Source organism: Parafilimonas sp. (assembly GCF_047606085.1).
In the GTDB taxonomy this organism is placed as follows: Bacteria; Bacteroidota; Bacteroidia; order Chitinophagales; family Chitinophagaceae; genus Parafilimonas.
In genome coordinates this window covers 1-56996 of sequence record NZ_JASGEX010000165.1, presented here as the reverse complement: position 1 = coordinate 56996, position 56996 = coordinate 1, and the positions used below count along the sequence as shown (strand labels likewise).

Annotated in this window: 60 protein-coding genes and 1 pseudogene; 46 read left to right on the top strand and 15 right to left on the bottom strand. The window is 42.3% G+C overall.

Annotated features, from left to right (window positions below; all coding sequences use genetic code 11):
* Nucleotides 1-308: 308 nt before the first annotated feature.
* Both QM629_RS14335 and queG read right to left on the bottom strand, forming a co-directional pair.
* Nucleotides 309-920 carry a hypothetical protein gene (locus QM629_RS14335; protein ID WP_415160571.1) on the bottom strand — a complete coding sequence of 204 codons (612 nt, stop codon included), beginning with the start codon at nt 918-920 and terminating at the stop codon, nt 309-311.
* Nucleotides 921-1112: 192 nt separating this feature from the next.
* Nucleotides 1113-2066 carry a tRNA epoxyqueuosine(34) reductase QueG gene (gene queG, locus QM629_RS14330; protein ID WP_415160570.1) on the bottom strand — a complete coding sequence of 318 codons (954 nt, stop codon included), beginning with the start codon at nt 2064-2066 and terminating at the stop codon, nt 1113-1115.
* A gap of 141 nt (nt 2067-2207) precedes the next feature.
* Here queG and QM629_RS14325 point away from each other — a divergent pair, with 141 nt between their 5' ends.
* On the top strand, nt 2208-4220 hold the full coding sequence (locus QM629_RS14325; protein ID WP_415160569.1) for a transglutaminase domain-containing protein: 2013 nt from the start codon (nt 2208-2210) through the stop codon (nt 4218-4220).
* A gap of 5 nt (nt 4221-4225) precedes the next feature.
* Nucleotides 4226-6136, top strand: coding sequence for a DUF3857 domain-containing protein (locus QM629_RS14320; RefSeq protein ID WP_415160568.1), 1911 nt, complete (start codon nt 4226-4228; stop codon nt 6134-6136).
* A 99-nt stretch (nt 6137-6235) separates the two neighbouring features.
* On the opposite strand, the gene QM629_RS14315 is transcribed toward QM629_RS14320, so the two are convergent.
* Nucleotides 6236-7042 carry a hypothetical protein gene (locus QM629_RS14315; RefSeq protein WP_415160567.1) on the bottom strand — a complete coding sequence of 269 codons (807 nt, stop codon included), beginning with the start codon at nt 7040-7042 and terminating at the stop codon, nt 6236-6238.
* Between the two features lie 201 nt (nt 7043-7243).
* On the opposite strand from QM629_RS14315, the gene clpB reads away from it, so the two are divergent.
* The 3 genes from clpB (at nt 7244) to QM629_RS14300 (ending at nt 12137) form a co-directional block, all read left to right on the top strand.
* Complete coding sequence (clpB, locus tag QM629_RS14310) at nt 7244-9862, top strand: ATP-dependent chaperone ClpB (protein ID WP_415160566.1); 2619 nt, start codon at nt 7244-7246, stop codon at nt 9860-9862.
* Between the two features lie 91 nt (nt 9863-9953).
* Nucleotides 9954-10697 carry a PAS domain-containing protein gene (locus QM629_RS14305; protein WP_415160565.1) on the top strand — a complete coding sequence of 248 codons (744 nt, stop codon included), beginning with the start codon at nt 9954-9956 and terminating at the stop codon, nt 10695-10697.
* A 225-nt stretch (nt 10698-10922) separates the two neighbouring features.
* Nucleotides 10923-12137 (top strand): formylglycine-generating enzyme family protein, encoded by a 1215-nt coding sequence (locus tag QM629_RS14300; RefSeq protein WP_415160564.1) that lies wholly within the window; start codon nt 10923-10925, stop codon nt 12135-12137.
* A gap of 110 nt (nt 12138-12247) precedes the next feature.
* Here QM629_RS14300 and QM629_RS14295 read toward each other — a convergent pair whose 3' ends face one another.
* Complete coding sequence (locus QM629_RS14295) at nt 12248-12472, bottom strand: hypothetical protein (protein WP_415160563.1); 225 nt, start codon at nt 12470-12472, stop codon at nt 12248-12250.
* A 229-nt stretch (nt 12473-12701) separates the two neighbouring features.
* Nucleotides 12702-13574 (bottom strand): TonB family protein, encoded by an 873-nt coding sequence (locus QM629_RS14290; protein WP_415160562.1) that lies wholly within the window; start codon nt 13572-13574, stop codon nt 12702-12704.
* A gap of 103 nt (nt 13575-13677) precedes the next feature.
* Here QM629_RS14290 and QM629_RS14285 point away from each other — a divergent pair, with 103 nt between their 5' ends.
* Together QM629_RS14285 and QM629_RS14280 are read left to right on the top strand one after the other, a co-directional pair.
* Nucleotides 13678-14784: an ABC transporter permease gene (locus QM629_RS14285; protein ID WP_415160561.1), complete on the top strand. Its 1107-nt coding sequence runs from the start codon at nt 13678-13680 to the stop codon at nt 14782-14784.
* A gap of 101 nt (nt 14785-14885) precedes the next feature.
* Nucleotides 14886-15332, top strand: a complete 447-nt coding sequence (locus QM629_RS14280) for a hypothetical protein (protein ID WP_415160560.1) — start codon at nt 14886-14888, stop codon at nt 15330-15332.
* Between the two features lie 21 nt (nt 15333-15353).
* Here QM629_RS14280 and yihA read toward each other — a convergent pair whose 3' ends face one another.
* The 4 genes from yihA to QM629_RS14260 form a co-directional block, all read right to left on the bottom strand.
* Nucleotides 15354-15995 carry a ribosome biogenesis GTP-binding protein YihA/YsxC gene (gene yihA, locus QM629_RS14275; RefSeq protein ID WP_415160559.1) on the bottom strand — a complete coding sequence of 214 codons (642 nt, stop codon included), beginning with the start codon at nt 15993-15995 and terminating at the stop codon, nt 15354-15356.
* A 324-nt stretch (nt 15996-16319) separates the two neighbouring features.
* Complete coding sequence (locus tag QM629_RS14270; RefSeq protein WP_415160558.1) at nt 16320-19277, bottom strand: 4-alpha-glucanotransferase; 2958 nt, start codon at nt 19275-19277, stop codon at nt 16320-16322.
* Between the two features lie 117 nt (nt 19278-19394).
* A complete protein-coding gene (gene ispE, locus QM629_RS14265; protein ID WP_415160557.1) occupies nt 19395-20219 on the bottom strand; it encodes a 4-(cytidine 5'-diphospho)-2-C-methyl-D-erythritol kinase in 825 nt (274 codons plus the stop codon).
* A gap of 16 nt (nt 20220-20235) precedes the next feature.
* Nucleotides 20236-20820, bottom strand: a complete 585-nt coding sequence (locus QM629_RS14260; protein ID WP_415160556.1) for a bifunctional nuclease family protein — start codon at nt 20818-20820, stop codon at nt 20236-20238.
* 194 nt (nt 20821-21014) lie between these two features.
* Between QM629_RS14260 and QM629_RS14255 the strand changes: the two genes are divergently transcribed.
* Together QM629_RS14255 and QM629_RS14250 are read left to right on the top strand one after the other, a co-directional pair.
* Nucleotides 21015-22004 carry an SDR family oxidoreductase gene (locus tag QM629_RS14255; RefSeq protein WP_415160555.1) on the top strand — a complete coding sequence of 330 codons (990 nt, stop codon included), beginning with the start codon at nt 21015-21017 and terminating at the stop codon, nt 22002-22004.
* A 71-nt stretch (nt 22005-22075) separates the two neighbouring features.
* Nucleotides 22076-22870, top strand: coding sequence for an SDR family NAD(P)-dependent oxidoreductase (locus tag QM629_RS14250; RefSeq protein ID WP_415160554.1), 795 nt, complete (start codon nt 22076-22078; stop codon nt 22868-22870).
* A gap of 54 nt (nt 22871-22924) precedes the next feature.
* Here QM629_RS14250 and QM629_RS14245 read toward each other — a convergent pair whose 3' ends face one another.
* Both QM629_RS14245 and QM629_RS14240 read right to left on the bottom strand, forming a co-directional pair.
* Nucleotides 22925-24016, bottom strand: a complete 1092-nt coding sequence (locus QM629_RS14245; protein ID WP_415160553.1) for a phenylalanine--tRNA ligase subunit alpha — start codon at nt 24014-24016, stop codon at nt 22925-22927.
* Between the two features lie 16 nt (nt 24017-24032).
* On the bottom strand, nt 24033-25439 hold the full coding sequence (locus QM629_RS14240; protein WP_415160552.1) for a sulfatase-like hydrolase/transferase: 1407 nt from the start codon (nt 25437-25439) through the stop codon (nt 24033-24035).
* A gap of 123 nt (nt 25440-25562) precedes the next feature.
* On the opposite strand from QM629_RS14240, the gene QM629_RS14235 reads away from it, so the two are divergent.
* The 3 genes and pseudogenes from QM629_RS14235 (at nt 25563) to QM629_RS14225 (ending at nt 26316) form a co-directional block, all read left to right on the top strand.
* Nucleotides 25563-25742, top strand: coding sequence for a hypothetical protein (locus tag QM629_RS14235; RefSeq protein WP_415160551.1), 180 nt, complete (start codon nt 25563-25565; stop codon nt 25740-25742).
* Nucleotides 25736-25861, top strand: a pseudogene (locus QM629_RS14230) (GNAT family N-acetyltransferase); the annotation flags it as partial. The gene QM629_RS14235 and the pseudogene QM629_RS14230, both read left to right, overlap by 7 nt.
* A 155-nt stretch (nt 25862-26016) precedes the next feature.
* On the top strand, nt 26017-26316 hold the full coding sequence (locus tag QM629_RS14225) for a hypothetical protein (RefSeq protein WP_415160550.1): 300 nt from the start codon (nt 26017-26019) through the stop codon (nt 26314-26316).
* 143 nt (nt 26317-26459) lie between these two features.
* Here the strand turns inward: QM629_RS14225 and QM629_RS14220 are convergent, their stop codons facing one another.
* Nucleotides 26460-29885 carry a polysaccharide deacetylase family protein gene (locus QM629_RS14220; protein WP_415160549.1) on the bottom strand — a complete coding sequence of 1142 codons (3426 nt, stop codon included), beginning with the start codon at nt 29883-29885 and terminating at the stop codon, nt 26460-26462.
* Nucleotides 29886-30080: 195 nt separating this feature from the next.
* On the opposite strand from QM629_RS14220, the gene QM629_RS14215 reads away from it, so the two are divergent.
* The 31 genes from QM629_RS14215 to QM629_RS14065 all read left to right on the top strand — a co-directional run bounded on the left by QM629_RS14215 (nt 30081) and on the right by QM629_RS14065 (nt 51420).
* Nucleotides 30081-30983: a sugar phosphate isomerase/epimerase family protein gene (locus QM629_RS14215; protein ID WP_415160548.1), complete on the top strand. Its 903-nt coding sequence runs from the start codon at nt 30081-30083 to the stop codon at nt 30981-30983.
* Nucleotides 30984-31074: 91 nt separating this feature from the next.
* Complete coding sequence (locus QM629_RS14210) at nt 31075-31353, top strand: hypothetical protein (RefSeq protein WP_415160547.1); 279 nt, start codon at nt 31075-31077, stop codon at nt 31351-31353.
* Nucleotides 31354-31493: 140 nt separating this feature from the next.
* Nucleotides 31494-31895 carry an NADH-quinone oxidoreductase subunit A gene (locus tag QM629_RS14205; protein WP_415160546.1) on the top strand — a complete coding sequence of 134 codons (402 nt, stop codon included), beginning with the start codon at nt 31494-31496 and terminating at the stop codon, nt 31893-31895.
* A gap of 87 nt (nt 31896-31982) precedes the next feature.
* Nucleotides 31983-32573 (top strand): NADH-quinone oxidoreductase subunit B, encoded by a 591-nt coding sequence (locus QM629_RS14200; RefSeq protein WP_415160545.1) that lies wholly within the window; start codon nt 31983-31985, stop codon nt 32571-32573.
* Between the two features lie 47 nt (nt 32574-32620).
* The gene (locus QM629_RS14195) at nt 32621-33283 is read left to right on the top strand and encodes an NADH-quinone oxidoreductase subunit C (RefSeq protein ID WP_415160544.1); all 663 of its coding nucleotides are present in this window, start codon (nt 32621-32623) and stop codon (nt 33281-33283) included.
* A gap of 215 nt (nt 33284-33498) precedes the next feature.
* A complete protein-coding gene (locus tag QM629_RS14190; RefSeq protein WP_415160543.1) occupies nt 33499-34740 on the top strand; it encodes an NADH-quinone oxidoreductase subunit D in 1242 nt (413 codons plus the stop codon).
* Nucleotides 34740-34955, top strand: a complete 216-nt coding sequence (locus QM629_RS14185) for a hypothetical protein (RefSeq protein ID WP_415160542.1) — start codon at nt 34740-34742, stop codon at nt 34953-34955. The genes QM629_RS14190 and QM629_RS14185 overlap by 1 nt, the downstream gene beginning before the upstream one ends.
* Nucleotides 34939-35412, top strand: a complete 474-nt coding sequence (locus QM629_RS14180) for a nucleotidyltransferase (RefSeq protein ID WP_415160541.1) — start codon at nt 34939-34941, stop codon at nt 35410-35412. The genes QM629_RS14185 and QM629_RS14180 overlap by 17 nt, the downstream gene beginning before the upstream one ends.
* A complete protein-coding gene (gene nuoE, locus QM629_RS14175) occupies nt 35409-35909 on the top strand; it encodes an NADH-quinone oxidoreductase subunit NuoE (RefSeq protein WP_415160540.1) in 501 nt (166 codons plus the stop codon). Before QM629_RS14180 ends, nuoE begins: the two co-directional genes overlap by 4 nt.
* On the top strand, nt 35909-36340 hold the full coding sequence (locus QM629_RS14170; RefSeq protein ID WP_415160539.1) for a copper resistance protein NlpE: 432 nt from the start codon (nt 35909-35911) through the stop codon (nt 36338-36340). The genes nuoE and QM629_RS14170 overlap by 1 nt, the downstream gene beginning before the upstream one ends.
* A gap of 3 nt (nt 36341-36343) precedes the next feature.
* Complete coding sequence (locus QM629_RS14165) at nt 36344-36721, top strand: hypothetical protein (protein ID WP_415160538.1); 378 nt, start codon at nt 36344-36346, stop codon at nt 36719-36721.
* Between the two features lie 25 nt (nt 36722-36746).
* On the top strand, nt 36747-37043 hold the full coding sequence (locus QM629_RS14160; protein WP_415160537.1) for a DUF2442 domain-containing protein: 297 nt from the start codon (nt 36747-36749) through the stop codon (nt 37041-37043).
* Complete coding sequence (locus QM629_RS14155) at nt 37006-37116, top strand: DUF4160 domain-containing protein (RefSeq protein WP_415160536.1); 111 nt, start codon at nt 37006-37008, stop codon at nt 37114-37116. The genes QM629_RS14160 and QM629_RS14155 overlap by 38 nt, the downstream gene beginning before the upstream one ends.
* Nucleotides 37107-37271 (top strand): DUF4160 domain-containing protein, encoded by a 165-nt coding sequence (locus QM629_RS14150; protein ID WP_415160573.1) that lies wholly within the window; start codon nt 37107-37109, stop codon nt 37269-37271. The genes QM629_RS14155 and QM629_RS14150 overlap by 10 nt, the downstream gene beginning before the upstream one ends.
* Nucleotides 37272-37278: 7 nt before the next feature.
* Entirely contained in the window at nt 37279-38625 is a 1347-nt protein-coding gene (nuoF, locus tag QM629_RS14145; RefSeq protein WP_415160535.1) for an NADH-quinone oxidoreductase subunit NuoF, read from the top strand.
* A gap of 112 nt (nt 38626-38737) precedes the next feature.
* Complete coding sequence (locus QM629_RS14140; protein ID WP_415160534.1) at nt 38738-39121, top strand: GxxExxY protein; 384 nt, start codon at nt 38738-38740, stop codon at nt 39119-39121.
* A 49-nt stretch (nt 39122-39170) separates the two neighbouring features.
* Nucleotides 39171-40319 (top strand): 2Fe-2S iron-sulfur cluster-binding protein, encoded by a 1149-nt coding sequence (locus QM629_RS14135; RefSeq protein WP_415160533.1) that lies wholly within the window; start codon nt 39171-39173, stop codon nt 40317-40319.
* Nucleotides 40319-40615 (top strand): nucleotidyltransferase family protein, encoded by a 297-nt coding sequence (locus QM629_RS14130; RefSeq protein ID WP_415160532.1) that lies wholly within the window; start codon nt 40319-40321, stop codon nt 40613-40615. The genes QM629_RS14135 and QM629_RS14130 overlap by 1 nt, the downstream gene beginning before the upstream one ends.
* A complete protein-coding gene (locus tag QM629_RS14125; protein ID WP_415160531.1) occupies nt 40605-40952 on the top strand; it encodes a DUF86 domain-containing protein in 348 nt (115 codons plus the stop codon). Before QM629_RS14130 ends, QM629_RS14125 begins: the two co-directional genes overlap by 11 nt.
* A complete protein-coding gene (nuoH, locus tag QM629_RS14120; RefSeq protein WP_415160572.1) occupies nt 40952-42001 on the top strand; it encodes an NADH-quinone oxidoreductase subunit NuoH in 1050 nt (349 codons plus the stop codon). The genes QM629_RS14125 and nuoH overlap by 1 nt, the downstream gene beginning before the upstream one ends.
* Complete coding sequence (locus tag QM629_RS14115) at nt 41986-42243, top strand: hypothetical protein (protein WP_415160530.1); 258 nt, start codon at nt 41986-41988, stop codon at nt 42241-42243. Before nuoH ends, QM629_RS14115 begins: the two co-directional genes overlap by 16 nt.
* A 150-nt stretch (nt 42244-42393) precedes the next feature.
* Nucleotides 42394-42948 carry an NADH-quinone oxidoreductase subunit NuoI gene (nuoI, locus tag QM629_RS14110; protein ID WP_415160529.1) on the top strand — a complete coding sequence of 185 codons (555 nt, stop codon included), beginning with the start codon at nt 42394-42396 and terminating at the stop codon, nt 42946-42948.
* A gap of 4 nt (nt 42949-42952) precedes the next feature.
* A complete protein-coding gene (locus tag QM629_RS14105) occupies nt 42953-43456 on the top strand; it encodes an NADH-quinone oxidoreductase subunit J (protein WP_415160528.1) in 504 nt (167 codons plus the stop codon).
* Between the two features lie 70 nt (nt 43457-43526).
* Nucleotides 43527-43880, top strand: a complete 354-nt coding sequence (nuoK, locus tag QM629_RS14100; protein WP_415160527.1) for an NADH-quinone oxidoreductase subunit NuoK — start codon at nt 43527-43529, stop codon at nt 43878-43880.
* A 105-nt stretch (nt 43881-43985) separates the two neighbouring features.
* Nucleotides 43986-45884 (top strand): NADH-quinone oxidoreductase subunit L, encoded by a 1899-nt coding sequence (nuoL, locus tag QM629_RS14095; RefSeq protein ID WP_415160526.1) that lies wholly within the window; start codon nt 43986-43988, stop codon nt 45882-45884.
* A 6-nt stretch (nt 45885-45890) separates the two neighbouring features.
* Nucleotides 45891-47318 carry a complex I subunit 4 family protein gene (locus QM629_RS14090; RefSeq protein ID WP_415160525.1) on the top strand — a complete coding sequence of 476 codons (1428 nt, stop codon included), beginning with the start codon at nt 45891-45893 and terminating at the stop codon, nt 47316-47318.
* A gap of 38 nt (nt 47319-47356) precedes the next feature.
* A complete protein-coding gene (locus QM629_RS14085; RefSeq protein WP_415160524.1) occupies nt 47357-48751 on the top strand; it encodes an NADH-quinone oxidoreductase subunit N in 1395 nt (464 codons plus the stop codon).
* Between the two features lie 335 nt (nt 48752-49086).
* Nucleotides 49087-49500 (top strand): response regulator, encoded by a 414-nt coding sequence (locus QM629_RS14080; RefSeq protein WP_415160523.1) that lies wholly within the window; start codon nt 49087-49089, stop codon nt 49498-49500.
* Nucleotides 49501-49682: 182 nt separating this feature from the next.
* Nucleotides 49683-49925 carry a thiamine pyrophosphate-binding protein gene (locus QM629_RS14075; RefSeq protein ID WP_415160522.1) on the top strand — a complete coding sequence of 81 codons (243 nt, stop codon included), beginning with the start codon at nt 49683-49685 and terminating at the stop codon, nt 49923-49925.
* Complete coding sequence (locus QM629_RS14070; RefSeq protein ID WP_415160521.1) at nt 49886-50707, top strand: hypothetical protein; 822 nt, start codon at nt 49886-49888, stop codon at nt 50705-50707. The genes QM629_RS14075 and QM629_RS14070 overlap by 40 nt, the downstream gene beginning before the upstream one ends.
* Entirely contained in the window at nt 50674-51420 is a 747-nt protein-coding gene (locus QM629_RS14065; RefSeq protein WP_415160520.1) for a thiamine pyrophosphate-dependent enzyme, read from the top strand. The genes QM629_RS14070 and QM629_RS14065 overlap by 34 nt, the downstream gene beginning before the upstream one ends.
* A gap of 65 nt (nt 51421-51485) precedes the next feature.
* Here QM629_RS14065 and QM629_RS14060 read toward each other — a convergent pair whose 3' ends face one another.
* The 3 genes from QM629_RS14060 to QM629_RS14050 all read right to left on the bottom strand — a co-directional run bounded on the left by QM629_RS14060 (nt 51486) and on the right by QM629_RS14050 (nt 53738).
* The gene (locus tag QM629_RS14060; protein WP_415160519.1) at nt 51486-52439 is read right to left on the bottom strand and encodes a ring-cleaving dioxygenase; all 954 of its coding nucleotides are present in this window, start codon (nt 52437-52439) and stop codon (nt 51486-51488) included.
* A 10-nt stretch (nt 52440-52449) separates the two neighbouring features.
* Entirely contained in the window at nt 52450-52917 is a 468-nt protein-coding gene (locus QM629_RS14055; protein WP_415160518.1) for an NUDIX hydrolase, read from the bottom strand.
* Between the two features lie 110 nt (nt 52918-53027).
* On the bottom strand, nt 53028-53738 hold the full coding sequence (locus QM629_RS14050; protein ID WP_415160517.1) for a GntR family transcriptional regulator: 711 nt from the start codon (nt 53736-53738) through the stop codon (nt 53028-53030).
* A gap of 176 nt (nt 53739-53914) precedes the next feature.
* Here QM629_RS14050 and QM629_RS14045 point away from each other — a divergent pair, with 176 nt between their 5' ends.
* The 3 genes from QM629_RS14045 to QM629_RS14035 all read left to right on the top strand — a co-directional run.
* Nucleotides 53915-55039 (top strand): Gfo/Idh/MocA family protein, encoded by a 1125-nt coding sequence (locus QM629_RS14045; RefSeq protein WP_415160516.1) that lies wholly within the window; start codon nt 53915-53917, stop codon nt 55037-55039.
* 27 nt (nt 55040-55066) lie between these two features.
* Complete coding sequence (locus tag QM629_RS14040; RefSeq protein ID WP_415160515.1) at nt 55067-55606, top strand: D-lyxose/D-mannose family sugar isomerase; 540 nt, start codon at nt 55067-55069, stop codon at nt 55604-55606.
* Nucleotides 55607-55683: 77 nt separating this feature from the next.
* Nucleotides 55684-56996: sugar MFS transporter (locus tag QM629_RS14035; RefSeq protein ID WP_415160514.1), on the top strand; the 1313-nt coding region annotated here is incomplete at its 3' end.

Sequence of the window (56996 nt, the reverse complement as noted above, 5' to 3'; positions counted from 1 at the left end):
TTAAAGCCTCACAGAGGCTTAACGTGTGTACAATGCTGCCCGTAATGTTTCTTTACCGTTCCATTGGAACGGAACGTTTACATGTACCACACCTACGGTGTGGAAATCCCCCTGGCACAATTATTTCTACACACATGGGCGATCCTATGGATCGCGGATCGCTAATGCAGGTTTCGAATACTTCAGGTCAGGAGACTTCGCAGAGCAAGGCTCCCAAGTGATATGCAGCACAAGTGTTGCGACGCAACCGTGATGCCATGAAATACAAAGGCCCGTAAACCAAAAAATACTATCAATACCAAAGCAAACTATTGCTTTGTTTTCAGCTTTAAAAGCGCATCATTCAGGTTTGAAATTTGTAATGAATCTTTGCTGATGTTGCTTTCCAATTCTGATTTTTCTTTCAGAACATCCTGCAGTTTTTTCATTTTTTTATCCATGTCTTTATTGGTATCGGAAAGCTTTACATATAATTTGTGCTGTTCAAAATAATTTGATTGTAGGTAATCTGCAAATTGGGTTAACGTATTCCAAACACCGCTATTGCCGGGCGAATAAAAACTGCCAACATCTTTGCCAACAGCAATGCTGATTGTAGAGCCATCTTTGCCTTTTTGCCTTCGGGGATCAACAACAAAATAATAATCGTAATTGTCGTTAGAGCCTTCTACTTTGGCTCTTTTAAAAAGCATGTAACCTAAAGATTTTTTAATAATAAAACCTTTCCCTTTTTCTTTTTCAATATGCAGGTTGTCGAAGTAACCTTCTATAGCGTCCCGGGCTTCATCATCGCTTAAATCAGACAGGAATTGAACAGCATCATAAACTGTAGTATCAATGGTTATGCGTACATTGCCTGTTTGTGCACTGGCGCTGCTTATAAAAAGAAGTATAATGGCAAGCGTAAAGAAATGTTTCATTCGTACAAGTTTGTTTTTTCAATGGCCTCATGCCTGCCTGTCCGGCAGACAGGGAACCTCGCTATGCACATTCCCTCCCGAAATTGGTTCGGGACAGGCTGTGTGAAAAAAATTATCATGCTCGGTTTCATTGGTGTAAGATTATTGCGCAAAAGATAATGATATCAATTGATGTCGCAGTAGAAATTTTCTTTATGCGTTTTCCGGTATACATTCAGCAGAAGGTTGAATGAATTTTAAGTTGCGTTGTATGCCTTTAAATTTTGCTCTTTTTAATGATGATGATCTGAATATTTTCCTGAATGCATCTTCGCTTAAATTATTCCATTCCGCTGTTGAAAGATTTAATATTTCAGGAATAGGCGTGAAGTTAATTTCTGATGTTGGTTTGCTGAAGCGGTTCCAGGGACAAACATCCTGGCATATATCGCAGCCAAACATCCATTGCTCGAATTTGTTTTTCATCTCGTTTGGAATGATGGCATCTTTTAACTCAATCGTAAAATAAGAAATGCAACGGCTTCCATCAATCACTTTATTTTCTTTGATGGCATCGGTTGGACAGGCATCAATACATTTTCTGCAAGTGCCGCAATAATCTTTTGCAAACGCATCATCAAAAACCAAATCAAGATCAGCTATTAAAGTGGCTATAAAAAAATAAGAGCCTTGTTCTTTGGTGATAAGATTTCCATTTTTACCAATCCATCCCGCACCGCTGCGCACTGCCCAGGTCCGTTCAAGCACCGGTGCGCTATCAACAAAACCGCGGCCATTAATATCGCCGATATTTTGTTTTATGATTTGAATTAGCTTGTTAAGCTTATCACGAATCACATCATGATAATCTTTTCCATACGCATACTTCGCAATTTTCGGTGCTTCGTTTTGCTGATGCTCTTCAGGAAAATAATTTAATAAAAGCGTGATAACGCTTTTTGCGCCGGGCACCAGCCGGCGCGGATCGGTACGCAGGTCGAAATAATTTTCCATATACTGCATGCCGCCATGCATGCCCTGCTGCAGCCATTGTTCAAGGCGGCGGGCGTCATCATCCAGCTTAACTGCTTTGGCAATACCGCAATAATGAAAGCCAAGCTGCGCCGCAGATGCCTTTATAAATTTTGTATGAAGATTTTTATTCAACCATGCAAAAATATTTCTGAAAACTGTATGTTTGCTTTGTTTTAGAAAAACGTATTGCTTCGAAACCAAGGTTCCCTCAAAACTCCGCCGACCTTGCAACACCTTTTCTAAAATATAACCGCATTTTAAAACCAATAATCTATGCACCTCAATCACACAATTACCCTGGCTTTATGCCTTGTTATGTCTATCCCTGCCTTAGCCCGGCAAACCAAAGAACCAAAGGTGAAATTTGGCGATGTTAAGCCCGAAGATTTTACAAAAGACTATGCTACGCTCGATTCTGCAGCAGAGGCCGTGTATTTGTATGAAGCCGGCTCTGTAAAGCATGAAGGTAATAACGAAGGATGGTTCTCCATTATCTATAAACTGCACCGGCGCATTTTGCTGATCAGCAAAAACAGCTTCGACGATTTGAGCAAAGTGAAGATAAACCTGTATGAAAATGGTACGGCTAAAGAAAAAATAGAAGACCTGCAGGCCGCCACCTATAACCTCGAAAACGGCAGGGTGGTGCAAACCCGGCTGGATAAAAATTCAACCTTCAAAGATAAGGATGGCGATTACCAGGTGGTGAAATTTACTTTCCCTGATATTAAAGAAGGCTCTATAATAGAATACACTTATACCATAAACAGTCCTTTTTACAGGTATATACCTTCCTGGGCTTTCCAGGGCGGCTACCCTGAACTGTGGAGCGAGTTTACCATTGAACAGCCTGAGTTTTTTGAATTTGTGGTTTTAAACCAGGGTTATCTCAGGCCTGTAATTGACACTTCGGTTGTAGAAACAAATATTTTTAATGTAATAATACCCAATGGGTCGGGACAATCGGAAAGCGTGGCGCTGAGAGGCCGGGTAGTAAAACATACCTGGGCGTTTAAAGATATTCCTGCATTGAAGGAAGAAAGCTTTGTAACCACGCTTGATAACCATATTGAAAAAATACAGTTCCAGTTTTCCGCAGAACAATTGCCTGAACAGCAACGCAAAACCTACCTGCATAGCTGGTATGAAATGGCTGACCAGTTAATGAAAGATGAAGACTTTGGAGCGGATTTAAGCAAGGAAAACGGCTGGCTGAAAGACGATGTAAAAGCGGCGGTGAACGGGGAAACAGATGCGGTGGGCAGGGCAAGAAAAATTTATGAGTATGTGAGGGATAATTATACCTGCACAGATAATTCGGCAAAATATTTATCACAAACGCTTAAAAAAACACAGCAATCAAAAAAAGGCAATGTGGTTGATATAAACATGCTGCTGATTGCCATGCTGAAGATAGCCGGCTGCACGGCCGATCCCGTATTGTTAAGCACAAGAGGCCATGGAAAAACCTACGATATGTATCCCATAATGGACAGGTTTAATTATTTGATAGCCCGCGTAACCATTAATGATAAGCTGTACCTGCTCGATGCCTCAGACCCTGTTTTAGGTTTCGGGCATTTAAGCGGCGCCTGCTATAACGGCAATGCCAGGGTGATAGCGCCCGATCCGGCATTGATTAACCTGGATGCAGATTCTTTAAAAGAAGTTTCCATTACTTCTTTCTTTGTAACAAACGACGGCGATGGCAAATTATCCGGAACATACAAAACCACGTTTGGCCCTATAGGTTCTGAAAACCTGCGTGAAAAAATGAAGAAAAGCAATGCGGAAACCTATTTTAAAGACATAAAAAAAGCCTATCCTTTTGAAGTGAGCATGAGCAATACGGCTATTGATTCCCTTGATGAAAAAGAGATGCCTGTATCTGTGCAATACGATATTGGTTTTAATACAGGGGAGGATATTATTTATTTCCCGCCGATGATGACAGCCGATGCCTATAAAGAAAACCCTTTTAAGGCAACGCAGCGATTTTACCCGGTGGAAATTCCGTATTGCATTGATGAGGTGTATATACTGAATATGGAAGTGCCTTCCGGGTATAGGGTAGATGAACTGCCAAAGCCTGCACGCGTTTCTTTAAACGATGGGGAAGGCATGTTTGAATATTTAATACAGGCAAGCAGCAGCAGTGTTCAGTTGCGCTGCCGCACCCGGCTGAACAAAGCCACTTTTGAGCCGGAAGACTATGAAACCCTGCGCAATTTTTTTGCCTTTATTGTAGAAAAAGAAAACGAACAAATTGTATTTAAGAAAATATAAGGGATATGAAAACCTGTAAACTGCTATTAATTATTCTTTGTGTAAATATAGTTTTAGCTAAAGCGCAATCTTTTAATACAATGCTTATACCAGACTCCCTTACGAAAGATGCAAATGCCGTAAAACGATACGAAGAACTGAAAATTTCAATAAAGGATGTGGACAGGGCAGTGGTTTCGCATAAATACGCCATAACCATTTTAAATGAAGCGGGCAGGGGCTATGCCACTTACAGCAACACCTACGATAAATTAAAAGATCTAAGCAATATTGACGGCACGCTTTACGATGCTGCCGGCAAAGAATTGAAAAATGTAAAAAGAAAAGATATTGCAGATTATGTGGATGATGATAATATGTCGCTTGTTACCGATGACCGGTATAAAGTGCATAATTTTTATTATAACGCCTACCCTTACACCGTTGCATATAAAGATGAGGAAACTTTTGATGGCATCTATTTCCTGCCGTACTGGCTGCCTCAAAAAAGCAATCATTATGCAGTAGAGCAAAGCCGGTTTGTTATAGAAACGCCATTGAATTATAAGCTGCGGTATAAGCAGTTTAAATATGCCGGCCAGCCTGTTATTGTAAATGATGGTAAAAAAATAACCTACACGTGGGAAGTGAAGAACCTGCATGCATTTGACAATGAAGCCTATTGCCCGCAATGGGAAGAAATAACAACTTCAGTTTTTGTGGCGCCTGTAAATTTTAAGATGCAGGGTTATGCAGGCATAATGGATACCTGGCAAAACCTGGGTAAATTTCATGTGCAGCTTATGAATGGCCGGGATGTGCTGCCTGAAAATGTAAGGAAAGACGTGCATGCCCTTACTGATAATTTATCTAACCCGAAAGAAAAAGCTTTTGCGCTTTACAATTATCTTCAGAAGAATACAAGGTATATAAGTGTACAGTTAGGCATAGGCGGCTGGCAGCCTTACGATGCCAACTATGTGGCTGCCAAAAAATATGGCGATTGCAAGGCGCTTTCCAACTATATGAAAAGCCTTCTTAAAGAAGCCGGCTTAAAAGGCTATTATGTGCTCGTTAATGCTGATGATGACGATACCCGTGGGCTTTGGGAAGATTTTCCATCACCATACTTTAATCATGCTGTATTGTGCATGCCCGATGGAAAAGATACCTTATGGTTTGAGTGCACCAGCCAAACAGCAACGCCCGGCTTTATGGGATCATCTGTGGGCAACAGAAAGGCTTTAATGATCGGGGATGATGGCGGCTATATTGTTAATACGCCATCTTATAAAGCAGAGCAAAACCTGCAAATCCGTACGGTGACGGCCGCAATTGATATGGAAGGTAACCTTGATGCCACACTCGTTACAAAATACACAGGCATTCAGCAGCAAATACCGCATGCGCTTATGTATCATACAACAAAAGAAGACCGCGAAAAATACCTGAACGATGAATTAAATTTACCTACTTACAAAGTTGATAAAACCAGCTATACAGAAAACAGGAGTTTAATACCCGAAATACAGGAATACCTGCATATAACCGCTCAAAACTACGCTTCAGTTTCCGGCAGGCGATTGTTTATTAAACCCAATCTGTTTAATAAAACCGGCAATAAGTTTAATGTGGATGATGAACGTCTTTTTGATATTGAATATCCCTATTCATTTCATGATATTGATTCATTAGATATTAAAATACCGGATGGCTATGCCCCCGAGGCGCTTCCTAAAAACCTTGACCTGAACAGTAAGTTTGGCGCGTATAAAATAGAATTTAAAGTAGCTGATAATGATATCAATGTTGTTCGAAATTATACAAGGTCGGCAGGCCGTTTCCCGCCGTCGGACTACCCCGAATTTGCAAAATTTATCAACGATATTTATAAGGCAGACCGCAGCCAGGTGGTGCTGGTAAAAAAAGAGAATTGATTAAACCGGATGTGGCTGTTAAGTCCATAGTCCACGGTCAACAGTCCATAGTACTGCATGTTAATACTGTTTTTCTATGGTCTATTGACCATAGACCATTCACCAGCTAAACTGATACCCCAGCGTGGCAATGCCTTCCAGGTAGCCAATGCCATGTGTGGCGCGGTTGCCTTTGGCGGTGGTAGTATTGGCAAGCGCATCTATATAGCGCACATAACCGGTTTTGCCTGTAGTTTCAAAAAAGAAGCGCTTTAGCATATAAAACCTTAGCCCGCCTTCAACACCAATGTTGTAACCGGCAATATGAAAATCATTATTCAGCCTGTCGCCATGATACGTAAAATCTGTTCGCGGGATATTGATGCCGGCGCCGGCTTTATAGATGAGCGTAAGCAATGCCCTGGTCTTTGCCTTATTTTCAGCCAGCGTTTTCTGCTCAAAATAATTCAGGTGCAGCCAGTTGGCGCCATCGGTGTGCTCAAAATGTAAAAATGTTTCAGGATTCAATACGCTGTCGCCATCTACATGTTGTCCTCCAATCGTTCCGGTCACATGCACTTTCTGGCCATCTGTTACCACGTATTTTGCATGGTCAAAATTTAATTCAAATCCCTTTGTCAAATCCCTGTTTAAATAAAAGCCAATCCTGTAATTATATTGAGGAATAGAAATCTGGCCGGGTTCTTTAATTATATCATCATAATCGCCTTTATCATGCGCTTTTGCATGGTGCAGCACGAAATTGTCGCCGTTGCTCAGTTTAAAATGAATATTGCTGCGGGTATAAGCTTCGGCATTATAGCCCCACTGCAGATACATGCCGTAAATAAGTTGACGTTTTTTCGTCTGGGCTTTGGCATGGATACATACAAGGGCGGCAGCCAAACAAATAAGTAGTCGCTTCATTCTATATGTATTATACTTTGCTAAGGTGCTGCAAAAGTAAGCGGAAATGTTTTCAGTAAAAATTAAAACAAACTGTAATTTCTGCATGAAACCAGTAAGTTATGTGACATTATTTCACAAAAACCCGGGCATGATTTTTCTGAATGATTTTTGATGATTATTCCCGGAATTGCATATCGCACTACTAAAGGAAATTAATATATGAACTTAGGAAATTTCACTATAAAAGCGGCTGAAGCGTTTCAGCAGGCGCAGCAGCTTGCCTTTAATAATACCAATCCCAACATTGAAACAGAACATATCCTGAAAGCCTTGTTGGATCAGGAAGATTCACTCGTGGAATACCTCCTGAAAAAAAATAATGTTACAGTTAATCTGCTTGAGAACAAGCTGGATGAAGCGCTGAATAAACTGCCAAAACAAACCGGCGGCGAGGCAGCGCAATCCATCAGCCGCGATGCCAACAATGTGGTATTGCGTGCCGGCGCCGTATTAAAGCAATTTGGCGATGAATTTATTACACCGGAACATTTGCTGCTTGCCATATTGCAGGGCAACGATGCTTCGGCTAAAATATTAAAGAACGCAGGCCTTACGGAAAAAGGCCTGATAGCGGCCATTAAAGAATTGCGCAAGGGAGAAACCGTAACTTCCCAAACGCAGTCGCAGGAATTTAATGCGTTGAATAAATATGCAAGGAACCTGAATGAAATGGCAAGGCAGGGCAAACTTGACCCGGTTATTGGCCGTGATGAAGAAATACGCAGAACGCTGCACATACTTTCGCGCAGAACAAAAAACAATCCCATTCTTGTAGGCGAGCCCGGCGTGGGTAAAACGGCCATTGCAGAAGGCATTGCCCACCGTATTGTGAACGGCGATGTGCCGGAAAACCTTAAATCAAAAATTATTTATGCATTGGATATGGGCCAGCTTATTGCCGGCGCCAAATATAAAGGTGAGTTTGAAGAAAGATTGAAAGGCGTGGTAAAAGAAGTAGGCGACAGCGATGGCGAGATCATTCTTTTCATAGATGAAATTCATACACTGGTGGGTGCAGGCGGCGGCGAAGGCGCCATGGATGCCGCCAATATTTTAAAACCCGCTTTGGCGCGTGGCGAGCTGCGTGCAATTGGCGCAACTACTTTAACCGAATATCAGAAATTCTTTGAAAAAGACAAGGCGCTGGAACGCCGCTTTCAGAAGGTAATGATTGACGAACCAGGCGTTGAAGATGCTATATCAATATTGCGTGGCTTAAAAGACCGTTACGAAACGCACCATCATGTGCGCATAAAAGATGAAGCAGTTGTGGCCGCTGTTGAGTTATCGCATCGTTATATAACTGACCGCTTTTTGCCTGATAAAGCCATTGACCTGATTGATGAAAGCGCCGCCAAGCTTCGCCTTGAAATGAATTCCATGCCCGAAGAATTGGATAACCTGGAAAGGCAGATACGCCAGTTGGAAATTGAACGTGAAGCCATTAAAAGAGAGAATGATGAAGACAAGCTGAAGATGCTGAATGTGGAAATAAGCAACCTCAGCGTTGAGCGTGATACATTGAAAGCAAAATGGAAACAGGAGAAGGAACTGGTTGAAAAAATCCAGAACGCCAAAGCTTCCATTGAACGGTTAAAACTGGAAGCAGAACAGGCGGAACGTAACGGCGATTATGGCAAGGTTGCCGAAATACGTTACGGTAAAGTAAAAGAACAGGAAAAGATCATTCACGATAATACGGTTCAGTTAGGCGAATTAAGCAAGCATGGCCGCCGCCTGATGAAAGAAGAAGTGGATGCAGAAGATATTGCGGAAAGTGTGGCCAAATCAACCGGTATTCCCGTAACAAGAATGATGCAGACTGAACGTGAAAAATTATTACAGCTTGAAGAACACCTGCATGAAAGGGTAGTAGGGCAGGAAGAAGCCATAACGGCTGTGGCAGATGCCATTCGCAGAAGCCGCGCCGGTTTACAGGACCCCAAAAAACCCATTGGTTCTTTTATCTTCCTGGGCACTACCGGCGTGGGTAAAACAGAACTGGCCAAAGCGCTTGCAGAATATTTGTTTGATGATGAAAGCATGATGACGCGCATTGATATGAGCGAGTACCAGGAAAAACACACGGTATCACGTTTGGTGGGCGCTCCTCCGGGTTATGTTGGTTATGATGAAGGCGGACAGCTAACCGAAGCAGTGCGCCGCAAACCTTACAGCGTTGTGTTGCTCGATGAAATTGAAAAGGCAAACCCTGATGTTTGGAATATTATGCTGCAGGTGTTGGATGATGGAAGGTTAACAGATAACAAAGGCCGGGTGGTAAACTTTAAGAATACAATCATTATTATGACAAGCAATATTGGAAGTACTTTGATACAGGATGCTTTTCAAAATGTGAGTGAAAAGAACCTGGAAGAGGTGGTTGATAAAACAAAGCTTGAAGTAATGAACCTGTTGCGGCAAACCATTCGCCCGGAGTTTTTAAACAGGATTGATGAGATCATTATGTTCCAGCCGCTGATGCGCAGGGAAATAAAGAATATTGTAAGAATCCAGTTGAATGGATTAAAGAAAATATTGCAGCAAAATCATATTGAACTGGAGTTCACGGATTATTTAATTGATTATTTGTCTGAAACAGGTTACGATCCGCAGTTTGGCGCAAGGCCGCTGAAGCGTTTGATACAAAAAGAGATCGTAAACCAGTTGAGCAAAAAGATACTCGCCGGTGATATAGACAGGTCGCATCCTGTTTTGGTAGATGTGTTTGATGGTGTGGTGGTGTTTAGAAATGAGGTGTTGGAAAGGGTGAAGTAAAATCACTGTTGGGTTTCCCTTACAAGTCCCCCGATGTACCGCAGGGATTTTTTATCAATACATTTGCTTAATAACTTTAAAAATTTCAGTCTTGGATACATCTGGCTTTTTTGAAACTTTTTTTAATAATGCAAAGTATAATGGCATTATTATCATGGATAAGCAGGGCATTATCCATAATATTAATGAAGCTTTTCATGCACGTTTTGGTTATGCGCGGGCAGATTTGGCCGGTAAAAACTTTGAAGTATTATTCACAGAAAAAGACCGTGAGATTTTAAAGCCGGAAACGGAATTGAAAACCGTTTTAGCGCAAGGCTCTGCCAATGATGAAAATTACCTGGTGCACAAAGATGGCAATAAGGTTTGGGTTACCGGCGAATCTGTGTATATAGAAAATAAAGATGGATATGCTTTCGTGGTTAAGGTGGTGCATAATATTCATGCGCAAAAGCAACTGGAAAGATTTCTCATAGAATCGCATGAATTTATTGATAGTGTTTTTGATTCAATTTACGAATCAGCATTAATTATTCTTGACAGCCGGCTTCGCGTTGTTAAAGCCAACAGGGCTTTTCTTAATTTGTTTGAATTGAAAGAAGCGCCTGACAAAGGCAGCCGATTATCTGAAATAAATAATCCATTCTGGCAAAGGGCCGATGTAAAGCAGGAAACGGTTAATTTTCTCACGCTGCATAATGTGAGCGAAGCTAAAATATTTGAACTGCAAACACGATCCGGCATTACAAAGGAGATAAGCTTTCTTGCAAAACTGGTAGAAGGCGTGCCTGGCATAGACAGGAAATTACTGATCATGATAAAGGAGATAAATTAAAATTATTTTTAAACATATTACTTAAAACCCGGATTGAATAAAGCTTTCACGTAATCCGTATTTAAATATCCGGCCATCAAAATCTCTGTATGAAAATTTTAACAACTCGCATTCAGAATACCTCTCATAAACTTTTATGATTATATAGATTTGCATTTCTTTATACAAATTCAACTACCGGCATTATTTTTTAAACAATTCTTTTAAGAAGAGAAAATTATGCACATGCAACGTATAAAATTATTTGCAGCAACTAATTTCCTAATGCTGGCTGTTGTTTCCTGCAGGAACCATAAAACACCTGAAAACAATATTGATACAAGCGCCGCAAAAACTGTTGCACAGGCAAAGATAGAAGGTGCAGTTTCGTGCAGCGTGCTTGGCTTTACCCTGGCCGACAGTGCCACTTATATGAAGGAAGGAGGAAAGGAATTTAAACCTACTGTGGCAAATAATTACGCGCCTTCTTATACAGTAAAGGATATGGTTTGGGTGCCCGGCGGTGAATTCAGCATGGGTAATGTAAACCCCACCAATATGGAGGGTGGCGGTAAAGAAGCTATGAACGATACAAGGCCCATACACCGTGTATATGTAAATGGCTTTTTTATGGATAAAACCGAAGTAACCAATGCGGAATTTGCAGCGTTTATAAAAGCAACCGGTTATGTAACGGTGGCGGAGCGCAAGCCTGCCAAAGAAGAATTTCCGGGTGTGCCCGAAGAAGACCTGGTGGCAGGTTCAGCCGTGTTCACCCCATCAGGAACAACCGATCTTTCCAACTATCTGCAGTGGTGGAGCTACGTGCGTGGCGCTGACTGGAGGCGCCCGCTGGGGCCGGGAAGCAATATTGATGGCAAAGGCGGGTATCCTGTTGTACAGGTATCATGGGAAGATGCAGCGGCTTATGCAAAATGGGCTGGTAAAAGATTACCTACAGAAGCGGAATGGGAATTTGCTGCCAGGGGCGGTAAAGCAGGAGAGATGTACACCTGGGGAAACCAGTTAAAACCTGATGGCAAATGGATGGCCAATATTTATGAAGGAAAATTTCCTTCTTCTGATGCTGCTTTGGATGGTTATGCAGGCATAGCGCCCGTGGCAAAATATCCTGCCAACGGTTATGGTATTTTTGATATGGCCGGCAATGTGTGGGAGTGGTGCAGCGACTGGTACAGGCCTGATTATTATCAAACGCTTGCAGAACAAGGCGCTGTTGCCAAAAACCCGCAGGGCCCTCCGGGTTCGTATGATCCACAGGAACCTGATGCAAAAAAGAAAGTGCAGCGCGGCGGTTCATTTTTATGCACCGACCAGTATTGCACCCGTTATATGGTGGGCACAAGAGGCAAAGGGGAATACAAATCCGCTTCCAACCATATTGGCTTTCGCTGCGTGAAAGATGCGCCGGGCAGTAATTTGGCAGCGCTGATGAAATAGGGGTTACCTCAATTGCCATATCAAGATTACCATCGCCATTAAAGTCTGCAGCAATAATTCCGTGTGTATGCGGTTTTACTTGAACGGAAAAAGGTGAATTTGGTGCAGGTTTAAATTGTCCTTTGCCATTGCCAAAAAGAAGGGTAAAATATTTTTTTATGGTTAGCAAATGCAATATCCAAATTGCCATCTTTATTAAAATCAGCTACTTCAACACTTGCTGCACTTTTGCCAACTGCAATTTTTTTTATATCAAAATCTAATTGTTGCTTTTGAGGATAACCGCAGCCTGATAATAATGCAATCGCAGCAAAAATGGAAATAATTGCTTTCATAACTTTTGGTTTTTAACCTCACACAGCACTGCTGCTAAACAAATCAACTATAAAACTTCTCCGATAAATAATTTGTTTGATGACCTGCAGGAAATACGTGACATATAGCAAATCAGACCGGAATGAACCAATGATGTTTAAGTTTAAACAACCCGTGAACAGGTGAACCTGTAAACTCGTAAACCTTAAATAAACGATGTTGATGGCATATTGATTGTTTGGCAGTTTATCAGCCTTTCGGGTTTTGAAAAACTATGGTAATAGTGCCTGTTTGGGTTGTAGTGCCTTTATTAAATTTTAGCTGGTAGGCGCGCTTTACCGCGATACTGTTTAAATCGCCAAAAGGGCTGCCGGGCTTTACTTTTGCATTGGTAACCGTGCCGTTTTCATCTACCGTAACATCTACGGAAACTTTGCCGCCATATTTATATTGGTCCTGGAAGCGGGCTCCGCCTGCCAGCCGCCTGCCCTGCAAGCCCCGGCTTATGCTTATGCCTGCGCTGCCTGTGCCGCCATTGCCTGTATAGCTGTCGCTGTTAATATTACCGTTGGCTTTACCCTGGTCACCTCTGCCGCCTGCAATGCCCTGGTTGTTGCTTTTTGTATAACTATCGGCATGGTTGCCACCGCCGTTTTTACTCGTACCTCCGGCATATACAGCTTTTGGCCTTGGCGGTGCAGGCGTGGGATTGGTCACAGGTTTTGTGGGGGCCTTCTTAATAGGGTTATTCACTTTTGCCACTTCTTTTTTCTTTTCGGGTTTGGGCGCCGTGTGAATTACCGGCGCTTCTTTTTCATTGTTTTCAGCCACTTCAGGCGCTGTTTCTGCTTCAGCCTGCTGCGAAGGCGGCGGGTTATAATTGGTTTGCTGTTCTTCCGCCGGCGGGCCGGGAATTTGGGGCGGCACATCGCCCATACCTTCATCGCTGTTACCCAGGTTTACTTCAACGCCTGTATCTGCCACAGGCTTTTGCATAACCGGCGCCGACCATGTCCACAAAATGAATAATAAAAACAAGAGGGCAATAATGCCCGCCGTACAGGCAAGCGCCTGCAGGTTTTTATTTCTTTCAAAATTCAGTTCGGCAATGTTTGTATGCATACAACAAATTTATTTATGGTGCGCCTATACTGTTGTTATAAAGATGCTAACAGTATGTGGAATTTAGTAAATGATGAAATAGTTTTGCCGCCAATATTTTTATATGCACACAAAGTACAGCCAGTTTAAGGCCATGCTTGCCATTTCAAAAGCAAGCCTCAGCTCAATTGTAAGAAGCCCTTCTGCCGTAATATTCAGCATTGCTTTTCCATTAATATTCATACTGGTATTTGGATTTATTGGCGGTGAAAACGGAATTTCCCTCAATGTGGCGCTAAACAAAAATGCAGATACTTCCAACCTTATTTATCATGCAATAAAAAACATCAGCAGCATACATATTGTGCAGGAAGACAGCATATTATTGAAAGAAGACCTTGAAAAGGGAAATATAACTGCTATTATTAATATCGCAAAAAATGTGTCCGGCAACCCGGAATATGTAATCGAATTAAAAAGCTCTGAAGCCGTAAACCCGCAAAACATCCAGGTATTGCAGTCCATACTTAAAAATATCATCAGCAATATTAATGCGGCGAAATACCCGCAGGTGCAAACCATAGCTGCTGTAAGCAATACAATTGAAAAGATACCAGGGCGTGCATACCGCCGTATAGATTTTATTTTACCGGGGCAGTTAGGTTTTTCGCTGTTAAGCGCCGGTGTGTTTGGCGTAGCTTTTTCTTTTTTTAATTTAAGGCAGCAGCTTATTTTAAAACGTTTTTTTGCCACGCCCATCCGCCGCACTTTTATTGTTTTGGGAGAAGCGCTCAGCCGCGTGGTTTTTCAAATGATGACGGCTATTATTATTATAGGCCTTGGCGTTTTTGCATTTAAATTCACCCTGGTGAAAGGGCTTATCACCTTTCTGGAAATTATGCTGTTAAGCTTTATTGCGCTTATTGTTTTTATGGGATTTGGGTTTATTGTAAGCAGTGTTGCAAAGAATGAGAGCACCATTCCTCCCTTTGCGAACATATTCACGCTGCCACAGTTTTTGCTGGCCGGCACTTTCTTTCCTATAACCGTATTTCCCCGGTGGCTGCAGGTTTTTTGCAATATCCTGCCCCTTACACATTTTAATAATGCCATGCGCAATATATCTTTTGAAGGGGCAAGCTTCATTAGCTGCTGGCCCGATGTAGGCGTTCTTTTATTATGGGGCATATTCATTTATGCGGCTGCGGTTAAAGTATTCCGCTGGGAATAAGCCTGCCATAAGCCAAATGTTTATTTTTAAAAACTGCTGCTGTAATTTTAATTGCCTGTTATCAGTATAAAACCATTAATAACAATTATAAACACTGTTTTATGAGAAACAATGCCGGGATAGATACCACTTCCTCTTTTATTATTACATCGCGGGAAAGCCGGAACTATATTATACCGTTACGTTACCGCCAGATGGAAAACCTGCATATCGTTTTCTGGCTATTTAAAGATATAAGCTGGTGCCTTTTGTGGAAGCCGCTTGGCATGATTATGATAGCGCCCACTTTTATTATATCGCTGGTAATTGCATGGAGAACAAAACAATATATGTCTGAATTGTGCCATAATGTTGCCATTAGTGTTTGGATCGCGGCCAACAGTTACTGGATGATAAGCGAATTTTTTGAGTTTGACACAACGATCATTTGGGGCGGGATAACCTATAAGCACCTGGCGCTGATACCTTTTTTCACCGGTGTGCTTATTCTCGCATACTATTACATTTACTGGAAACCCCGGCATAAAGATGAGCCGGAAACAATGTGATTTCTTTTGTGCAAGCCCGGGTCATTCTTTGGCGGCTTTATTGCAATCTTCAATGAAATCCAGTACTTCTTCTTTGCCTTTTTTTGAAACGGCGCTGGTAACAAAATACGGCGGCAGAAATTCCCAGTTCTCTTTCATTTTATCAAAAAATAATTTCACGTTGCGTTCCACGGCGCCGGGCTTTTCTTTATCAGCTTTTGTAAAAACGATCGTGAAAGGCAGTTGCCATTCGCCAAGGTCATCTATAAATTCAAGATCAATTTTCTGTGGTTCATGGCGTGCATCAATCAATACAAAAATGTTTAAAAGATTTTTGCGTTTACGCAAATAATCTTCAATCATCCTGCTCCATTGTTTACGTTGCTGCTGGCTTCTTTTCGCATAACCATAACCGGGTAAATCAACCAGATACCATGTCACTCCCTTCTCCTTTCCACGGGCGGAGCGGGGTGAGGAAGAAAAAATTTCATAATGATTGATCAACTGCGTTTTTCCCGGCGCTGCAGATGTTTTGGCAAGCTTTGCATTGTTGCAAAGCATATTGATTAATGATGATTTGCCCACATTGCTCCGGCCTATAAATGCATATTCTGGCCGGTCTGGCTGCGGGCATTTATCCACCGAAGGGCTTGAAATGAGGTATGTAGCTTTAGTGATCTGCATTTTTCTCTGCAAAAGGCGCTAAGATACGCGAAGCCATAAAAAAGTATTGCCTTTACCGGAAATGTATAAATATTCATCTGCTGCATTTTATTACAACGAAGATAAACATTGGAGCTTTTTATCACATCATGAAGGATGGTGCTGCTGGTGAAGAACACCAACAGCGGCGAAACAAAACTTCAATATTCAATATCTAATATCCAATGTCCAATGTCCAATGTTCAGGGCGGTTTCAACTGAGCATTGCGTATTGAAAATTGATCATTGAATATTTCCGGGAATCTAAACCTTGTGTCAACAACATTGGGTGCCGCATTCAATTTTCTAAGCCGTTCTGCCACTGGCTTCCATAATACCATGCAGTTCAGCATTGAATTCATCGGCGTTTAACAGGTCTTCCAGCAACACATGCATACGGTAACGCCAGTAATATCTGGGAATGGCCGGCACATTAATGCGCTCCTCGATTGGATTGGGCCTGCGCAGCCCTTCGCTTATGCCCAGTAAATCCTGCATCTGGAAAATGCTCCACATAGCAGGGGCATATACATGCTGAACAATAACGGCGCGGCTTATCCAGGGCTCGCAGGAATGAGGCGCCTCGCCCCACAGGCCGAGCTGGTAATTAAAGAAACGCTGTGTTTTAGCCCGGTCTTCTTCCCACCAGCCGCGAATGGTGCTCATATCGTGCGTAGATGGTGTAACCACACTTAAATACGGCGCATCACTGGGGTGGAAAAACTCCCGGCCGATTTGCTTGGGCATGCGCTGAATTTCGAGGCTGAGCAGGCCCAGGTCTTTCATCACTTCAGGCACAGAGCCGGGCACGAGGCCCAGGTCTTCGCCGCAAATAAGCATGTTGGTTGCCCGCTTTAAGGCAGGCAATTTTTTAAGGGCTTCCTTCTTCCAGAATTCATCCTGCCGGCGGAAGAAATAATCCACATATAATTCTTTTAACTGGTTTTGCGTATGCTGGTTGAGGTATTGAAAAGACCGGGTTGCCTCAACCGAAAAGCGGAAATGAAACTGCTGGCCATTTGTGCCTTCCGCTTCAAACAGAATAATGTTGGAAATGAGATCAAACAGTTTTTGTTTTACCCAATTATCATGCTCTGTTGCTTCAAAAGCAGCAAAATGCGCTTCCACTTTTCGCTGGGTTGCATATTCTTCAAGCAGGCTGTAAGTGCCGTTGCCATTGGGCTGCAGGTAAGTTTGTTTAAAATGTTCTGCTTCGTCGCCCACTTCATCATGCAGCAACTGATCTGTGATGTAAGGCTGGGTATAGCGCACGTAATCAAACCATATATTTCTTTGATTGAATTCATTTATGTGCACAGGCATGCAGGGCTCAAAATGCCCCATAATGCCTTCCACGGCATGCATAGGAATGCTCCAGATGCGGAAGAAGCCAAGGATATGGTCTATGCGGAAAGCATCAAAATAATAGCTCATCTGTTCAAAGCGCTGGCGCCACCAGGCAAAACCATCAGCCTCCATTTTTTGCCAGTTATAGGTGGGAAAGCCCCAGTTCTGGCCTTTCACTGCAAAATCGTCCGGCGGCGCGCCTGCCTGTAAATGCATGTTGAATAAATCCGGGCGCTGCCAGGCATCGGCGCCATAGCGGTAAATGCCAATGGCAATATCGCCTTTAATAATTACACCATGCTCATGTGCATAAGCGGCGGCCTCCTGCAACTGCACATGCAAATGATATTGTACGAAGCAATGCAGCAGCACATCATCAGCCGTTTTAGCGCTGTCGAATAATGCGGTTACATCGTCTGCATTATATATATTGTTGGCTGGCCAGTTGTTGAAGTCGGAAGTATTGTATAAATCCCTGTAATAGCAAAACGCTGAATAGGGTTCCAGCCAGTGCCGGTTCTTTTTATAAAAATCCTTGAAAGCAGCCGATGCAAAAGTTTCTTTTTTCTGCAAGGCATATAATTCTTTCAGCAGTTTCCATTTTAAATTATTCACGGCTTCGTAATCCACGGTATCTTTTTCATTCAATGCCGATCTTTCCGCTTTTGCAGCCTTCAGTATTTTTTTATTTTTTTTACTGGCAAGCGCATCAGGATTAATATACATGGGGTGCAATGCAAAAGCAGAAATGGCTGCATAAGGATAAGAATCGCTCCAGGTGCCGGTGGCATGCGTATCGTTTACCGGCAGAATTTGTATCAACCGCAAGCCTGTTTTCTCCGCCCAGTCAACCAGCAGTTTTATATCGGCAAATTCGCCCACGCCCCAGCTATTTTTGCTTCTCAGGCTGAATACGGGTATGGAAACACCGGCCCCTTTCCAGGTATTATCGGGCAGCACAATAAAGCCATCGTTAATAATGCTTATTTTGTTTTTTGCAGCCGCATGCGCCTGAAAAAGCACACGGTTTTTACCATCTTCATACTGAAGGAATTTTTTATGAACCGAATCGTAAATGCCGTATTTGTAAATTAAGGGAAAATCAATTTTTGCAAGATCGAGCGCAACGCTGTGAAAATCTTCACCCGCCTTCCTGCTTAATAAAACCGGTGTTTCTGCTGTCCATCTGCCTGTTTCTTCAGCATCGCCTAAAAGGCATATCGTTTCTCCTTTTTTTAATAAAGGCGCTTTTATTCTGAAGATGTGCGTAAACTTCTTCGGCTCTTTCGTCTTTACTTCCGTATGATTGTTCTTCAGCAATACATTTTGAAAGGGCTCTGTATAGAATGCATTGTCGTAATAGCCGGCAAAATTCCAGGAATCGCTTATAAAAACCTCTTTGTATGTAAACAATTCGGGCGTAAGCTTTTTGTCTTCGCCCCAATCATATATAACGGAGCCGTCTTCCATTTTTAAAACATAATTATAGCCGATGCCCTGCTCCGGAACAGAAGCTGCATTAATATCAGCAGTTGCCGCCCATGTTTCTTCGTTGAGGTATTGAAGCGGCAAAGCATGGGCAATATCTCCGTTGCCTAAGACCGCATGGCTGCCTGCAACAAAAAGCGATTGCCCGGGTTTGGTATGAAACCTTAGCTGGAAAATTATTTTCGTAGCAGCGGCAGTTGCCGCTTGCTTTACTGCTTTGGCTTTGACCGTTTTTTTTGCAGCCGCCTCATGCTTTACTTCAGCTCTGGGTTTGGCGGCCTTCTTTTTTGCAACGACTGGCTCCTTTGCGCTTTTTGATACTTTGGCTTTGCCCTTTTTTATAGTTGATGGGCTTTTGCCCGGCTTATCTGCACTAACAGCAGTTTGTAAATTTTGCTGTTCGGTTTTGTTTAGCTGTTCAGTTTCCAACGAATCAAAAATTTAAGATTAAAAAATGTAGCAATCGTTGTTTATTGTATCCAATGATCATAACGAAAATATGCATAGTGTAATAAATACACAAATATTAAAAGTATGAGTTGAAGGTTACAGGATCAATTGTTTTACAAAATAATGCGGGGGAAACAGCAGGGCGCTAACCGGTATGCTTTTATTAAAAATGCCATAAACGCTGCTGCCGCTGCCGCTCATGGAGGCAAACAATGCACCGTTTTGAAGCAGTTGCTCCTTTATATTTTTTATCTCGGTATATTTTTCAAAAACAGGTTTTTCAAAGGCATTTTCCAGTTTCCCCTGCCAGGTCTCAGCAGGCTGTTCCATAATGTTTTTTATATTGTTTGGAGCTGAATACCCAACCTGTGAAAATGCCCAGCCGGTATTTACATGAATGCCGGGCTTAACCAATACCAACGTATAACCAGACAGGTGAAGATGAATGGGCTGCAGGGCTTCGCCGCGTTGTGTGGCGAAAGATGGCCGGTTGATAATAAAGAAAGGGCAGTCGCTGCCAAGCATTAGTGCGTACTGCAATAATTTTTCTTCGGTGAGGTGCAGTTTAAACTTGTCATTCAGCAGCGTCAGCATAAAAGCGCCGTCGGCGCTGCCGCCGCCTAAGCCGGCGCCGGTGGGAATGGCTTTATGAAGATGAATTTGCACGGAAGGCAATTGGGGAAAATCTTTTTTTAAAAGACGGTATGCTTTTACGCAAAGATTGGTTTCAGGCCTGCCTTCAATTTCAATGCCGGAGGTTAATAATATGTAATCTTCATCCTGCTGTGAATGATGAAGCACTTCCAGCACATCATAAAAAGGCAAAGGATAAAAGATGGTTTCGAGGTTGTGATAACCGTCATACCGTTTGCCTGTAATATGCAGGCCAAGATTTATTTTACAATTGGGAAAAACTATCAAAACAAAAGATTGAATATTACTTGCGCTTGTTTATTTCGTCCCTTATTTCAATAGCGCGGAGGTAATCTTCGTGTTCCAAAACTTCTGAGAGCAATTTCTGCAGGTCTTCCAGGCTCATCCTGCCCAGGTCTTTATCGCCGGCGGAGGAACCGGGCTCATTAACGGGTATTTCAGATTTTTTTTTGGCCTCGTCTTCCATTAAAATGCCGGCGTTTTCCAGTATGTTTTCATACGTGTAAATGGGACAGCCAAACCGCACGGCCAGGGCCAGGGCATCGCTGGTGCGGCTGTCAATTTCAATGGTATCGTGCTCATTTACGCATACCAGCTTTGAATAAAAAATGCCTTCCTGCAGGTCGTTGATCACTATTTCCATCAACTCAATATTAAAGGCATACATAAAATTTTTCATCAGGTCGTGCGTAAGCGGGCGGCTGGGCTGCATGCGCTCAAGCGCCACGGCAATGGCCTGGGCTTCAAAACCGCCAATCACTATCGGCAATCGCCTTAATCCGTTTACTTCACCCAAAACTACCGCGTAAGAATGTGTTTGCGTGATGCTATGTGATAATGCAACAATTTCAAGTTCTATCTTCTTCATGAAAAATTTCCTTGCGTAAGCCGCAAAAATAAAAGATTTACAAGCCATATAAAATTTTTCGGTTAAATCTTTATCTCCTGTAAAAACACCAGGCCTTTCACAAATAAATTTTATGTTGGCAGATTAGTTGCTTATTCTTGCAGGTACACAGGAGTAATAAACAAGGGATATATTTTCAGACAGAACATAAGCCTATGAATATTTTTATAACGGGCGGCACAGGATATGTTGGAAATAATTTGGTGAAAAGGCTTGCCGGGGAAGGTAATACCATACATGCTTTATGCCGCAATGTAGCTACCCCGCAATTGCAGCATTATCCTAATATAAAAATTTTTAAAGGCGATATTACCGATGCTGCTTCCGTGCGCAAAGCGATGGAGGGCTGCGAACAGGCATATCATCTTGCAGCTTATGCCAGGGTTTGGGCAAAAGACCCGTCCATCTTTTATAAACTGAATGTGGAAGGCACTAAAAATGTTTTTGATGCGGCAAGAGAAGAAGGCATCAGCCATATAGTGTTTACCTCCACCGGCGGCACGCTTGGGCCATCGGGCCGGCGGCCGGTAAAGGAAAACGATGAAAGAATAGGCAAACCTTTCACCATATACGAAGAAACAAAAACATGGGCTGAAGCGCTGGCCGTTGAATATTGTAACAAATATGGCCTGCGCATCGTTACAGTAAACCCGCCGCGTATTTATGGCCCGGGCATAATAACGGAAAGCAATGCTGTAACAAGGCTGGTGAAATTATACATGGAAGGCAAATGGAAGATAATGCCCGGCGATGGCAAACGCACCGGCAGTTATGTGTATATTGATGATGTGGTGAACGGCCATATACTGGCAATGCAAAAAGGAAGAGCAGGGGAGCGGTATAACCTGGGCGGCGTGAATGCATCGTATATAGCGTTTTTTAATCTGCTGGCGCAGATAACAGGCAGGAGGCAGGCCCTGATAAAATTTCCTATATGGGCCATGATGCTGGCGGGCAATGCCATAGAACTGTATTCAAAATTAACCGGCAGGCCGCCGCTGCTAACACCGCCGTGGATAAGAAAGTATTATTACAACTGGGATGTTGACAGCAGCAAGGCGCAGCAGGAACTGGGTTACAGTTTTATATCGCTGGAAGACGGATTAAGAAGAACGGTTGAATGGCTGAAAAATCACCCGGATTAACCTGCGTTTAATAAACCGTGCCCATTAATAATTAAAACATAAAACAATTAAACCAACCACGAGCAGCAATCATGATGTTTACCTTGATTACAGGCGCCGGTGCAGGCATAGGCAAAGCCCTGGCCTTTGAATGTGCCAGAAAAAATATGAATGTATTGCTGGTGGCCCTGCCCGGCCCTGAACTGGAAAGCACCGTGAATGAAATAAGAGCGGCGTACAGGAATATTGCCTGTTATTGCCTGGGCATTGATCTAAGCCGGCCTGAATCTTTTTGCGGCGTGTATAAATGGGTAAAGGAAAATAATTTCCATGTAAATATCCTTATCAATAATGTAGGCGTGGGCAGCAAGGGCGATTTTGAGCATACCGAAACCATTTTTTACGAGCGCCAGCTGGAACTGAATGTGCATGCTGCCACCATGCTTACCCGCTTATTTCTGCCCGACCTGAAAGCCCATGCGCCATCGCATATAATGAATACCAGCAGCATGGGCGGTTTTTATATGATACCCGGTAAAACGGTTTACATTGCTTCCAAAGCATACATTTATTATTTCAGCCGTTCCTTAAGGCTTGAGCTAAAACAGCATCATATTAATGTGAGCGTTTTATGCCCGGGGGGAACAAACAGCAATGCCAACACCATTGCCATTAATAAAGAATTAAAAGGCATAGCAAAACGATCTATCCTGCTGCCTGAAGAAGTGGCCGCAGAAGCTATAGATAAAATGATGAAGGGTAAGGCCAGGATTATTCCGGGCTTTATTAATAAGCTATCCTATCATATCAGCCGCCTGGTGCCGGAGTTCATCCAGCAAATGATTATATCCAATGCCTTCAGGCATGTGAAAAAGCACAAGTATTAATGTATTGTGATTTGTTTTTCACAACGCGCTGCATGGCAGGTGTATAAAACACATTTATACCACGCCGGCAAACTGTTTCAAAAACCGTACATCGTTTTGTGAATACAGGCGCAGGTCGTTTACGCGGTACTTCAGCTGGCAGATCCTTTCTATGCCCATGCCAAAGGCAAAGCCGGTATATACGTCAGGATCAATATCAAAATTTTTAAGTGTATTGGGATGTACCATGCCACTGCCGAGGATTTCTACCCAGCCGGTATGTTTACATACGTTGCAGCCTTTACCATGGCAGATCAAGCAATCTATATCCATTTCGGCGCTGGGCTCAGTAAAAGGAAAATAGGAGGGGCGGAAACGTATCTTTACATGCCTGCTAAACATTTCCCGGACAAAAAAGTAAAGCGTTTGTTTAAGATCGGCGAAGCTTACATTTTCCGCAATATATAAACCTTCCACCTGGTGAAAGAAGCAATGCGCCCTTGCGCTGATGGTTTCATTTCTATACACCCGCCCGGGGCAAATAATGCGGACAGGCGGCTTTTGTTTTTCCATCACCCTCGCCTGCACACTGCTGGTGTGTGTGCGCAGGAGCCAGTCTGGGTTTTTCTGAACATAAAACGTATCCTGCATATCGCGGGCAGGATGGTTTTCCGGCATGTTCATCGAAGTAAAATTATGCCAGTCGTCTTCAATTTCCGGGCCTTCGGCCAGCACAAAACCCAGCCTGCTGAAAATGGAAATGATCTGGCCGCGCACAATGCTTAAAGGATGCCGGGTGCCAATGGTTATATCATCGCCCGGTAAAGTATAATCAATGCTTTTAGCCAAGGGCTGATGGCTGATGGCTGACTGCTGTTTCAGCGCCTGGTATTTTTCTTCGGCAAACTGTTTAAAGCTGTTTAATAACTGGCCTGCTTCCTTTTTCTTTTCAACCGGCACATTTTTCATTTCCTGCATCATGTATTTTACAATGCCTTTTGTGCCAAGATATTTTATGCGAAAGGCTTCTGCCGCTTCACCGTTTTTGCCTGCAAATGCTTCTATCTCTTTTTTATATTGTTCTATTTGCGCTGATAGTTCCATGCGGCGAAGATAAGCACGCTTGTGGTATGAAGGAATGCCGGATTTCCAGAGATTCAATTCCAAACCGCCCTGCAAAATTTCATTCTTTTTTCCAGCCTGGTTTTGATATGTCAAGATCATCCCCTGCATCGCCCATGTCTTTTTGAAGCAAAGCGGTAAGCGCCTGCACTTTGTGGCTGTACTGTTTATCGCCGGCAAGATTGTGCAGCTCATAAGGGTCTTTATTCAGATTGAATAATTGTGTGGTATGCACGCCATTCACATTGTATAATAGCAGTTTCCAGTTATCGCTTGTGCGTATGCCGCGCATCAGATCGCGGTATAAAAAATAAATATGATCACGCAGGGGCGCATTGTTTTTTATAACCGGCAGCAGGCTTTTGCTTTCAACCGAAGCGGGAATGGCGGTTCCGGTAAAATCCAGTACAGTGGGCCCGATATCAGAAAGGTAACAAAGTGCATCGCTGCGTTTATTTTTGGGCAGCCCGGGGCCGGCAATTATCAACGGCACGCGCACACTGGGATCGTATAAATTCTGTTTACCAAGCAGGCCATGGTTGCCCACTGCCAAACCATTGTCTCCCGCAAAAACAATAAGCGTATTATCCATCATGCCATTTGCTTCCAGGGCATCCAGCACTTCGCCCACGTGGCTGTCCATCTCGGTTATCATAGCATAATATTCCGCTATTTCTTTTTTAATGCTGTCTTTATTCAATGGTTTGGGCAGCAGCAATTCATCCCGCACCTGCAGTTCGCCATTATCAAACGGGTGCTGCGGCATGAATGATGGCGGCAACGGGATTTTCCCCGGGTCATACATTTTCCTGAAACGCTCCGGCGCTGTGCGCGGGTCGTGCGGGGAAGTAAAGGCGAGGTAGCAAACAAAAGGCGTATCGCTGTTCTTTTGTTTGTTAATAAAGTTAACGGCCGCTGCTGCATAATAGGCGCTTGAAAAACCATTGCCCTGCCATTTGGCTGAATAAGGATACCTGCCGGTGGGATCATAATGAAACATCTGTGGTTTTTCCTGTCCGCCCGAATCTGGAAAATTCATGCCGCCGAAAAATATATTATCGCCTGTGCTGAACGAACGGTTATACGAGGCTTTATCGCTGTGCCATTTCCCGCTTTGATAAGTTATATAGCCTTTGGCCCGTAACAGTTCAGGAAAAGTGGGTGTTTCCACAGGAATAACAGCGCCGTCTTTTTGCAGGCGGTTTTCATATCGGCCCGTTAATATCATTACACGGCTGGGCATGCAGATAGCGCCCTGCCTTCCGCCCATAACATGCGCACGGGTAAACGAAGTGCCCATTTTTACAAGCCTGTCGAGGCCGGGCGTTATGATATGTGCATTACCCAATGCATGAATGGTGTTCCAGGTTTGATCGTCACTCAGTATAAAAACTACATTCATTTTGCGCTGCGCATGTAGAAATGAAGCAAACAACATCATCCATATATACAGAAAACTTTTCTTCATATTTCTTATCATTTATATTTAAAAACCGGTTGGGTGTGAATGTAAGTGAAGTTGACAGATGAATGAACAAATTACTCACCATTTACTGCCGGCCAATCATGAATTAAAAATAAAACAACAAGCATGGTTACTGTAAAAATGGAATTGGATGGGCTGAACAATGGCGCGCTCAGTTTATATGAAGATGATAAGAAACTGGGCGAAATGGTGGTAGGCATTGTACCGGCTGAAAAAGGCTATCTGTTTTTCATACAGAAGGTTCTCCTGAAAAAAGTGGCAAAGAATATGCAGGGCAGTTATTAACGGAACTGGTACGTTATGCGCGGGAAAACGGTTTTAAGATAGTGCCGCTTTGCCCTTATGTGCATATACAGTTTAAAAGGCATCCTGAAAAATATGCAGATGTTTGGCAGCGCTGCTGAATGGCCATTAAAAGGTTGAGACCGGGAGATGCTATGAAAATATATGGTTGAAATGCTGCCGGCAGTAATGCTGTTTATTTTACAAAAAATTAAAATTGCCAATCGCAAATAAAGTTATTTTAGTATTCTTTTTTATAACCTGAAAAATAAATTTTATGGAAGACAATGTAACCAATCCTGAAAAAGGCGCTTTTGAAAAAATAAGCGAAACGGCTGAAAATTTAAAGGAAAAAGCCGGTGAAACCTGGGATAAAGTGGAAGATAAGGCCGAAGATTTATTGGGCGAAGTAAAGGCTAAAACGGAAGAGTTGATTAACAAAGCCAAATCATCTGAATTTGCGCAGGGAGCTAAAGAAAAGCTGGATAATCTTGCCGAAGGCACCAAATCATTATGGGGCAAAATAACAGATAAATTTGATGGGGATGATGAAGAAAAAACAGAAACACCAGCATAGCCGCCAAATGCTTCTGTATAATCGCTGAAAAAATTTTTCTGTTAAAAAAAGGGCTTAAATAAAATGCTGTTTAAGCCCTTTGTAATTTGTTGAGCGGTGATGAATTAACCAAAAAACTAACAGAAATATATTCTTACAATTAATCAATTCCTGATCATTCCGGCTTTGTTTTCCACTACCACCACTTCCTTTACATTTCCTGTTCTTTTCAAAGAACCCCAGCTTTGGCTTTCACCTTTCAATGCCTTTTTAATAGACCTGAATAAAATCACATACATTAACTGGCGATATACCAGCCGCTGCGGTATAAGCCATATAAGCTTTGATATTTTTTCTCTCTCAAAACTGAATGCGATAACGCTCACCAAAATGTCAACTGCAAAAAATACGAGGTAATAAAAACCTATTTTATGCATGCTTTCCGGGTCGTTGCGGTTCCATATTAAACTTATAACCAGCATAATATCTGCCAGTGGCGCAATAACGGGCAATATTATCTGGAATAAAAGAATATTGGGCAGCGAAAACATGCCAAGGCTTTTATAGGCTGGATTAAAACAGGCATCTTTATTTTTCCAGAAAGCCTGCATAATGCCATAGCTCCAGCGAAAACGCTGTTTCATAAATTGTTTTAAAGTTTCAGGCGCTTCCGTAACGGCAACAGCTTCCGTGCAGTTTAATATACGGTAACCCCGGCGTAAAATGCGGATGGTGAGGTCGCAGTCTTCGGCAAGCGTGTCTGTTGTGAATCCCCCTGCATCTTCAATGGCCTGTTTTCTGAAAGCGCCTATGGCGCCGGGAACCACCGTGATTCCATTAATCAGGTCAAGCGCTCTTCTGTCAGAGTTCTGGGCAGTCGTATATTCAATACTTTGCCAGCGTGTAAGCATAGTGCTTTCATTGCCCACTTTTACATTGCCGGCCACAGCGCCCGTTACCTGCCCGTTCGGCAAAGGCGTGAGCATCTTCTTCATCAATTGTGTTAGGGCGTCATGTTTAAGCTGCGTATCGGCATCAATGCAAATAACAAAATCATTACTGCTCCGGCTTATGCCATAATTAAGCGCAGAAGCTTTACCGCCATTTGGCTTGGAAAGCAGTTTTGCTTTTTCATTTTGTTGAAAGGCTTCCACTACTTTTTGATAAGTATTGTCTTTGGAGCCGTCGTCAACAAAAATGATATCGAAAGAAGGATAATCCTGCCTCAGTAAATTGTTTACTGTTTTAACTGCATTTACTTCTTCATTATAGGCAGGTATAATTATACTTACCGGGGGTGTATCTTCCAAAATTAACCCTGACAATGGCGATAAGGCTTTATTCTTTGCATTTTGTATAACAGCCATAATGGCCATAATACATATACGGGCTAATCCCAAAAATATGGCCACCCAAAAAGCGGCGGCTATAAAATTAATGGCCCAATAGCCGAACAAAGCAATCTTGGCATCAACATTTACCAGGTTGTTATCAGCAGCAGGCATAACAACATCTTTTGTGGTATGTAACAATTGCGGAATGCTTATAAACTGAACATTATGGCTTTTGAAATAATGAATAATACGAGGCAATGCGGCTACGGTTGCTTCCCTGTTCCCGCCGGCATCGTGCAGGAGAATAATTCCTTTTGAAGGATCGGCTTCGTACTGTTGTACAACCCTGTTATAAATTTCGTCTGCGGTTACGCCCGGCACCCAATCGTTGGGGTCAATGCTTTCCTCAATAGTATAATAATTCTTCTCCTTGCTCAGTGCAATAGGCCTTAACTCGGCTTCGGTTGATGGCTCGGAATCTGCATTGTACGGCGCACGAAAAAGCACGGTGCTTCTGCCGGTAGCGGCTTCAATCAGTAAACGGGTGGCTTCAATTTCATTTAATGCCCTTTCCGGGCTAACCGCTGCGATATTCGGATGAGTGAATGTATGGTTGCCTATTTCAAACCCATCATTATACATTGTTTTTAACAGCGGTAAATTGTCTTCGGCCTGTATGCCTACTACAAAAAATGCCGCCGGCACATTTTCTTTTTTTAGTATATCTAAAATCCTTGGTGTGTAGGCTGGGTCGGGGCCATCATCAAACGTTAGCAATACCTGGTTTTTTACGTTGCCATATTTTTTAATTACATAGGTTGTTGGAAGTTCAAGATAATACTGTTCTGCAATGGTATTCGCAGCGGTATCTAATTCAAGGTGTATTTTGCCCGGGGCAGGCGCTGCAATAACATTTAATACTTCACCATCGCCTATATAATCGGGAGAGCCAACAGGCGTGTTCACATGTTCCAGCAAAGCATAATTAAATGGCTTTTGTGCAAGGCTGCGGTTATCAAGGCTCCTGTTATAAAAAGTCCAGAGGCGTTCATCTTCGCTGCCCATTCTCCACAAAGCGGTTCCTGCGGCGCCATATTCATCTGCAAAGCGCAGGGTATTGAAATTGGTGGCGGCATCTGTAAAATAAACACTATGTTTTACGCTGTCGGCATCGGTGTACGTAAAATAATTGTTGTAATTATCATTATCAAAATGAATAACGGCATTGTATTGTTTTGCGGTTGCAAGCGCCTGCTGAAAGGTGATGGTTTTGCCTTCACTTCCTGCAGGCCAGTCGTAACCATAACCGGCAATGCTTAAGATGATTTTTTGTGAAGGCACATTCTTCGCAGTTATATCAAGCATTTTTTCAATCCATTGCTGGCTGCTTACCGGGCCCGGCACGCTGGTAGTATAATGCTCATCGTATGCCATCAGGAAAAGATAATCGTTCGCTGCAGCCAGTTCCTTCACATTATAATCGGTATTATCCGGCATAATATCCTGTGTTACCAAAAAACCGCGGCTGTGCAGCGCATTGTATAATTTTTTCTGAAAAGCAATCAATGGCTCATCAGAATTTTCCTTCATCTCTTCAAAATCTATGTTGATGCCCTGTAAATGGTATTGCTGTAAATATTTTAAGATGTCTGCAATAAGCCGGTCTTGTTTTTCTTCATCGTGAAGAATACGGTGTAATATGTTACCGTCAAAGTCGCCGTCTTCTGTTTTAATATTGATATTATTGATAAGCGGGATAATGGTTATGTGGTTTTTCTGCATCAGTTGTAAAGCGACCGTATCAATTTGCGGCTGTAACGTATCTGTATGCGGGTCAATAAAAAACCATTCCGGCACAACGGTGTTCAGCCGGCTTATATTTTTTTGCAGCGAATAAAAAGCCTGCGGATCCCAGTCCACATAAAAAGCTGCACGTATTTGCCGGGTATTTGGTTTTGTAATATGATTGATAAGCGAATCATTCTTTCGTTTGGCATCCAGAAACTGGGCAAAGCCTTTATATTTTTTCAGGTCGCGGCGCGATAATTCAATTGGCGTAACCGGATGCTTCAGGCGCGCTATGCTGTCTGTGGCTTCAGAAAGGATCGGCAGGGTAGGCGCCAGGCCTTTTGCCAGGGTTATGATCACAACAGGTATTGTTAACAGTATAGCCGCTATTAAAAAACGGCTTGTCCATTTAAAACTTCTCCATCGCCATTTATTTTCGGTTTGGAAGATCTGCTTCGGGCTACTCATACTATTTCTTTTAAAAAAGCCATTCATTGACTGCTGCTTTATCCATTTGTTTACCCGCCTGTTTTCAGGAAGCGGTTGTTTTTTGTGAAAGAACTCCTAAAATGCAGGTGCTTTTATTTTATTTATGGAGATATGTTAAATAGCTATAACTATTTTGCCGTCTCAAAAAATTTATCACTTAAAAATTATTTACTTATGAAATTGCTTGCATCAGCCTTGCTTGGCTGCATGATTAGCCTGGCTGCCTGTAACAGTGGCAGCTCCACATCTTCAAATACTGATTCTGCCGCTGCCGGAGATACAACCACATCTGCCGGCAGTACCGATGGCTTTAAGCTTGGCGTACAAATGTGGACGTTCCGGCTGTTTACATTTACCGAAGCGCTTGACAAGGTGGACAGCGCCGGTATAAAATATATTGAAGCTTTTTGGGGGCAAAAGCTTGGCGGCGATATGAAAGGGGAATTTGGCGCAGGCATGGATGCTGATACAAAAGCAAAGCTTAAAAAGCATTTGCAGGATAAAGGCATCCAGATTGTTGCCATGGGCGTAATTGTGCCAGATGGCAAAGCGGAATGGATAAAAGCCTTTGACCTGGCAAAAGAATTTGGCCTGAGCTATATTACCTCCGAACCAATAAAAACCCAATGGGATCTGGTGGACAGCCTTGCCGGCGCTTATGGAATTAAAGTAGCTATTCACGATCATCCGAACAATGCTAAAGAACATCACATGCATCCCTATGGCGCGCCTGATTCCGTGCTTGAAGCAGCACAAGGCCATCCTAATATTGGCGCATGTGCAGATATTGGCCACTGGGCCCGCAATGGAATTGATCCTGTTGAGGCATTGAAAAAATTGGAAGGCCACGTTTTCGGCGTGCATTTGAAAGATATTGTAAAATTCGGTGATGACCGGGCTGCAGATACCGTAGTATCAAAGGGCGCAATTGATCTCCCGGCTGTTTTTGCTGAATTAAAAAGGCAGAATTTTAATGGCATGTTATCAATTGAGCATGAATCAAACTGGGAGCATAGCCTGCCCGATGTAATATTTACAAAACAATATTTTGATGAGCAGGTAGCTAAATTGAAGTAGGCCGATTGGTTGTTTACGTTTTGCAAAGTTTCCGGGCTGGCCTGCATACCTGCATGATGTTTGCACTATTTCCCTAACAAAATAAACAACTATGGAAAAACGTGCTAAACTTGAGGCAATTGATAAAATGCTCCGCGAACTGGATGACATTAAAAATTCGCAAACATCTTTGTTAAAAAAGATTGCGCAATTAGAGGCGGAAAATATTAATGCAGGCGTAAACCTGCTTGATAAAGCACTGCCCGACGTACATGGCCATGCAGATGATACGCTGGAAACCGTTTCAAAACTGATAGACGATTTGCAGGTGCATCGCGGTGATTTTGCAAAAAAATATAACCTTGAACAGCCCGAAGAAACAACAATTTAAGGTTTGATAAAAGCTACCTAAAAGCCTGCCTCAGCGCAGGCTTTTAGTTTTATAACGATAAAATGTTATTTCGGTTAACAACTTGTTTTTTATTGTAATAATTCACGCTTACTTTTGCCATATCAAAGCGCCCTTCATTCATGAATGTATTTATCTATTTACTTGATACCGCAGTTACAGGCAATTCAGCAGATTATGCGCCCATTGGCATACAATTAATCTTTGCCGCAGGCTTTGTTGCCACCATGATGATAGCAACGCACCTGCTGGGGCCCAAAAGAAAAACGGCGGAGAAACTGGAGAACTTTACAAGCGGTATAGAAAGCCATGGAAATGCACGCCAGCCCTTAGCCATCAAGTATTTCCTGGTGGCTATTTTGTTTGTTTTGTTTGATGTGGAAGTGATTTTCTTTTATCCTTATGCGGTAAATTTCAAATCGCTCGGCTGGCATGGTTTTATTGAAGTGCTGTTATTCGTAGGGTTTTTTCTAACAGGCTTTATATATATAATTAAGAAAGGCGCTTTAAGGTGGGAAGATTAAGCCCCTGGCCCCTGAAGGGGGATTTAGGGATTTTGATAAATTGATTTTAAAAATTATTCCTTCCTTTTGGGGAGGTTGGGAGGATTTATGGCAAGACCGGTAAGATTTAATATACATCCTAAGCAAACATCCATTTACGATAACATAGCGTTGTCAGATATGCCGGAAGGCTCCATGGGAGAGGGGTATTTTGCAACAAACCTTGAAAAAGTTATTGGCCTGGCAAGAAAAAATTCTATCTGGCCTTTGCCTTTTGCCACAAGTTGCTGCGGTATTGAATTTATGGCGACCATGGCATCAACATACGACCTTGCACGCTTCGGTTCAGAACGTTTGGGCTTTACGCCGCGCCAGTGTGATCTGTTGATGGTAATGGGCACCATAGCAAAAAAAATGGGCCCTGTATTAAAACAGGTTTATCTTCAAATGGCAGAGCCGCGCTGGGTGTTGGCAATGGGCGCCTGCGCTGCATCGGGCGGTGTTTTCGATACCTATTCTGTATTGCAGGGTATTGACCAGATCATTCCTGTTGACGTGTATATTCCCGGTTGCCCGCCGAGGCCGGAAGCAGTGATTGACGGTGTTTTGAAAATCCAGGAACTGGTGCACAACGAAAGTTTACGCAGGAGAAATAGCGAGCACTATAAAGGTTTGCTTAATAGTTACGGTATACAATAAGCCCTCACCCCCTAAAGGGGGGTAAGGCTAAAAATTAAAAATAAGAGTTGAATTTATTAACCGCATTAAGTCCCTTTAGGGATTTAGGGCAAAACTCCCTTCAGGGCCGGGGCATTATGGGTTTAACTTACGATAGAATCAAAGAAAAGCTTACTGAAAAATTTGGCGATCAGGTTAGCAATTTTGAAGAACCTTATGGCATGCTTTGCTTCGAGGTTCCAAAAGATATGAACCTGAAAGTAATGCAGTTTTTGTACGATGATGATGAATTAAGGTTCAGGTTTCTTACTACGTTAAACGCCATTCATTACCCGGATAATAAAGGCCGCGAGCTGGCCATTGTTTACCATTTGCACAACATGGTTGATAATGTGCGGTTGCGCTTTAAAATATATGTTGATATAAATAAGCCCGATGTATTTACGGTAACAAGATTATTTGAAGCAGCCAACTGGCTGGAACGCGAAACGTATGATTTTTATGGCGTAAATTTCATAGGCCACCCCAACCTTGTGCGCATATTGAATGTGGATGAAATGGATTATTTTCCCATGCGCAAAGAATATCCTCTGGAAGACCAGACAAGAAAAGACAAAGACGATGAAATGTTTGGCCGCGGCGGAACATTAGGTTTCGGAACAGTGAAAACTGAAGAAGATACAACCGTTGCGGAAGATGAAAAAGATGCTACCGGCGATAAAATAATTTAATGGAATTTTATTCAAAATATAAATGGTTTTTTCGGGTAATTGCAATGGCGTTTTTTTTATACGAGTTCGTTATAGTTGGTATATATAGGTTCTGTGTTGTTTGATTTCGTTTGTGATTTTTAGTGTCGACAGGCGCTATGAAATGCAACAAGAAAGAATAAAATCCTCAAAAAGAAAAAAGAAGTTCAATCAAGTTCAAACTGGCGAATTATAAAATGCAAGACGTAGTTTCTATAAAAGATAATCATATCGTTCTGCCGGATGGTTCCATAGAAAAGCAAACCACCACGCTTAACCTTGGGCCAACACACCCGGCAACACATGGTGTGTTCCAGAATATTTTGGAAATGGATGGCGAGCGTATCGTTTCTGCCAAACAAACCATCGGTTATATTCATCGTGCATTTGAAAAAATTGCAGAACGCCGGCCACTTTACCAGATTACGCCGCTTACCGACCGCATGAATTATTGCAGCAGCCCTATCAATAATATTGGCTGGCATACCACCTGCGAAAAGCTGTTGAAGATACAAACGCCCAAGCGTGTGGATTATCTCCGTGTCATCATAATGGAACTGGCAAGGATTGCAGATCATCTTATCTGTAATTCAGTAGTGGGTGTAGATGCCGGCGCTTTTACCGGCTTTTTATATGTAATGCAATACCGTGAACTGATTTATGAAATCTATGAATCTGTTTGCGGCTCCCGTTTAACTACCAACATCGGCCGCATTGGCGGTTTTGAAAGAAACTTTACCAATGTAACCTGGGAAAAACTGGAAAGATTTTTAAAGGAATATCCAAAAGCGTTAAAAGAGCTTGATGACCTGTTGGTTCGTAACCGCATATTCATGGAACGTACTATCGGCGCCGGGCCTATCAGCGCAGAGCGTGCATTGAATTATGGTTTTACCGGGCCTAATTTACGGGCCGCCGGTGTTGATTATGATGTGCGTGTACATTCACCTTATTGCAGCTACCAGGATTTTGAATTTAAGGTTCCTGTTGGCAGCACCGGTGATTGTTATGACCGTTTTTTGGTACGCGACCAGGAGATGTGGCAGTCTTTAAAGATCATAGAACAGGCTTATCAGAAAATACAGGAATTTAAAGGCGAAGAAGCCGAAGTATATCACGCAGATGTTCCCGAATATTATCTTCCTGAAAAAAAGGATGTATATACAAAAATGGAAGCGCTGATATGGCATTTCAAAATCATTATGGGTGAAATTGATATGCCGGTTGGCGAAGTATATCATTGTGTGGAAGGCGGCAACGGCGAGCTTGGTTTTTATTTGATAAGCGATGGCGGCAGAACACCCTACCGTTTGCATTTTCGCAGGCCCTGTTTTATTTATTACCAGGCGTATGAAGAACTGGTGAAAGGGGCCATGCTGAGCGATGCAGTTATAACCATGAGCAGCCTGAATTTAATAGCAGGCGAAATGGATAGTTAATGGAAAAAGAAAGAAAGATAAAACCTGTCGTAAGGAAGTTTTCTTCTTTTAATGAAGCGGAAGAAGCAGAGGATGAATATTGGGCAAAAATTACCATGGAGGAACGGTTAAATGCATTAATTGAGTTAAGAAAAATATTTATCAATAATTCTGACGTTGATACAAGGATAGAAAAAATTGTAACCAAGCGCAGTATATATGAAGAAGCTGATTAACCTGGAAAAAGATTTTCTTGATTTCATCAGCCTGTGCAATCATTACAATGTAAAGTATCTTGTTATTGGAGGATATGCTGTGGGAGCTCATGGTTATCCAAGGCTAACAAAAGATTTAGACATTAGTATTCAAATTAGTGAAGGCAATGCAGAAAAGATTATACAGGTGATAAATGATTTTGGGTTAGGTTCATTGAAATTGACAAAAGAAGATTTTATGAAAGTAAATTTCATAACACAACTGGGGTATGAGCCGGTACGAATTGATATTTTAAATGATTTAGCCGCTGTATCCTTTGATGATGCATGGAAAAACAGAAAGGTGATTAACATGGTTAACATACCAGTTAATTTTATCGGATTGGATGAGTTGCTGATAGTAAAAGAAAAAGCAGGGAGAAAGCAGGATATTGCAGATGTTGACAAATTAAAAAAAAGAAATAAGAAAAATAAATGATCCGGTTTTCAGAAGAGAAATTAAAAAAAGTAAATGAGCTGGTAAGCCATTATCCTGAAGGCAAACAAAAAAGTGCCTTGTTGCCTTTATTGCATATAGCGCAGGAAGAATTTGGCAACTGGCTTGATGTGCCTGTGATGGATTATGTGGCTGAACTTTTACATATTGAACCGATTGAAGTATATGAAGTGGCAACATTCTACAGCATGTACAATTTAAAGCCTGTTGGCAGGTATATGTTTGAGGTATGTCAGACCGGACCCTGCATGTTAAGAGGCAGCGATGATATTATTGCATATATTGAGGAAAAACTTGGCATTAAGCCCGGCGAAACAACGCCTGATGGCATATTTACTTTAAAAACCGTTGAATGTTTGGGCGCCTGCGGTTATGCGCCCATGATGCAGTTAGGCAAACATTACCGCGAACATTTAACCAAGGAAAAAGTTGACCGGTTAATAGAAGAATGCAGAACCAAAGCAAATAATCTTAATTGATGAAAAAACCCTGCTTTATATTATCAGCAAGCTTATTGGCAGCCTGTGGTTCCGGTTCAGACCAGGTTGCTGCAGGCGGCAGCGCTTTTAAAACTGAAGTGCCAAAAGAGTTAATGACAAATGCAGAAGAATATACAGGCTCATTACCTTGTGCAGATTGTGAAGGCATTGATGTTTCGCTTCAGCTAAATAAAAATGGCAACAGTTATATAATGACTTCTGTATATAGAGGCAGCAGGGTTGACAGCAGTAATAATACTTTTAAAGACACAGGAACCTGGAATATACACGGCGCTGATACATTGTATTTAACAAGTGAAGGCAATTCGGTAAAATATATAAAATCAGATACTGCCCTTATACAGTTAGATGGCAGCGGCAACAGGATAACCGGGCCGCTGGCTGATAAATTTATTCTTCATAAAAAATAGACTATGGGCATTACATACGCAACGCTTAAAGTTAAAGAGTCAAGAAAATCGCCCTTGGAGAAAAAGGTTGATTTTATGATTGACAGTGGCGCTGTGTATAGTCTTGCGCCTGGTGAAATTTTAGATGCATTAGGCATCGAGCCTTATAAAACAGTAGAGTTTGCTTTAGCTGATGGCACAAAAATTTCCCGCAGGGTTGGGGATGCTTACTTTGAATATAATAACGAAGATGGCTCTGCACCTGTTATTTACGGGGAAAAGGGGGATACTGTTTTGCTTGGCGCAACAACGCTCGAAGCTTTGGGCCTGGTTCTTAATCCGTTTTCAAGAACATTGCATCCTATGCAGATGTTTCTGGCAGGAATAAATAGTGAATGTTAACCTAAAAAATAAATGATTAAACTATATGTTTAAAACAATTCCATTGCTTAAAACTGCAAAACCTCTTGAATATTACAAATTATTTGTGGAGTTTGAGGACGGGGTAAGTGGTGTTATTGACTTAAGCCGTTGGAAAGAAAAAAAGGCATTCTCATTTTGGAATGAAGAAGCAAATTTTAAATCATTTAAAATAACAAACGATAAAAAGATTGAGTGGAATGATAAAATGGATATGGATCCCGATGCTTTCTATTTAAAATTGATTGGAAAAGCATTTGAAGAATATGCCGGTAATCAGCAGCTTTTATGGAATCATCATTAGAATGTACTTCGGTGACCATGTGCCACCGCATTTTCATGCAAGCTATGCTGAGCTTCTGCACAGATTTCAATAGTAAATCTGGGAATAATTCAGGGCTATCTTCCGCCAAAGGCGTTTTCTCTGGTTGTTGAATGGGCAAGTATCCATCAACAGGAACTAATAAAGAACTGGGAAAACTTAAGTGAAAATGGCACTGGAACTTTTAAAAAAATTGAACCGCTTAAATAAATAAAAATTGCAGAAACTTTTATTAGAAAAAGATCATGTTGAAGGCATCCGGTATTATGAAACCTACCGGAGGGAAGGTGGTTACAGGAGCGTGGAAAAAGCGCTTAAAATGTCGCCCGCCGATATTGTTGAAGAAGTAAAAAAAAGCGGCCTGCGTGGCCGTGGCGGTGCAGGTTTCCCAACCGGCATGAAATGGAGCTTTATTGCAAAACCGGAAGGCGTACCACGTCATTTGGTTTGCAATGCAGATGAAAGCGAACCGGGCACTTTTAAAGACAGGTATTTGATGGAGTTTATTCCGCATTTGCTGATCGAAGGATTGATCGTCTCGTCTTATGCATTAGGCTCAAACACAACTTATATATACATCCGCGGCGAATATGCATGGATTGTTGATATTCTTGAGCAAGCCATTGCCGAAGCAAAGCGTAATGGCTGGCTGGGTAAGAATATTTTAGGCAGCGGCTTCGATTGTGAGATATATGTACAGCGGGGCGCCGGCGCTTATATCTGCGGTGAAGAAACGGCATTAATAGAAAGCCTTGAAGGAAAGCGGGGCAACCCGAGAATTAAGCCGCCATTTCCGGCCGTAAAAGGCGTTTGGGAAAGGCCAACGGTTGTAAATAATGTTGAAACATTGGCGGCTATAGTTCCTATCATAAATATGGGCGGCGAGGAATATGCAAAGATTGGGGTGGGCCGTTCAACCGGCACAAAATTAATTTCAGCGTGCGGCAACATTAATAAGCCGGGTGTATATGAAATTGATATGACCGTATCCGTTGAGGAATTTATTTTCAGCGATGAATACTGCGGCGGTATTCCCAATGGCAAAAGACTGAAAGCCTGCATACCGGGCGGCTCATCTGTTCCAATTCTGCCAACCAATTTATTATTGAAAACTGCCAAAGGCGAAACCCGTTATATGAACTATGAAAGCCTGTCAGACGGTGGTTTTGCAACCGGCTCTATGATGGGCAGCGGTGGTTTTATTGTGTTTGATGAAGACCAGTGCGTGGTGCGCCATACTTATACACTGGCAAGGTTTTACCGCCATGAAAGTTGCGGGCAATGTTCCCCCTGCCGCGAAGGCACGGGCTGGATGGAAAAGATATTGAAGAATATAGAATACGGCAATGGCAAGATGAGTGATATTGATTTATTGTGGGATATTCAGAGCAGGATAGAAGGCAATACGATTTGCCCGTTGGGCGATGCCGCCGCATGGCCGGTTGCTGCCGCTATCAGGCATTTCAGGGATGAGTTTGAATGGCATGTGCTGAACCCTGATGAATGCCAGCAACATAATTACGGACTTGCACATTATGCAGATGAGTTAGCGGTAACAGCATAATACGTTTCACGCAACGAAGCAAAGAGAGCAGAGATTGCCACGTTGATGTTGTTTGCGATAAAAAAAACGTAGCGTTCGTTGTTTTCGTAGCTAACGTTGCGTGAGGGTGAAAATGGAAAAAAGAGAAAATGAACTGGCTAAGCTAACGCTGGATGTTTGTTTCAGAATACATCGGTTGTATGGGCCGGGGCTATTTGAAAGTGTATATGAAGAAATATTTTGCTATGAATTTGAAAAGGAAAAAATTCCTTTTATGCGGCAAAAAGCTATTCCTTTGATTCATGAAACAATTAAATTAGAAGCAGGTTTCAGAGCGGATGTGATTATTGAAAATAAATTATTAATTGAATTTAAGAGCATTGAACAATTAGCAGAGATTCATTATAAACAGGTTCAAACTTATTTAAAGCTTACAAGCATAAAGCTGGGATTATTAATAAACTTTAATACGGTTTACCTGAAAGATGGAATTCACAGAATAGCAAATGGATTATAAATTATCGTTGCGTTCGTAGCTTATCGTTGTATCGTTGCGTGAAAATAATATGAGTGATCAACTTTTTAAAGTAACAATTGACAACATTACCATTGAAGTGGATCCGGGCACAACTATCCTGAATGCTGCCCGCAAAATTGGTGGTGATGTAGCGCCGCCGGCTATGTGCTACTATTCAAAGTTGCAGAACAGTGGCGGCAAATGCAGAACCTGTTTGGTGGAAGTAAGCAAAGGTTCGGAGAAAGACCCGCGCCCAATGCCAAAGCTCGTTGCCAGTTGCAGAACAACCGTGATGGATGGCATGGAAGTAAAAAACATTACTTCACAGCGTGTAATTGATGCGAGGGCTGGCGTGGTGGAAATGTTACTAATCAATCACCCGCTGGATTGCCCTGTATGCGACCAGGCCGGTGAATGTGATTTGCAGAACCTGAGCTTCGATCATGGCAAAGAAAAAACCCGTTACGAATTCAAGCGCAGAACGTTTGAGAAACATACTTTAGGCAATCATATCCAGTTGCACATGACGCGCTGCATTCTTTGCTACCGTTGTGTGTTTACGGCAGACCAGCTTACCAATAAAAGAGAACATGGCGTGCTGGACCGCGGCGATCATGCGCAGATTTCAACTTACATCGAACAAAACCTGGACAATGATTTCATCGGCAATGTGATTGATGTTTGCCCGGTTGGCGCTTTAACGGACAGGACCTTCCGTTTTAAAAACCGCGTATGGTTTACCAAGCCTGTTGATGCGCACCGTAACTGTTCCAAATGTTGTGGTGAAGTAAGGTTATGGATGCGTGGCGATGAAGTATTTCGTGTTACGGCACGTAAAGATCAATGGGGTGAAGTGGCAACTGCTTCTGATGGTAAAACTGGCTGGATTTGTGATGAATGCCGTTTCGAAAAAAAGAAAACAAGCGATTGGGTGATTGAAGGTGCAACTAAAGTGAACCGCCAGTCTGTTATTGCCCAGAATAAATATGTTGGTTTGGAAAAACCGCCTGAATTTTTACGGGAAGTTATGGATGGCGCAAAGCCCAGGTATATGCTGGATATTCATACGGTAAGTGAAGTGAACGAACCTGAGATACATTTAGATGCAATTCCGGGGCCCGCACACAGCGAAGATTTTGCAATGGCTGATAAAGAGCATAAGGAAGATGTGAAAAAACTGGAAGAAAAAAGCAGGTAATGATCCTTACAAAAGAGCAGATACAAAATGTTATATCAGATTTTTTTGCAGATAAACCTGTAAACAAAGTTTGGTTGTTTGGCTCCTACGCCCGTGGCGATGCAGATGAAAAAAGTGATGTGGATGTGTTGATTGATATTGATAAAAATGCGAAGGTTGCCTGGGAATATTACGGATGGTTCAATGATTTGTCGCAACTGTTCAATAAGAAAGTTGATATTGTTAGCCATGGCTGGGAAAACAAGCATATCAAGCCATACATTGATAAAGATAAAATAGTGATTTATGAAAAGTAATCTTGGTGATAAAGCAAGATTGCTTCATATAAAAGATTCAATTGATGAAATACAAAATGCAATTGGCAATAAAAGTTTTGATGAATTTGTAAATAATCATGTACTTAGAATTGCAATTGTTAAATGGCTTGAAATAATTGGAGAAGCATCAAATAATATTTCCGGAGAAACTATATCTAAAGCACAAAATATAGAATGGAAAAATATTATTGGTATGCGCAATTTTGTGGTTCATGAATATTTTGGGATCAACTACGATATTATCTGGAAAACTGTACATTCTGAACTTGGAGATCTTAAAAAAACTGTTGAAATAGTAATAAAAGATTTTGAATGATTCATTTACTTACCATAGACTGGCTTCTTTTACTGGAAAAGCTTATTCTCATTGTAATTGTTGTAATGGCTTCTTTGGTAATAGCCATGTACGAAACCTACGCCGAAAGGAAAATTGCAGCCTTCATGCAGGACAGGATTGGCCCTAACCGCGCCGGCCCGTTTGGATTATTGCAGCCATTGGCAGATGGCGGTAAACTGTTTTTTAAAGAAGAAATCATTCCCAGCCATTCCAATAAACTTTTATTTATCCTTGGCCCTTCGCTGGCCATGCTTACAGCTATGATCACCTCTGCTGTTATACCCTGGAGCGGCGATATAAATTTGTTTGGCAGGACCGTATCATTACAAATAGCCGATATAAACATTGGTATCCTGTATGTTTTTGCCGTGGTTAGCCTGGGTGTGTATGGAATAATGATTGGCGGCTGGTCATCCAACAACAAATTTTCTTTGCTGGCTGCTTTGCGTGGCGCCAGCCAGGTAATAAGCTATGAACTGGCAATGGGGCTTTCTTTAATCGCCGTGCTAATGATGACCGGCACATTAAGCCTTAAAGCCATTGTGGAACAGCAGATGGCGTCGCACTGGAATGTGCTGTACCAGCCTTTGGCTTTCATTATTTTCTTTACCTGTGCATTGGCTGAATGCAACAGAACGCCTTTTGATTTGCCCGAAGCAGAAAGTGAACTGAACATGGGCTATCACCAGGAATATTCTTCTATGAAGCTCGGGTTTTATCTCTTTGCCGAATATGTAAATATGTTTATCAGCAGCGCGATTGTAGCTACCATATTTTTTGGAGGGTATGATATACCATTTTTTGATGAAGCGGCGCATACCGGTTGGGGCAACTGGCTGGCGCTTGCAGGGTTGATTTGCTTCATGCTGAAGATTGGCTTTTTTATATTCCTGTTTATGTGGATCAGGTGGACAGTGCCAAGGTTTCGCTACGACCAGTTGATGGACCTTGGCTGGAAAAAATTAATTCCATTGGCATTGGCAAATATGCTTATAACCGGAGCTGTTATTTTATGGTTGCACAAGTAAAAAAAGTGAATATTTTTTTAGATAAATCGCTGCCAAAAAGAACACAGGTTCTGTTGCAAATCCTGCGCGTCGTGCTGATTATATTGATTTTTGGCGGGTTCTTTTTAGCATCACTATACCCGGCAATGCAGGATATAGTGGTATATATAAGTATTGGATTGCTGGTAATTTTTCCTGTGGTTAAAATGATAGCTGAACGAAGAAAAAGAAAGTTAATAGCGCAGCATGAGAAAGCTGAATAGCATATCAGCTGCACAAGGGAGTGATCCGCCGCGGCGGAATGCCGTGAAATGCTGAAGCTGGTAAACAAAAAATAAATTCAAAAATTAAAAAGGTTTTATTGATAAAGGTTGTGTTTTGGGTTTTGAATTTTTACTTTTGAACTTTTAGAAATGACAACATTAACTGATAGAGCAAAACCGGTAAACCGTAAGCCAATGACTTTCCTGGAAAGTATTTACTTATGGAATATTTTTCTCGGGATGATTATTACGATAAAACATTTTTTCAGGAAAAAAGCAACAGTTCAATACCCTGAACAAACACGCCCTTACAGCCCTGTATTTCGTGGTGTGCAAATATTAAACCGTGATGAGGAGGGAAGGGAAAGGTGCACCGCCTGCGGTTTGTGTGCATTGGCCTGCCCCGCAGAAGCCATTACAATGGAAGCGGCAGAACGCATGCCCGGCGAAGATCATTTATACCGTGAAGAGAAATATGCCGCCAAATATGAGATAAATATGCTGCGTTGCATTTTTTGCGGTTTTTGCGAAGAAGCCTGTCCTAAAGATGCGATCTATTTATCAGAAACACATGCGCCGCCGGCATATAACCGTAAAAATTTTATTTATAATAAAAAAGATTTATTGATTCCTGATCCCATAACACAGCCTGAGGAATATGCACAGGCAAAAGGTTTAAGGGAAATCAGCAAAAAGAATAAATAAGCTAATGACTGCTACAGAAATATTATTCTGGATTTTAAGTGCGCTTGCTTTGTTCAGTGCATTAATGGTATTGATAAGCAGGAACCCTGTGCACAGCGTGCTTTGGCTTATTGTGGTTTTCTTTTCCATAAGCGGGCATTATATCCTGCTGAATGCGCAGTTTCTCGCTATTGTGAATTTAATTGTATATGCCGGCGCTATAATGGTGCTATTCTTATTCGTGATTATGCTCATGAACCTGAATGCCGGCACAGAACCTCAGAAAAATTCATTGGTAAAACTGGCAGGTGTGGTTGCAGGCTGCCTTTTATTAACGGTGTTTGTATCCGCCGTGCGGTCTGCCCAGGAAATAAAGGCCAGCCAGGTTTTAATGAACACAGGCGATATAGGCCTTATTCAAAACCTGGGAAAGGTTTTGTTTACAGACTATGCAGTGCCTTTTGAACTAAGCAGTATTTTGTTTTTAAGCGCCATGATAGGCGCCGTGGTTATAGGGAAGAAAGAGTAAAGCCCCCATCCCCTAAAGGGGAGCAAGGGAAAATTCACTAATTAAAAAGGTCCCTTTAGGGATTTAGGGCATGCCGATTCAATATTATATAATTTTAGCAGCAGCGCTTTTTTGTATTGGCGTAACCGGCGTATTGATCCGGCGGAATGCCATTATTATTTTTATGTGCATTGAATTAATGCTTAACTCGGTAAATCTTTTGCTGGTAGCATTTTCAAAAATGCATTTTGCATTAAGCAGTGTTCATACTAAAACCAAAGGCGCGCCTGTGGCTGTTACTACAGGCACAGACGCACAGTTATTCGTATTTTTTATAATGGTAGTTGCCGCGGCAGAAGTGAGCGTTGGACTGGCGATTATAGTAATGATGTACAGGAATGTGCATTCAACCGATGTGAATTTTTTAAACAGGCTGAAGAATTAGAAACCCCAGCCTTAAAAGGGGGTGGGCAGGTTGTTGAATTGAAAACAAACTTTAAATTTATTAGAATATTAAACTCCCCTTCAGGGGATGAGGGCTTGACTTTATATGGCTTACTTAGTTCCGCTTTTTCCTTTAATAGGTTTTTTGCTTAACGGCGTTTTCAGGAACACGTTATCCAAAAGCCTTGTTGGTATTATTGGTTGTGGGGCCGTGCTTGCTTCATTTATAGTAAGTGTGATTTTATTTTTAGATGTAAGGGCAGGCGGCGCTCTTGCTGTTCAGCCGCTCTATCCGTTTATTCATGTTGCAGATTTTAAAATTGATTTTGCTTTCCAGGTTGATCAGCTATCATCTCTTTTCCTCTTAATCATTACCGGTGTTGGCTTTCTCATTCATGTATATTCCACATCGTATATGCATGATGAGACCAACGATCATTTTGCAAGGTATTTTGCTTATCTCAACCTGTTCGTGTTCTCTATGCTTTTATTGGTGCTGGGCGCCAATTATGTTATCATGTTTATTGGATGGGAAGGCGTTGGCCTTTGTTCTTATTTGCTGATAGGGTATTGGTTTAAGAATACAAATTACAATTATGCGGCGAAGAAAGCCTTTGTAATGAACCGCATTGGCGACCTTGGTTTTTTACTGGGTATTTTCTGGCTGCTATCAAAACTGGGAACGGCAAATTATACCGATGTTTTCGCGAATATTTCAAAGCTTACACCGGCCGATATTACAGGCATTACAGTTTTGCTGTTTGTTGGCGCAATGGGTAAAAGCGCACAGATACCTTTATACACCTGGCTGCCCGATGCCATGGCCGGCCCCACGCCGGTTTCAGCTTTAATACATGCGGCTACCATGGTTACTGCAGGTATCTATATGGTTGCCCGCAGCAACGCATTATATTCATTAAGCCCGGTAGCCGAAAACCTTGTGGCGATCATTGGTATTGCCACCGCTTTGTTTGCTGCAACAATAGCCATCAGACAAAATGATATTAAAAAAGTATTGGCTTATTCCACTGTAAGCCAGTTGGGTTATATGTTCCTGGGTCTTGGTGTTGGCGCTTATACTGGCTCTGTATTTCATGTAATGACGCATGCTTTCTTTAAAGCATTATTATTCCTTGGTGCCGGTTCTGTAATTCATGCCATACATAACCAGCAGGATATTCGTTATATGGGTGGCCTGAAGAAATATCTTCCCATAACACATATAACTTTTTTAATTGGATGCATTGCCATTGCAGGCATTCCGCCATTCAGCGGCTTCTTTTCAAAAGATGAAATTCTTGCAGCGGCCTATGCAAAGAACCCGGTTTATTGGGCGCTGGGTGTAATAGGAGCAGGAATGACGGCATTTTATATGTTCCGCTTATATGCTACCACTTTTCTTGGAGAGTTTCGCGGAACAGAAGAACAGAAGCATCATTTACACGAAAGCCCTGCGGCTATAACCATTCCATTGATCGTGCTTGCCATACTTGCTTTTGGCGGCGGCTTCTTTAATGTGCCTGCTATATTTGGCGGCGGCCAGCAACTCCACCATTATCTGTCGCCTGTATTAACAACAGAGCATGAACCTGAAATTAATCATGGTACAGAATTAATATTGATGGGTATCTCTGTTGGCGTAGCAGTATTAGCCGCTATCATCGCGCTAACAAAATATGCAAGGAAACCGGAGCTTGGCGAACCGGAAGGCTTAGGCAAAGTGCTTGCCAATAAATGGTATATTGATGAGCTATACGACGCCATTATTGTAAACCCCTTGCTTGCACTTGGCGGGTTCTTTAAAAATGTTATTGAAAAATCAGGTATTGATGGGTTTGTAAATGGTGTGGGCATTTTCATTCAGTATTCATCAAGAAGATTACGGCTGGTGCAGAATGGTAAAGTGGGCACGTATATTCTTTTAATGATCTTTTCTATTTTAATATTGTGGCTGGCGTTTTGGTATCAGACAACAATAACCGGCTTTTTTCAAAAAATATTTTAGGTTAACATGATCGCTTTATTACTCATACTTATCCCGGTTATTGGCGGCTTAATAAGTTTGTTTATTAAGAATGAAAATACGGCTAAAGCATTCTCTTTAATTGTTTCATTGATTGTGTTCGCCTTTGCATTAAGCGGCATTTGTGCAACGCAGGCTGATCTTTTGCATTACGATGCGTCCTGGATACCCGATCTCGGAAGCAGGATAACTTTGGGACTTGACGGGTTAAGCAAAATATTATCATTGCTTACGGCCATTTCAATGCCGGTTATTTTGATAGCTGTTTATAAAGACCATTATCCAAACGCCGGCAAATTTTTTGGCCTTATGCTTTTATGCCAGGCCGGTATGCTGGGTGTATTTCTTTCCATGGATGCCCTGCTCTTCTATTTCTTCTGGGAACTGGCTTTAATACCGGCTTATTTTATTTGTTCAATATGGGGCGGTGAAAAACGCATCCAGGTTACTTTCAAATTCTTTATTTATACATTCGTTGGCTCGCTGCTGATGCTGGTTTCCATTCTTTTTGTTTACTTCCATACACCAGATCATTCTTTTGCGTTGAAATCATTTTATCACGCTAATTTAACTGCCACACAAACGCAGTGGATGTTCTGGCTGTTCTTTATTGCCCTGGCCATCAAGATGCCGGTTTTCCCATTCCATACCTGGCAGCCCGATACGTATGAACAATCGCCCACGGCATTTACCATGGTGCTGAGCGGCGTAATGGTAAAAATGGGCTTGTTTGCCGTGATTCGGTGGTTGCTGCCGGTGTTTCCGCAGGCTTCATCATTCAACAGTTCAATTATTATTATCCTGTCTGTTACGGGCATATTATATGCATCGCTTATTGCCATAAAGCAGGATGATATGAAGCGCCTGATTGCTTATTCATCCATTGCTCATATTGGTTTAATGTGCGCTGCGTTATTTGCCAAACAGCAATCGGGCATGCAGGGCGCGGTGATACAAATGTTTAATCATGGTGTAAATATTATAGGATTATGGATAGTGGCTGATGTGATAGAGAAACAATTGGGCACAAGAAAATTCAGCGAGCTTGGCGGGCTTGCACAAAAAGCGCCCACGCTTGCTATATTGTTTGTAGTGATGTGTCTGGCAAATGTGGCATTGCCACTAACCAATGCATTTGCAGGCGAGTTTCTTATGTTCAACGGCTTGTTCAGGTACAATCCCGTAATGGCAGGCGTGGCAGGCATAAGCATCATACTGGCGGCTGTATATACGCTCAGCATGATCCGGAAAATTTTTTATGGCAATACAGTTGCGTTAACAGAACAGGCGCACGACAGCAGCTTTAATGTAAATGCAGCATTGGCGATATTGGCAGCTTTGGTGTTTGTCTTCGGGTTTTACCCGCAGCCGATCATTAATCTTACCAATACGGTTACGGTTTTTATAACTAAATAGAATTCTTAAAATTAAATTCCTCTTTAGAAGGATAGGGCATGAACGCAATTATATTTTCAGCAGGCTGGGGCATAATAATGATGTTTTGCAGTTTTCTTGTTAAGAATAAATCAGCTTACAGGCATATTGCAGCCATTGGTTTGCTTTTGTTGCTTGCAGTAAATGTTATGAATACTTATGGGATTAATATTTTTCATATTGATTCCGGAAAAATGCTTGTTTATACCCGTTTTGGCCTTGTATTTAATTCCATTGCCATAGCTTCTGCATTGATCTATGTATTGCTTACCGGAAAAGATATTGAACGTTTAGGCAAACATGGCGCTGAATATTTCACGCTGATATTTTTTGTGCTTTGCGGCGTTAGCTTGCTTTCCGCTTACAATAACCTGCTGATGTTGTTTCTTGGCATAGAAATTCTTACCATACCCCTGTATGTTCTTACAGGCAGTGATAAACACAATTTGAAAAGCAATGAAGCTGCCCTGAAATATTTTTTAATGGGCAGTTTTTCAACGGGCTTAATGCTGATGGGCATTGCACTGATGTATGGCGGCACCGGCACATTTTTGCTTGAATCACCCGAAGGCCGCCCGCAGCCAAACCTTTATCATGGCGTTTCCTTTCTTGAAATAATCGGCTTGCTGTTTCTTTTGGTCTCCTTATGTTTTAAAGTATCTGCAGCGCCTTTTCATTTCTGGACGCCCGATGTATATGATGGCGCTCCGGGCGTATTCACTTCGTTTATGGCAACCATTGTAAAAGTAGCGGGCTTTGTTGCTTTCTTAAAATTATGTTATGTGCGCATGGTGGCCACATCCAATGCCATAGACTGGAAACTGATATTCGCCATCATTATAGTGCTCACATTATTATTTGGCAATATAACCGCCGTATTCCAGCAAAGCGTTAAACGCATGCTGGCTTACTCAAGCATTGCACAAGCCGGGTTTATGCTGTTTGCATTGTTCAGCCTGAATGAATATGCCGGCAAAGGCTTATTGCTTTACGCTGCTGCATACTGTTTGGCAACCATTGGCATTTTCTCTGTTTTGGTGAAAATGAAAGATGTAACATTTGAAGGATATAACGGGCTCGGTAAAACACAGCCGGTGCTTGCTGCCGCCAATACCATTTTCCTGCTTTCCCTGGCTGGTATTCCCTTAACTGCAGGTTTTTTTGCAAAGTACTATATGCTGGCTTCAGTAATTAAAACAGGCGCTTATACATGGCTGGTTGTGCTGGGCGTATTATTTGCCGCTGTAAGCGTATATTATTATTTCCGTGTTATACAGGCCATGTATTTCAAAGACGGGGAGCCTCAAACCGAAAACATCACTGCAGGCTTTAAACTGGGCCTGATTGTTCTTGCTGCCATTATTATTATTATCGGAGCTTTTCCCCAGGTTATATTTAGCTGGTTATATTTCTGATGCAAGCGTCGCCATTTCCCCCTTTTGATCTTTCTAAAAAGTGAAAAATTTATTATTCAGGTTTTAAACCCTAAATCCGCAAAGACACTTATTCTGTATAGAAAGAAATTTGTTAACTTTTTCGCAGATATTAATCGCGTACCGGGATTGTAATATTTTGCGACTAATGTTAAACTTTAAATTAAAAATGTGTTTAGCACATGAGTATGGTTTAAAAATTGATAAAAAGGATAGTTAATTTTAGCAACGCAAGATGGGCAAGAAGCTTACCGGAAAAACGAAAATGCGGCAGCGAAAACTAACAAACCTTTTAAACATCAAACTTATTTATGCCTGTGTTCCGAAAAGTACTCTTAGTTGATGATGACGCAATGGTAATTACCATTTATGAACGCCTTATAACTGTTTCAGGTTTTGCATCCGAAGTTATTGCAAAAAATAATGGCGAACAGGCCAAAGAATTTTTATTGCAAAATAAGCCTTGTTTGCCGGATATCATTTTTGTTGATTTATGCATGTCAGTAATGGACGGCCCGGAATTTATAAGATGGTTTGAAGAGTGGCAGCAGAAGGATAATATCCAGATACCTGTGTATGTGCTTTCATCCAGTATGTCTGCTTATGATTACAACCTCATTTCCAAAAGCAGGATAAGCGGTTTTATAGTAAAACCGTTAACCGCCCGTTACCTAAAAGAAATAACCGCCAAACACCTTAATAAATCACAGCATTTTCTAAAGCTTTGCTGAGAAGCTGTTTACAATTTTGAACAGCCTGAAGTGATAGCCGGCCTTAAAAACAAAATTCATTACATTACCGTTTGGCAAACCGTTAAAACGCTTTCTATGTTACTTTAACCTTGCTCTGTTCTTAAAACAGTTAATGTTTTTAATGGTCTTATTTATTACTTTCAGTTAAAAATGAAATAACCATGGCAGGAACAGTAGCTGATCAGTTGGTTGAAGTTATAGAACAGGCTGGTATTAAGCGCATTTATGCTGTAACTGGCGATAGCCTTAATGAAGTGAATGATGCTGTTCGCAGAAATGGCAACGTTCAGTGGGTGCATGTACGGCACGAAGAAACCGGTGCATTTGCTGCCGCCGCGGAAGCTGAGCTCAATGGCATAGCCTGTTGTGCAGGCAGCAGCGGGCCGGGGCATATATTCATTTAATTAATGGTTTATACGAAGCGCAGCGAAGCAATGTGCCGGTGCTTGCCATTGCTTCTACCTGTGCAAGCGATGAATTTGGAATGGGTTTTTTCCAGGAAACCAATACCATAAAACTATTTGCAGATTGCAGTGGTTATAATGAAATAGCCACTACACCAAAACAGTTCCCGCGCATGTTACAGGCAGCGTTGCAACATGCTTATAGCAGGAGCGAAGTGGCAGTATTGGGCCTGCCCGGCGATCTTACAAAAAGCGATGCCGAGGAAAGCAGTACGGCCAAATTCCTTTTAAAACAACAAACGGTTTTCCGCCCTGCAGATAATGACATAGCCGCATTAGCCGGCAAACTGAATGCAGCTTCAAAAATTACCATTTATTGCGGATGGGGCGCCGGCGAAGCGCATGACGAAGTGGTTAAACTGGCAGGCTTATTAAAAGCGCCTGTGGCTTATTCTTTCAGAGGCAAAATGGCGATACAATATAATAATCCCTATGAAATAGGCATGACAGGCTTGTTAGGCCTGCCATCAGCATTTTATGCCATGCATCATTCTGAATTATTATTGTTGCTGGGAACGGATTTTCCCTATAAACAATTTATGCCGGATGGCCTGGAAATTATACAGGTTGATAAACGCGCCGAGCGCCTTGGCCGCAAAGCAAAAGTTTCCATAGGCCTGGCTGGTAATATAAATGATACCCTGCAGGCTTTGCTGCCGCTTATTCAGCAAAAAAAGATGATAGCTTTTTGCAAAAGCAGCTTGAGAAATATGAAGATGTAAAAAAATCTTTACAAACCTATGTGAACGACAGGGGCGGAGAACATACCATTTCCCCGGAGTTTGTGGCGGCAACAATAAATGACCTCGCAAATGATGATGCTGTTTTTACAGTTGATACCGGCATGTGCTGTGTTTGGGGCGCAAGGTACCTGCACGCCACCGGCAAACGTATATTACTTGGTTCATTCAGCCATGGCTCAATGGCGAATGCTTTGCCGCAGGCTATAGGCGCTGCACTGGCAAGGCCGCATCAGCAGGTTATTGCGCTTTGCGGCGATGGTGGTTTATCAATGATGCTCGGCGACCTCGCAACGGTTGTTCAATATAAACTGCCGATAAAAATTATCGTATTCAACAATCGTTCATCAGGCATGGTAAGGCTGGAGATGCAGGTTGATGGTTTGCCCAACTGGCAAACAGATATGTACAATCCTGATTTTGCAAAGGTTGCCGAAGCCATGGGCATGAAAAACTTTACTATAGAATCCCCTGATGATGTAGAAACTGTGCTGAATACAGCATTGGGATTAAATGAGCCTGTGCTGGTGAATATTTTTACCAATCCGGATTCACTGGCCATGCCGCCAAAGATTGAATTTTCCCAGTTGAAAGGCATGGCAACATCTATGGGCAAAATGATGCTGAATGGAGATTTTAAAGAAGTGATGGATATTATTAAAAGCAATTATAAACACATAAAGGACGTGCTTTAGCATAAGTTTTGGATGCCACGGTTGGCCCGCAAGGGGGTTTGGCCGGTTTACTGCAAAAAAATTCTTTATGCAAACTTATCCGCATTAAAGCTTACAGGCGTTACAGCCTCTTCAATTATTTTACGGTGCGGCTCATACCATTCCGGCAATTTTAATGCTTCGCCTAAATGAGCTTTGTCTTCATCTATAGCAAAGCCCGGCTCAGCAGTTGCTACTTCAAACAAAACCCCGCCCGGCTCCCTGAAATAAATGGAAGTAAAATATTGCCTGTCGAGAATGGGAGAGGGGTTTAACATGCGTTGTGAAATTTTTTCACGCACCGTTTCCTGCGACTGTTTATTGGCTGTTGCAAATGCAATATGATGAACCGTACCATTGCCGCCCAGCCCGCGCAAGCTATCCGGCGCACAAATTATATCAACATAATTGCCGGGCGAATCCCGGGCGGCAAAGCGAAAACGGTTGCTTTGTTCGTCTATGAGCTTGTGGTCTAACTGTTCGGTAAGTAAAGCTGCCGTTCTTTCGTAGCCCTCTTCCCATATCTCTACATTATAAAAACCCTTTATCGAATGTTCAGCCGGGATATGCCCGTAAGTAAAACCTTTACGCACATCTGTATCATTAAACACCAGTTCAAGCCCCAGCCCGTCTTCATCTTCAAAATAAATAAAGGCTTCTTTATTAAACCGCTGTTGTGGCTGTTTAAAATGAACGTTGAATTTTTTTAGCCGCTCCTGCCAATAATTAAATGAAGATAGATGCACAGAAAAAGTTGTGGTATTCAGCATGCCCTTGCCATGACGGCCTTTGGCAATATCGCCATAAGGAAAAAAAGTAAGTATGCTGCCGGGAAGCCCTGTCTCATCGCCATAATAAAAATGATATATTTCGGGCGCATCAAAGTTTACGGTTTTCTTTACAAGCCGCAGCCCTAAAATGCCTGCATAAAAATCAATATTTTTTTGCGGGTTGCCGGCAAGCGCCGTTACGTGGTGTATCCCGGTTATTAAGCCTTCCATACAAGTAGTTTTATTGGTAAGTGTTTTTCAATATGTGCACAATAATTTTATCTATCGGCAGCGATACCGATTCTTCTGTAAGGTCATTCCATTCAATCCATCTCAATACTTCGCTCTGGCCCTGCGGGTCGGCAATCTGATGCAGCTCAAAATCAAAAACCTTTGTTTTCACCTGCAGGTTGTTCAGGCCTTCCGCCCGCACAAAATAATAAATTGAAATTATCTGGTCATTGGCATTAAATGCCGAAGGCTGAAAATAATCGGTTGTATAAATGTGATCGCCCACCGTTACGTCAAGCCCGGTTTCTTCCTTAAACTCCCGTTTCAAGCAGTCCCTTGTGCCTTCGCCCACTTCAAGCCCGCCGCCGGGAAACTTGGTAAAATAATCACCGCGTATAAATTCATCGCTCACTAAAATTCTTTTATCATCATCCAGTAAAATGCCATAAACGCGAACCGTGTATCTGCTTATTGCCATGTGTTAAAAATACAGAGATATACAAATACCAGGCAAATTTGGGCACTACCATTCTGTGACGGTTTAATATGGCCGTTCCCGTTTCTGCTAAAACCTGCGCCGCAGGCAGGCTAAAAATAATCCTGCAAATAAAATTCTTCGGAATTACAGTATAAAGAAGAATAGATATTAAGGCCGTTACTGGTAGTAACCAGTTTTCTTTTCATGTGAACAAGCGGGCTTCCTTCTTTCACTTTCAGGTATTTCGCCCGGATCTTATCAGCGCCTACCGCCCATATTTTTTGTTCACCACCTTTAATATCTATCTGGTATTTATTATGAAGTGTATTGAAAAGCGAAGCATTTTCAAGATTAACGCGCACAAAATTTTTTATGCCTGAATTAGCAAGAAAGGTTTCTTCATATACAATAGGAATGTGATCTACAGAACGCACCCTGATAAAAGATACACAGCCAGCTTTCTTTTCCTGCTCACTGAGCTCATAAAAAAAGGCACCGGGCCATTTCCCGGTAATTGGTTTCTTAATAATTATTGTTGACAGGCTTTTGTTTCCTATGGCTGCCGTAATGCCTCCGATTGACAAAATGCCAAGGCCTTTCTTGGGTTCCTGCACAATGCTTCCTTTACCATGCTGGCTTGCTATATATCCCCGTACTTTTAATTCTTTTAAAGCCTGCCGAACCGTAAGACGGGTGATATTGTAGGATGCGCACAGGTCATTTTCCGAAGGAAGCATGTCTCCCGCTTTATATTTCCCGGCATCAATGTCTTTTTTAATATCCAGGTATAACTGACGGTAAATTGGCAATTTTCTTTTCATGGTAATTGCAACAAACTTGCAGTACAAAAGAAAGAAATTTATTGAAACAAGGAAAAAATAAGAAAAGACAAACTTGTATATACAAGTTTGAAAAAAACATTTATCTTTGCCCGGCTAACGAAGCAGGAACGGGCTTGCCGGTATCCGACCGGAAAAAATCATTTAATATTTTAAGAATGAGGAATGTAAATATTGGCATAATAGGCGGTGGGCTGATGGGAAAAGAAGCGGCCAGCGCCTTTGCAAGATGGTTTGTTTTGAACGATTCGCCTGTTTATCCCCAGTTAAAAGCGGTCTGCGATTTGAACGAATCGGTTTTGTCCTGGTATGACAAGGTAGCCACCGTAACACTGAAAACCACAGACTATACGGTTTTACTGGCAGATAAAAATATTGATGTGGTCTATGCAGCAGTACCGCATCATTTACATAAAGAAGTATATACGGCGGTATTGCAATCGGGTAAAGACCTGCTGGCGGAAAAACCTTTTGGCATAAACCTGGATGCCGCAATGGCAATACAGGCAGAGGCTGGCCGCCTGGGCCGGTTTGTGCGATGCAGTTCTGAAATGCCCTTTCTGCCCGGTGCGCAGCGCGTAATACAGGAAGTGCGGTCTGGCAGGCTGGGAAAAATTATAGAAATAAAAGCCGGCTTCCTGCATTCAAGCGATATGGATCCTATGAAGCCTATTAACTGGAAACGCCAGGCAAAGTATTGCGGTGAGATCGGAGTGATGGCCGATCTGGGCATGCATGTGCTGCATGTACCATTAAGGCTTGGCTGGAAGCCGGCTGCTGTGTATGCACATCTGCAAAAGATTATTCACGAGCGGCCTGATGGAAAAGGCAACAGCGTGCCCTGCGATACCTGGAATAATGCTACGCTTCAGTGCAGGGTGACTATTGGCGGCGAAGCGGTTCCCATGCTGCTGGAAATGAAGCGCCTGGCGCCGGGGGAAACCAATACCTGGTATATTGAAGTGTTAGGTACTGAAGGCGGGGCAAGATACAGCACAAAAGACACAAAAGCTTTCTGGGCCTTTAACCGGCAAAAAGAGCAAACCTGGCAACGGGCAGACCTTGGTTTCCAGACAGCATTCCCGGTTATTACGAGCGGTATTTTTGAAGCAGGGTTCACCGATTGTTTTATGCAGATGCTGGCTGCTTATATAGCGGAACGGGAGGGAGCGCTTCAGGATCGTTTTGGATGTGTTACGCCCGCCGAAGCAGTAGATAGTCACAAGGTGTTTGCTGCAGCCCTTCAATCGCATCTTACACAATCGGTAGTTGAAGTGTTGTAAACAGGCGTTAAGCTATAATGTTACTATATGAAAAGATCTGAAATGAACAGGGCAATAGCCTCCGCTAAAAACTTTTTCGATCAATGCGGCTGGGTCTTGCCGCCTGCGCCTGAATGGGACATTACCGACTTTGGGCTTGGGGATTTTAAGACCTGCGGATTGGTATTGGTAAATCTGGCAGAGGAAGCAGAATATTGCGAAAAGATCATGTATGCAACCAGGCAGCAACGTACACCTGCACACTGCCATAAAAAGAAAAAAGAGGATATTATTTGCCGTGCAGGCAAACTGGCAATCATTCTCTGGCGGGAAGATCCGGCCGTGCAGGGCAAAGATGATCTGATTGAGGTTAAGATTAATGGACAGTTTCAAAAGCTACAATCGGGCGCTGAAATTGAACTTGCTCCCGGCGAGCGCATTACCATCCCTTCTCACCTGTGGCATGAATTTTTTCCTGTTTCGGATGAATGTATGATCGGCGAAGTCTCCACGGCAAACGATGATGTAAATGATAATTTCTTTTCCAATCCTGACATTGGAAGGTTTAGTAATGTGATAGAAGATTAAACTATCAATAACTTTTCCTGATTACTATAATGCTTGCTTATTTAGAAAAATTTTTAACGGTTTAAACCTGCCATTAAATGAATACAACACAGGAAGCGATCCTGCCTGATAAGGAAGCCGTAAATGTTGCGGGGAAAATACAATTTTCCGGCAACTATCGCGTGCCATTGTCTGCTCTTATCACGCTCTTTTTTATGTGGGGTTTTATTACCTGCATGAACGATATACTGATACCTCATTTAAAAATATTATTTCAGCTCAATTACCTGCAATCCATGTTGGTGCAGTTTTGTTTTTTCGGGGCTTATTTTACCGGCTCGCTGATATACTTCCTGGTGTCTTATTACAGGGGAGATGCAATTAATAAGATCGGGTATAAAAAAGGAATTGTTGCCGGATTATTTATTTCAGTTGCAGGCTGCCTGTTATTTTATCCCGCAACCATATTTTCTGCTTACTGGATTTTTCTCGCTGCCTTATTTATTTTGGGGCTTGGCTTTACGCTGCTGCAGATTACGGCGAATGTATATGTTGCTTTATTGGGCGCGCCGGAAGGTGCATCAAGCCGGCTTAACCTGGCACAGGCATTCAATTCTTTAGGAACAACTATGGCGCCCATCATTGGCGGCGTGCTTATTTTTGGCAGCACACATGAATCCGTTACTGCTGGATCAAGCAAACTGCCTTACCTGGTTTTTGCCGTTGTTTTTGTAGCGGCAGCGATACTGATCTGCATCATCAGGCTGCCGGTTTTTAAATCGGAAACAGCAGAAAAAAAAGGGCTTGGCGCCTGGAGCTTTCCTCAGCTGCGGCTGGGTGTATTTGGTATCTTTTGCTACGTAGGTGCAGAAGTGGCCATTGGCAGCCTTATGATCAGCCTGCTGAAGCAGGCAAACATCATGAACCTGCCGGAGCCGGCAGGCAAAAACTACCTGGCCATATATTGGGGAGGGGCAATGATCGGTCGGTTTTTGGGAGCTATCTCGTTAAACCGGCAGCTTTCAGGCGCAAAGAAAATAATGTATATGGCGCTTACAGCAGTTGCCGTTTTTGGGATTATTTTCCGTATGATTAGCCTTCCTTTTACCTCCGTTGCTTCTTTTATTATTTTTCTTATCATCAATCTCCTGGCCTTTATCGCCGGCCGTTCCGCACCGGCCCGTACCTTATTATTATTTGCGTTGATCAATATAGCGCTGGTGGCAATTTGTATGTACAGCGATGGTAAGCTGGCTATGTGGGCGATTTTAAGTGTGGGACTGTTTAACTCCATTATGTGGTCCAATATTTTTACCTTATCCATATCCGGGTTAGGTAAACATACTAACCAGGGCTCCTCGCTGCTTATTATGGCCATCCTGGGCGGCGCTTTAATTCCGTTGCTGCAGGG

Coding starts and splice junctions, on each gene's coding strand:
- QM629_RS14335 (WP_415160571.1), bottom strand. CDS start 920: ATGAAACATTTCTTTACGCTTGCCATTATACTTCTTTTTATAAGCAGC.
- QM629_RS14325 (WP_415160569.1), top strand. CDS start 2,208: ATGCACCTCAATCACACAATTACCCTGGCTTTATGCCTTGTTATGTCT.
- QM629_RS14320 (WP_415160568.1), top strand. CDS start 4,226: ATGAAAACCTGTAAACTGCTATTAATTATTCTTTGTGTAAATATAGTT.
- QM629_RS14315 (WP_415160567.1), bottom strand. CDS start 7,042: ATGAAGCGACTACTTATTTGTTTGGCTGCCGCCCTTGTATGTATCCAT.
- clpB (WP_415160566.1), top strand. CDS start 7,244: ATGAACTTAGGAAATTTCACTATAAAAGCGGCTGAAGCGTTTCAGCAG.
- QM629_RS14300 (WP_415160564.1), top strand. CDS start 10,923: ATGCAACGTATAAAATTATTTGCAGCAACTAATTTCCTAATGCTGGCT.
- QM629_RS14295 (WP_415160563.1), bottom strand. CDS start 12,472: ATGAAAGCAATTATTTCCATTTTTGCTGCGATTGCATTATTATCAGGC.
- QM629_RS14290 (WP_415160562.1), bottom strand. CDS start 13,574: ATGCATACAAACATTGCCGAACTGAATTTTGAAAGAAATAAAAACCTG.
- QM629_RS14285 (WP_415160561.1), top strand. CDS start 13,678: ATGCACACAAAGTACAGCCAGTTTAAGGCCATGCTTGCCATTTCAAAA.
- QM629_RS14280 (WP_415160560.1), top strand. CDS start 14,886: ATGAGAAACAATGCCGGGATAGATACCACTTCCTCTTTTATTATTACA.
- yihA (WP_415160559.1), bottom strand. CDS start 15,995: ATGCAGATCACTAAAGCTACATACCTCATTTCAAGCCCTTCGGTGGAT.
- QM629_RS14260 (WP_415160556.1), bottom strand. CDS start 20,820: ATGAAGAAGATAGAACTTGAAATTGTTGCATTATCACATAGCATCACG.
- QM629_RS14255 (WP_415160555.1), top strand. CDS start 21,015: ATGAATATTTTTATAACGGGCGGCACAGGATATGTTGGAAATAATTTG.
- QM629_RS14250 (WP_415160554.1), top strand. CDS start 22,076: ATGATGTTTACCTTGATTACAGGCGCCGGTGCAGGCATAGGCAAAGCC.
- QM629_RS14240 (WP_415160552.1), bottom strand. CDS start 25,439: ATGAAGAAAAGTTTTCTGTATATATGGATGATGTTGTTTGCTTCATTT.
- QM629_RS14235 (WP_415160551.1), top strand. CDS start 25,563: ATGGTTACTGTAAAAATGGAATTGGATGGGCTGAACAATGGCGCGCTC.
- QM629_RS14225 (WP_415160550.1), top strand. CDS start 26,017: ATGGAAGACAATGTAACCAATCCTGAAAAAGGCGCTTTTGAAAAAATA.
- QM629_RS14220 (WP_415160549.1), bottom strand. CDS start 29,885: ATGAGTAGCCCGAAGCAGATCTTCCAAACCGAAAATAAATGGCGATGG.
- QM629_RS14215 (WP_415160548.1), top strand. CDS start 30,081: ATGAAATTGCTTGCATCAGCCTTGCTTGGCTGCATGATTAGCCTGGCT.
- QM629_RS14210 (WP_415160547.1), top strand. CDS start 31,075: ATGGAAAAACGTGCTAAACTTGAGGCAATTGATAAAATGCTCCGCGAA.
- QM629_RS14205 (WP_415160546.1), top strand. CDS start 31,494: ATGAATGTATTTATCTATTTACTTGATACCGCAGTTACAGGCAATTCA.
- QM629_RS14200 (WP_415160545.1), top strand. CDS start 31,983: ATGGCAAGACCGGTAAGATTTAATATACATCCTAAGCAAACATCCATT.
- QM629_RS14190 (WP_415160543.1), top strand. CDS start 33,499: ATGCAAGACGTAGTTTCTATAAAAGATAATCATATCGTTCTGCCGGAT.
- QM629_RS14185 (WP_415160542.1), top strand. CDS start 34,740: ATGGAAAAAGAAAGAAAGATAAAACCTGTCGTAAGGAAGTTTTCTTCT.
- QM629_RS14180 (WP_415160541.1), top strand. CDS start 34,939: ATGAAGAAGCTGATTAACCTGGAAAAAGATTTTCTTGATTTCATCAGC.
- nuoE (WP_415160540.1), top strand. CDS start 35,409: ATGATCCGGTTTTCAGAAGAGAAATTAAAAAAAGTAAATGAGCTGGTA.
- QM629_RS14170 (WP_415160539.1), top strand. CDS start 35,909: ATGAAAAAACCCTGCTTTATATTATCAGCAAGCTTATTGGCAGCCTGT.
- QM629_RS14165 (WP_415160538.1), top strand. CDS start 36,344: ATGGGCATTACATACGCAACGCTTAAAGTTAAAGAGTCAAGAAAATCG.
- QM629_RS14160 (WP_415160537.1), top strand. CDS start 36,747: ATGTTTAAAACAATTCCATTGCTTAAAACTGCAAAACCTCTTGAATAT.
- QM629_RS14155 (WP_415160536.1), top strand. CDS start 37,006: ATGCCGGTAATCAGCAGCTTTTATGGAATCATCATTAGAATGTACTTC.
- QM629_RS14140 (WP_415160534.1), top strand. CDS start 38,738: ATGGAAAAAAGAGAAAATGAACTGGCTAAGCTAACGCTGGATGTTTGT.
- QM629_RS14135 (WP_415160533.1), top strand. CDS start 39,171: ATGAGTGATCAACTTTTTAAAGTAACAATTGACAACATTACCATTGAA.
- QM629_RS14130 (WP_415160532.1), top strand. CDS start 40,319: ATGATCCTTACAAAAGAGCAGATACAAAATGTTATATCAGATTTTTTT.
- QM629_RS14125 (WP_415160531.1), top strand. CDS start 40,605: ATGAAAAGTAATCTTGGTGATAAAGCAAGATTGCTTCATATAAAAGAT.
- QM629_RS14115 (WP_415160530.1), top strand. CDS start 41,986: ATGGTTGCACAAGTAAAAAAAGTGAATATTTTTTTAGATAAATCGCTG.
- nuoI (WP_415160529.1), top strand. CDS start 42,394: ATGACAACATTAACTGATAGAGCAAAACCGGTAAACCGTAAGCCAATG.
- QM629_RS14105 (WP_415160528.1), top strand. CDS start 42,953: ATGACTGCTACAGAAATATTATTCTGGATTTTAAGTGCGCTTGCTTTG.
- nuoK (WP_415160527.1), top strand. CDS start 43,527: ATGCCGATTCAATATTATATAATTTTAGCAGCAGCGCTTTTTTGTATT.
- nuoL (WP_415160526.1), top strand. CDS start 43,986: ATGGCTTACTTAGTTCCGCTTTTTCCTTTAATAGGTTTTTTGCTTAAC.
- QM629_RS14090 (WP_415160525.1), top strand. CDS start 45,891: ATGATCGCTTTATTACTCATACTTATCCCGGTTATTGGCGGCTTAATA.
- QM629_RS14085 (WP_415160524.1), top strand. CDS start 47,357: ATGAACGCAATTATATTTTCAGCAGGCTGGGGCATAATAATGATGTTT.
- QM629_RS14075 (WP_415160522.1), top strand. CDS start 49,683: ATGGCAGGAACAGTAGCTGATCAGTTGGTTGAAGTTATAGAACAGGCT.
- QM629_RS14060 (WP_415160519.1), bottom strand. CDS start 52,439: ATGGAAGGCTTAATAACCGGGATACACCACGTAACGGCGCTTGCCGGC.
- QM629_RS14055 (WP_415160518.1), bottom strand. CDS start 52,917: ATGGCAATAAGCAGATACACGGTTCGCGTTTATGGCATTTTACTGGAT.
- QM629_RS14050 (WP_415160517.1), bottom strand. CDS start 53,738: ATGAAAAGAAAATTGCCAATTTACCGTCAGTTATACCTGGATATTAAA.
- QM629_RS14045 (WP_415160516.1), top strand. CDS start 53,915: ATGAGGAATGTAAATATTGGCATAATAGGCGGTGGGCTGATGGGAAAA.
- QM629_RS14040 (WP_415160515.1), top strand. CDS start 55,067: ATGAAAAGATCTGAAATGAACAGGGCAATAGCCTCCGCTAAAAACTTT.